Consider the following 57671-nt stretch of genomic DNA (forward strand, 5'->3'; position numbering starts at 1 on the left):
CACCACGCCCGACACGGTCTCCATGGCGGCCCCGAGCACCGCCACCGCACGGGCGGGCCCCGCCTCCGCACGGGGCGTCGCCAGCATGCCCAACGCCCCGGCGCTGGCCAGGGCGCTCCCCGCGAACAGGAACGGCAGCTCCCTGTACGCCTCGTGCCAGGCGGGCACGGCGGTGTCGGCGACCAGGACGGCGGTGTAGGTGGCGGTCAGCGGCCCTGTCACACCCGTGGCGAGGAGCGCCGCGTCACCCACGACGGGCAGGATCCCGGTCAGCTCGGAGGAGGCGGCGACCGCCGACAGCCCGCCCTGGGCGGCCAGGATCCATGAGCCGACACTCATCGGCGAGGTCGGTTTGAACACCCGCAGCATGTTGAGGAACCGTTCGGGCCTGCCCAGCTCGGCGGCGAGGAGGCCGGCGCCGGCGGCCGCCCCGAGCGCCGCCGCGACCCGCGTGGTGCGCGCGAGCCGGTGGTGCCCGGTGAACCCCGCCACCACGGCCATCATCGACGAAACCCCGGACAGACCTCCCAGGTAGAGATAGGTCGGCATGTGAGGTTCGTGCCAGATCGGAGCCTTGATCACCGGCCGCCCGTAGTACGAGCGGAACTCGGCCTCCGGCACCATCGACCGCTCCCGCGTCACCGCCGCCCCCCGTCACGCAATCCCGCGAAGGCCACCGCCACCGCCCCCGCCACGGACAGCGCCGCGGCCCCCGCCCAGCGCCACATGGACGGCAGGTCGCGGGTGGTCACGACCGGATCAGGGGGCAGGCCGTACACCTCGGGCTCGTCCAGCAGCAGGAAGAAGGCCCCCGCGCCGCCCACCCCGTCGTCCGGGCTCTCGCCGTACAGCCGGGCCTCGGAGTGCCCGTCGGCGTGCAGGCGCTCCAGCCGGTCCTCGGCCCGCTCCCTGAGCTCGTCGAGCGGGCCGAACTGGATCGAGTCGGTCGGGCAGGCCTTGGCGCACGCCGGTTCGAGGCCCCCGCGCTGCCGGTCGTAGCACATCGTGCACTTCCAGGCCCGCCCGTCGCCCTCCCTGCGGTCGATCACCCCGAACGGGCAGGCCGGCACGCAGTAGCCGCAGCCGTTGCAGATGTCCTCCTGTACCACCACCGTGCCGAACTCGGTCCGGAACAGCGCGCCGGTCGGGCACACGTCCAGGCACGCGGCGTGGGTGCAGTGCTTGCACACGTCCGACGACATCAGCCAGCGATCGACGCCGTCGCCCTCGTCCTCCTTCATCCGCACGGTGCGCGTCTGCTCGATGAAGGCCACGTGGCGCCAGGTGCTCGCCCCGAGCTGCCCGGTGTTGTCGTAGGAGGTCGCCTCGAACACGAACCCGTCGTCGGGCAGCTGGTTCCACTCCTTGCAGGCCACCTCGCAGGCCTTGCAGCCGATGCAGACGCTGGTGTCGGTGAAGAAGCCCATCCGCTCAGTCATGGCGGTACACCTCCAGCAGGTCGAGCGCCGCCCGGCCCCTCGGCCGCCTTCCGGGACGTACGTCGCAGGTCACGGCCTTGCTCTCCTGGATGTAGACGTTCGGGTCGAGCACCAGCGGCAGCAGGTCGTTGGTGACGTCGCCGGTCACCAGGCCGCCGCCGCCCCACCCCCAGTGGTAGGGCAGGCCGACCTGATGGACCGTCCTGCCCTGGATCCGCAGCGGCCGGACCCTGCCGGTGACCAGCACCCTGGCCTCGATCACGGTACGGCTGGTCACGATCGTGGCCCAGCCGCCGTTGACCAGCCCGAGCTCGGCGGCGAGCTCGGGGGAGACCTCGCAGAACAGCTCGGGCTGCAACTCGGCGAGGTAGGCCAGCGGCCGGCTCATGGCGCCCGCCGTGTGGTGCTCGGTGAGCCTGTAGGTGGTCAGCACGTAAGGGAAGCGAGGCGACCCGGGCGGGTTGTAGGGGCTTTCCTGACGCGCGTAGATCCGGCGCGCGGGGTTGGACTGCTGACCGTACAGCGGGTTGCGGACCGGCGACTCGTGCGGCTCGTAGTGGGCGGGCAGCGGCCCGTCGGCCAGACCCGCCGGCGCGTACAGCCAGCCCTTCCCGTCGGACTGCATGATGAACGGGTCGGTCCCCGCCAGCGCGGCCTCGGCCCTGGCGCCTTCGGGCGGCACGTAGTCCGGCGGCTTGTTCCGCTCGAAGTCGGGCACGTCGTGCCCGGTCCACTCGCCGCGCTCCGCGTCCCACCAGACGTAGGCCTTGCGCTCGCTCCACGGGCGGCCCTCGGGGTCGGCGGAGGCCCTGTTGTAGAGAATCCGCCTGTTGGCCGGCCAGGCCCAGCCCCATTCGGGCGCCACGGGCGTCTGCTCCCTCCCTGGCCTGCGCCGGGCGGCGTGGTTGACCTCGCCTGCGTAGACGCCGCAGTAGATCCAGCAGCCGCACGCGGTGGACCCGTCGGGCCTGAGCTGGGTGGAGGACGACAGCGCCCGCCCGTCGGGGCCCACACCGTTGATCTCGCGGAGCACGGCCGCCGCCGAGGGGTCCCGGTGCTCGCCCTCCTCCGGGTAGTCCCATGTCAGCTCGCGCAGCGGCCGGTCGATCTCGTCCCCGGTCAGCCGCTCGCGCAGGAGCCTGCCGAGGTGGTAGTAGAACCACAGGTCGCTGCGGCAGTCGCCGACCGGGTCGAGCGCCTTCTCCCGCCACTGCAGGAGCCGCTGCGTGTTGGTGAAGGTGCCCTCCTTCTCCACGTGGCTCGCGGCGGGAAGGAAGAACACCTCGGTGGCGATGTCCTCCGTGCGCATCTCCCCGGTCTCGAGCTCAGGACCGTCCTTCCAGAACGTGGCCGTCTCCACCAGCGTCAGGTCGCGCACCACCAGCCAGTCGAGGTTGGCCAGGCCGAGGCGCTGGGCACGGCCGCCCGAGGAGCCGACCGCGGGGTTCTCCCCCACCACGAAGTAGCCCTTCACCGTCCCGTCGATCTGGCCCATCACGGTCGTGTAGTGGCCGTGGTCGCCGGTCAGGCGCGGCAGGTGGTCGAAGCAGAAGTCGTTCTCCTCGGTGGCCGCCTCTCCCCACCAGGCCTTGAGCAGGCTCACCAGGTAGGAGCGCCGGTTGCCCCAGAAGCCGGTCTCGCCGCCCTCGCGTTCCAGGTAGTCGTCCAGGTTCTCGTGCCGGTGGGCGTGGGGCATGGCCAGGTAGCCCGGCAGGATGTTGAACAGCGTCGGGATGTCGGTCGAGCCCTGAATGCTCGCGTGCCCGCGCAGCGCCAGGATGCCGCCGCCGGGACGGCCCATGTTGCCCAGCAGCAGCTGGAGGATCGCGGCGGTGCGGATGTACTGCGCGCCCACCGTGTGCTGGGTCCAGCCGACGGAGTACACCCACGCGGTGGTGCGCTCCCTGCCGGAGTTGGCGGTGATCGCGTCGGCGAGTTCGGCGAAGTCCTCCGGCGGGATGCCGCACAGCCGCTCCACCAGCTCCGGGGTGTAGCGGGCGAAGTGCCGCCTGAGGATCTGGTAGACGCAGCGCGGGTGGCGAAGCGTCGGGTCCTTCGGCGGGCTGGGGTGCGCGGCGGCGCCGCCGGAGCCGTAGCGGTCCGCCCCCGCGGCCTGGGCGTGGTGCAGGCCGCCCTCCAGTGTCTCGCCCGGCGCCTGCTCGCCTGTGCTCTCGTACGACCAGCTCTTCGGGTCGTACGTACGCGTCTCGGGATCGAAGCCGGAGAACAGCCCGTCGAGGTCCTCGGTGTCCCTGAAGTCCTCGGAGACGAGGGTGGCGGCGTTGGTGTAGGCCAGCACGTACTCGCGGAAGACCAGCTCGTTGGCGAGGACATGGTTGATCAGGGCGCCGAGCAGCACGATGTCGCTACCCGCGCGGATCGGCAGGTGGCGGTCTGCCAGCGCGCTGGTCCTGGTGAAGCGCGGGTCCACATGGAAGACCTTCGCTCCCCGCGCCCTGGCCTCCACCACCCACTGGAAGCCCACCGGATGGCATTCGGCCATGTTGGAGCCTTGGATGACGATGCAGTCCGCACCCGCCAGGTCCTGCTGGAAGGTCGTCGCGCCGCCACGCCCGAAGCTGGTCCCCAGACCGGGGACGGTGGAGGAGTGTCAAATACGCGCCTGGTTCTCCACCTGGATCGCGCCGAGGGCGGTGTACAGCTTCTTCATCAGGTAGTTCTCTTCGTTGTCGAGCGTCGCCCCGCCCAGGCCGGCGATGCCCAGCGTGCGGCGCACGACCTTGCCCTCATGGGTCTGCTGCCAGGTGTCCCTTCGCGTCCTCAGCACCCGCTCGGCGATCATGTCCATCGCGGCGCCGAGGTCGAGCCGCTCCCACTCCGTGCCGTACGGCCTGCGGTACAGCACGTGGGTCTGGCGGCCCGGATGGGTGACGAGCTGTTTGCTGGCCGAGCCCTTGGGGCACAGCCGGCCACGTGAGATGGGCGAGTCGGGGTCGCCCTCGATCTGGCTGACCCGGCCGTCCTTGACGTAGACGAGCTGGCCGCAGCCGACCGCGCAGTAGGGGCAGACCGAGCGGGCGACTCTGTCGGCCTCTTCGGTGCGCGGCCTCAGGGCGTCGGTGCGCGCCGAGCGCGCGGCGTCGCTCCTGCCGTCCTCTCCCTTGAGCTGCCGGAGCACCGGCCACCGGGAGAACCACCTCCCACCTGCCATAATGCGCATCCTGCCCCGGTCTGTCCGGCTTAACCGTAGGCGCGCGGCCGGAGGCAGGGGTGTCAGGCGGGTGGGCGGTGGTGGCGCCGGTAGTGACGCGCGCCCCTGGCCCGGTTGCCGCAGGCGGCTGAGCACCATTCCCTGCGGGGATGGTTCTTGAGGAAGTACAGGACGCATCCGGGGCCCTGGCAGGCGCGCAGCCGTAGCCGGTCGTCCTGTCCGAACAGGACGACGGCCTCCTCGGCGATCGCCGAGACGATGGCGGCAGCCGCCTGGCCGCTGGTGCGGGTCTGCAGGGTGGGAGGGCCACCGGGTGTCCAGACCAGCGCCGACCAGCGCGGCAGCGCGCCGGCGGCCTCGTTGACCGCGGTGACGGCGGCCTGCAGGTCGCTCGTCGCCGAAGCCGCCGCGGAGCGCGGATCACCGGTGGCCTCGGCGGCCAGCCGGCGCAGCGCATCGCGCAGGCGGACCAGCCGCCGGGTCAGCTGGTCGAGGTCGCCGGGCGGCAGGGCGTCGAGGTCGGCGAGGCTCACGTGGTCCAGGCTCGGGGCGACGGCGCGCAGCCAGGCCAGGGCGGCGGCGGGATCGTCCAGCGCGTCGTGGACGCCGTCGCGGTCGGCCCAGACCGTGTTCATCAGCTCCACCGGCAAGGGCTCGCCCAGGAGCGGCGCGCGGGTTCGCATGCCGCCACCCTACCCACCCCTCTAACGGTTGAATTCGCCTCCATCCGTTGGCGTCTTCGTCGGCGTCGGCCCTCTCGCTCCATGAACCCGGATGGCCTCAGCTCGTGGGACGCGCAGAGCTGACCGGTGGGGACGGCGTGAACCAGCGCAGGACGTTGATCTTTTCGGCATCGCCGGCGGCGGCCCTCTTGCGGACCTGCCGCGCCCGTGGTCATGCTCGGTTTCCCAGCACGAGTCGATCTCGGGAGGCGCGGTGCCCACCAACGACCCCGGTGTCTCCCGCCGGAGCGGGCCGTGACGGTGACGGCGATGCCTTCGGCGCGGCGCGGGAAGTCGGTCTCCGGGCGGGTGCGCACGCTGACCGGGCTGTCCCTGCTGACGCTGACACTGCTGCTGGCCGCGATCCTGGGCGGCGCGGCGAGTACGGGCTCCGGCCTGCGCACCATCGGGCACGACGCCGGGCCGCAGGTGCTCGCCACGACGGGCCTGCATCGGCAGATGTCGGAGATGGACGCGCTGGTGGCCGAGACCCTGCTGCTGGGCAGGGAGTACGGCCCGCAACAGCAGGCCGACCTGACCGGCTACGACCAGCGGCGGCTGGAGATCTCCGAGAGCCTGCTCAAGGCCTACCGGCTGGCCCTGGACGACCCCGTCGAGCAGCGCACGGTCGAGTCGCTGATCGAGGGGCTGGGCCGCTACGAACGGCTGGCGGCCCAGGCCCGGCTGCTGGATGTGCAGTCAGAGCACACCGCGGGACAGCCGCCCGACCACGTCGTCGAGGCCTATCAGAGGGCCACCGACCTCATGCACCGCGAACTGCTCCCCCAGGCCTACAACCTGACCCTGGAGACCGGGACGATCGTCAGGCGCGCGCACGACGCCGAGCGCTCGGCCACCTCGCTGGCCCGCACCGCCGTCATCGTCACCGGGCTGCTCGCGCTGGCCTGCCTGCTGGGCCTGCAGGCCTACCTGACCAGCAGGTTCCGCAGGGTCTTCGCGCCGGCCCTGGTGGTCGCCACCGTGCTCACCGCGGCCGGCCTGGTGACCGGCACGGCCCTGCTCAACCGGCAGGGCCAGGCGCTGGAGGAGGCCAAGCGCCGCGGTTTCGACTCGGTCCTCACCCTGACCAGAGCACGGGCGATCAGCAGGAGCATGCACGGGGACCAGAGCCGCTACCTGCTCGACCGCTTCCGCAAGGACACCTATGAACACACCTTCCTGGACAAGTCCAGGACGATCGCAGCCGTGGAGTCCACCAGCCTGCCCGACTACCAGAGCAAGCTGCGCGCGAACTTCCAGGGACTGCTCGGCGGACTGACGGGCCAGGACCGCGAGCGACTCTTCGCCGTCTACCAGAGGTTCCAGCAGGCCGACGCGCGAATGCGGACCATGCGGGCCGAAGCGGCGATCAAGTTCTGGGACGGCGAGCTCACCCAGGCCTACGAGAGCTACGACAGGGTGCTGGAGGAGCTGGTCCGGCGGCACGAGTCCGACTTCGAGCGCGCCATCGACAGCGGCGACGGGGCTCTGGAGACGCTGTGGCGGTCGGTCCCCGCCGGGCTGGCCGCCGGCGCCCTGCTCGTGCTGGTCGGTGTCTGGCCACGGCTCAGGGAGTACCGGTGAGAAGACTGCTGATCTGCCTGATGCTGCTGCTCACCGCCTGCGGCGCCGCGCGGAGGGAGTCCCTCGTGGACGACGACGAGCTCGTCGTCGCCATCCGCTCCGACGTCCCGCTGATCAGTTTCAAGGGGCAGGACGGCGCCTACGACGGTTTCAACATCGACGTGGCCGAGGACCTCGTCTCCCGGCTGGGCAAGCGGATCCGCTGGCTGGAGATCAAGGCAGGCGACCAGCTCACCGTGCTCACGGACGGGCGTGCCGACCTGGTCTTCGCCCACATGTCGGTCACCCCTGAGCGCAAGAAGGTGATCGACTTCGCCGGGCCGTACCACGTCGACTTCCAGGACATCGCGGTACGGCCGGCCGACAAGGGCGCCATCCGCGACGTCCGCGATCTGAAGGGCCGCAGGATCTGCTGGGTGCGCGGCACGAACATCGCCCAGCGGATCGTCGACGAGCGCCGGGTCGAGGCGATCGTCGTCCCGGCACCCGACTACAACGTCTGCCTCGAGATGATCAAAGACGGCAGGATCGACGCCATCTCCACCAACAGCCAGATCCTGGCGGGGCTGCTCACCAGGCCGGGCGTCGACCTGCACCTGGTCGGCGCGACCTTCAACGAGCAGCGCACGTCGATCGGCGTGCGCAAGGGCGACGTCGAAGGCTGCGAGGAGCTCAACAGGGCCATCACCCAGATGTACCAGGACGGCACGGCCCACATGTTGCTGGACAAGTGGTTCGGCAGGTCGGGCATCGACCTGTCGGTGATCTCGGTTCCGCAGTTCGAGGGCTGCTCCTAGGCGGGCGGCCCGGCGACCTCCGCGCTGAACCTGTCGACGAGCGCCTGCTTGGCGCGCCCAGCGACCTCCACATCGTAGGAGACCAACTTGACCGTCGCGGGGTCGGCCGCCTTGGAGTGCGGGGGCACCTGGGTGTTGGTGGGCAGGGCGTAGAACTTCACCAACGGCCCCAGCCGCTGGGAGGCTCCGCTCAGCGCCCAGTCGACGTACCTGCGCGCGCTGTCGGGGTTGTGCGCCGCTGCGAGCACGGCAAGGCCGCCGAGCTCGTAACCGGTGCCCTCCTGCGGGAAGGTCACCTCCAGGTTCGGATAGCCCTGTTCCTGGGCGGCGACGCAGTCGTGGGAGAAGACGACGCCGACCGCCGCCTCCTCCTTGGCCGCCTGCAGGGCGGCCGCGCTGCCGGAAGAGTTGTATCTCAGCACGTTCGGGTGGAGGCCGCGCAGGTAGCCGAGCGCCGCGTCCTGATCGCCGCCGCTGAGCTCCACGTGCGTCCACAGGGCGGTGTAGGCGGTTCCCGAGGTGGCCGGATGGGCGATGGCGACGCTCCCGCGCAGCCGCCTGTCCAGCAGCTCCCGCCAGGAGCGGATCGGCTTCATGCCTCGCTTGGCCAGCTCCTTGGTGTTGTTGCAGAAGGCCAGCACGCCGGCGTAGATGCCGCTCCAGGCGTGCTGCGGATCAGCCCACTGCTGCCGGATCTCACCGGATCTCTCGGATCTGTACGGCTCCAGCAGCCCCTGGCTCTTGGCGGCCACGTAGGAGTCGGCAGGACCGCCGTGCCAGACGTCGAACTCCTGTCGCGCCCTGGCCGTCCTGATCCGCTCCAGCGCCTCCCCACTCGACAGCCGGACGAAGTCGGCCTCCACACCGGTGGAGTCGGAGAACCTCTTGACCATCATCGCGCACCACCGCTCGCTCGCGCCGCACGCGACCGTGATCTTGTCCCGTCTCGGCGTCGAACATCCCGCGGCCAGCAGGACCGCTACCAATGCGATGGCCAACGGTCTCATTGACTCTCCAAGGGGTTCGCCGACATCCCGCCCGTGTGCCCGATCCCATTCGACACTCCGTCACGAGAGTCGCGCAACCGATCTCCGCCTGGCCGGCCTCCCGTAGGAGGCCGGGGCCCGGCGAGGCCGGTGATCAAGGAGGGGACGCCATTCGGGTGGACACCCACCTCCCCGGCCGGTCCGTCGTGATCGCGGGTCCGCGTGAGTCGCCCGGCGCCGCGCTCGTTCGACGGAGATCGTCAGCTGTTCGCGGGTGCACCACGTCCGGATCCGGGGACGGTCATGCGGGAACCTCGATCCTGGCCAGCGTGCCGATCTCCAGGGCGCACCAGAGGGCCCCGCCGTGGCCGGCGATGCCATGGGGCTCCGATCCGGGCGTGGGAAGATCGTGGGAGCTGATCCGGCCGTCGACGGTGATGCGGCCGACGCGGTTGCCGCCCCACTCGGTGAACCACAGCGCGCCGTCGGGGCCCGTGACGATGGCGTGCGGACGCGATCCGCGGTCGGGCAGCGGGTATTCGGTGATCGCGCCGTCCACGGTGATGCGCCCGATCTGTCCCGCGCCGATCTCGACGAACCACAGGGCTCCGTCGGGGCCCGCGGTGATGCCCACCGGCGCGGCCGCCTCGGTCGGCAGGGGGTAGGCGGTCGTGTCGCCGTCCATGGTGATGCGGCCGATCGCGTTGGCCTGGTTCAGCGTGAACCACATCGCCCCGTCGGGCCCCGCGGTGATGGCGGAGGGGAAGCCGCCCTGCGCGGGATGGTCGGTGACCTTCCCCTCGACGGTGATCCGGCCGATGCGGCCTGCGTTGGTCTGCGTGAACCACAGCGCGCCGTCGGGGCCCGCGGCGATGCCGAAAGGCCCGGCCTCGGGGGTGGGCAACTCGAAGGAGTCGACCTGCCCTTCGAGGGTGATCCGCCCGATGCGATGGGCCTGATACTCGGTGAACCACAGGGCGTCGTCGGGGCCGGGGACGATCACGGTCGGGCCCGCCCCGACCGGGTAGGTGCTCAGCTCCCCATCCGGGGACCTGCGGCCGATCGCGCCCTGGTGGACGAGGGTGAACCACAGCGCGCCGTCGGCCCCCTCGGCCAGCGCGTACGGCCCGGCCTCGCGCCCCGAGACGGTGAACTCCCTTACCGGGTCGGCGAGCCACCTCCCGACACGGGCGAACAGCGCCTCGCCCGCCTCCGACAGGTGGAAGGCGTGCGGCATGCCCTCGTAGATCTCCAGGCGCACACTCACTCCCGCCGCGTCGGCCGCCTCGGCGAACCTGCGGGCGTCGTCGAGCAGCACCTCGTCGGCGCCCACCGCCATCAGCAGCGGCGGCAGTCCGCGCGCCCGGCCGTGCAGGGGCGACTGCGGCGCCTCGTCCGCCGCCGCGCCCGCCAGGTACTGGGTGCGGACCGTCTCGAGCACGGCGCGGCTCAGCAGGTCCTTGCCGTCGTTGGCGGACAGGGAAGGACTGCCCAGGGCGAGGTCGGTGAGCGGCGAGATCGCGACCGCGGCCCCCGGCGACGACCTGCCCGTCCTGGCGAGCTCCAGCAGCGCCGACAGCACCAGCGTGCCGCCCGCCGACTCGCCGAACATGACGATCTCGGAGGCGGGAACGCCCCTGTCCAGCACGCTCTGGTAGGCGGCCAGCACGTCCTGCATCGCCTCGGGATAGGGGTGGGCGGGGGCGAGCCGGTAGTCCACTCGCAGCACCGGCCGTCCGGTCGCCTTCGACAGCCGGTAGGCCACCAGGCGCTCGGCCTCGGGGTTGGTGTGGGCGAATCCCCCGCCGTGCACGTAGACGACGGCGCCCTGTCCCGCTCCCGGCGCGCTGACCCAGTCGCCCGAGACCTCGGCCTCGGCGGGGAGCGGCGTCGCGGCCCCCGCCGTGAGCTGCCCTCGAACCGCGGCGATCTGCTCGGGGGTGGAGGGAATGGTGGTGACGTTCAAGGATGGTCTCCTTCCTTGGCCGCGGTGCGGCCCCGTTCGACGGTCGGTGGGCCGGGTGATCCTCATGGGGTCACGTCCAGCCGGTATTCGTGCGTGCGGCGGTAGGGCAGGAAACCCAGCCGCCGGTTGACGGTGCTGTCGTCGGCTCGCGCCACATCGAGCGGCACGTGACTGAGCGTCAGGCGGCGCAGGAAGCCGCGCGCGGCGCAGAAGGCGTCGCCGGGCCCGTCCGCCACCGCCGACGTCAGCAGGCCGCGCCGCCGCTCCACCTGGACGGCGAAGATGGCCGTCGTCAGCAGGTGCGAGCCCACCCCGCGCCGCCTGCGGTCCGGGCGTACGTGCAGCTCCAGCTCGGCCAGGTGGTCCCTGCCCTGCCCGGTGAACAGCCGCAGCCCCGCCACGCCCACCACGGCGCCGTCGTCCTCGGCGGCCAGCCAGAACAGCCGCCTGCCGTCCGGCGCCGCCGTGGTGAGCCGCGCGTGGACCTGCTCGGGCGTCGGCGCGGACTCGCCGGGCAGATCGTGCTCGATCGAGGCGGCGACGACCGCGTGCCAGGCGGCGGCCTGCTCCGCCGACATCCAGGACACAGGCGCGACATGACTCTTGTACGGCAAGCGGGACCCCCTCCTCGTGGCGTTCACCACGGTAGGCGGCGTCCCCGATCCGCCGAATCGGCACCCATGACTTAATCGCCGGCCGGTCGCGCGAGCCGGTATCAGTCGTGCCCTACTGCTCGGAGAGCAGGAGAGCGGCCAGTTCCTGACGCGAGCCCACGCCCAGCTTGGGGAAGGCCCTGTACAGGTGGTGGCCCACCGTGCGCGGGCTGAGGAACAGCTGGGCGGCGATGTCGCGGTTGGCGAGCCCCTGCGCGGCCAGCCGTACGATCTGCAGCTCCTGCGGGGTGAGCAGCGCCAGCACACCGGGGCTCCTGCGCTGGGTCAGCCCGGCGCCGCCGGCCTCCAGCTCGGCCTGCGCCCGGTCCGCCCACGGTCTGGCGCCGATCCGGTCGAAGCCCTCCAGCGCGGCGGCGAGCTGTCGCCTGGCCTCGGCCTTCCTGCGGGTCCTGCGCAGATACTCGCCGTACAGCAGCCGGGTGCGGGCGTGGTCGAAGGGGCGGCTGTCCTGTTCGTGCAGGCGCAGGGCGCGGGCGAAGGTGTCGTCGTCCGGGGTCAGCAGCGCCCGGCCGCGGTGCAGCAGCGCCTCGATCCACGGCTGCGGCGCCCTTCGCGCCACCACGTCGAAGCGGGCCAGCGCCTCGGCGGCCAGGTCGCTCTCGCCCAGCCGTACCGCCGCCTCGACCAGGTCGGGCAGGCTGCGCTCGGCGGGCAGCTGGTGGGCGGCGGGACCGCGGTAGAGGACCATCAGGTGCTCCAGCGCGTCCTGCGCCCGTCCGTGCCCGAGTTCGAGCAGGCCCAGCGCCCACCTGGCCCGGTGCCCGAGAGCGCGCTCCCCCTGGTCCTCCAGGGCCAGACCGGCCAGCTCCTGGCAGCTCTCCCTGTCACCGGTGACGGCCGACAGATAGGCCAGGACGCCGCGGGCGTGGCCGGCCCAGTGCGGCTGACCGGTGTCCGTGGCGATGTCGCACGCCTCGGAGGCGCTGGTCGTCGCGTCGCGATATCGGCCGAGAAAGGTCTGCGCGACCGCCAGGTAGCACAGTGCGGACGGCAGCACGCCGACCTTGCCCTCCTCACGCGAGCGGGCGACGATGCCGGCCACCAGCTCGAGCGCCTGCGTCTCCAGCCCGCCCAGCAGGCCGGCCTGGCAGATCAGCAGCAGGTCGCGCGCGCTGTGCCGGTGGAGCGCCGCAGCCTGGTCGACGACGTCCGCCAGGTGCTCCAGCCGTCCTGTGGGCTGTCCGGTGCCGAGGGAGGCGAGCCAGCGCTGGAGCCTGAGCACCGGCCATGCGGCATCGCCGTCAGGCAGGGTGAGCGCCTCCAACTGGGCGGCGGTGGCGGCGGTCAGCTCCTGATCTCCGGCGAACCAGGCGGTGTGCAGCGCGTCCATCATCATCTCCACCGCCTGGCGCGGGTCGGCGCCGGCCAGCCTGGCGGCCTCCGCCGACTGCAGGCGGTGGGCCTCCCGCAGGAAGCCGCGTCCGGCGGCCGCGTTGGCCAGGATCCTGAGCAGCGCGGCGCGCTGCTCAGGATCGCGCGCCCGCGTCACCGCCCGCTCGGCCAGTGTCTGCGCCCTGACGAGCTCCCCCGCCTCGGCCGCGGTGTCGGCCGCGCTGGCCAGCAGCAGCGTGCCCTCGTCGGCGTCCTGCGCGAGCTGCGCCGCCCGCTCATAGGCCGCCGCCGCTGCCGCGTACCCCTTGCGCGCCGCGGCCAGCCGGGCGGTACGGGCCAGCTCGGCCGCCACCTGAGCGTCGGGACCCGTCGCCGCGGAGGCCAGGTGCCAGGCCCGCCGGTCCGGGTGCTCCGGCTCCGTCAGCGCCTCGGCCAGCGCCCGATGCGCGCGCAGCCGCCGGTCGAGCGGGGCGCCCTGGTAGACGGCGGCGCGAACGAGAGGATGGCGGAACGACACGTTCCTGCCCTCGACGCGCAGGAGCCCGGCCTTCTCCGCCACGGGCAGATCCTCGATCCCGGCACCGAGCGCGGCCGCCGCACGGAGCAGCACGCTCAGATCTCCCGTGTCGTCGGCCGCCGCCACCAGCAGCAGGTCCCTGCTCGGTGCCGGCAGCCGGACGGCCTGGGCGTGGAAGGCCCGCAACAGGCGGCTGGTCAGCGGCAGCTCGCCGGTCGGCGGAAGGGAGCGCAGCGCCGCGGGCAGCTCGATCAGCGCCAGCGGATTGCCGCCGGCCTCGGCGAGCACGCGCCGCCGTACCTCGGGGCTGAGATCGCGCTCTCGCTCGTCGACCAGTGCGGCGGCGGCCTCGGCAGACAGCCCGCCGAGCCGCAGCTCGGCCAGCCCCTGCGTGGGAAAGGGCGCTTCGCCGTCACGGACCGCGAAGATCATGGCCACGTCCTCGGCGCTCAGTCGCCTGGCCGCGAACAGCAGCGCCTCGGCAGAGGGACGATCCAGCCACTGGGCGTCATCGATCACGCACAGGACGGGAGAGCTCTCCCCCAGCTCCGACAGGAGCGTGAGAACGGCCAGTCCGACCAGCATGCGGTCGGCCGGCGGGCCCTGCGCCAGCCCGAACGCCCCCTCCAGCGCCTGCCGCTGCGGGCCCGGCAGGGCGGGCAGGTGGCGCGACAGGACCGGATGAAGCAGCAGGTGCAGTCCGCTGAAGGAGAGCTCGGCCTCCGACTCGATCCCCACTCCGCGCAGCACCTGCATGTCGTCCTGCGTGGCGATGGACTCCAGCAGCGCGGTCTTGCCGATGCCCGGCTCACCACGGATCACCAGGGCGCCGCTCATGCCCGCGCGGGCACCCGCGAGAAGCTCGACGACGAGCGTCCGCTCGGCCTGCCTCCCGTGCAACATGGCCGACAGGCTACCGACAAACGGCCACCGCGGCCGCGGGTCAACGCCGCCAGACGATGTAGGCGAGGACGATGCCCTCGTCCCGCGTGGGCATCTCGACGACCCGCACGGCCCCGATGTTCTGCTCGGTGGTCTCCAGGCAGAACCAGGCGTTCTTCTCGGCGCCGACGCTGCCGTAGTGGCGACGCCGAAGCTGCTCGTCGCAGGCGGTCATCGTCGGGGTCCCGGCGAACGGTGTGATCCACAGCTCGCCACCGCCCTTGGTCCATATGTCGGTGTAGGGGGCGTCGTAGAGGATGTCCACCGTGGCGTTCACCTCGCTGACGACGCCGCTCTCGAGGTCGAGGTAGTCGTGGTCGGCCAGTGTGACCTCCCCCTTGTTGATGACGCCGCCACCGGACACCGTCGGGGACGGGGTCGGGGACGGGGTCGAGGTCGGGGTCGAGGTGGAGGCCGGGGTCGTCCCCGAGGACGACGGCGACGCCGGGGAGGCGGCATCGTCACCGGGGGGGACGCCGTCCGCGGCCTGGCTCGGCGTGACGGAGACCGCGCCGTTGACCGGGGCGGCCGCCACGCCGGAGGCGGGAGTCGTCAAGAGCCGGTCCATGGCCGCGCCCGCGGTCCCTGACCCGACGGCGATCAGCAGGGCCAGGAGCAGGTCTCCTACGCGCAGCGGCTCGCCGAGCCGCCGGAGCAGCAGGACGAACCCCAGCAGGGCGGCCAGCAGGCCGGTGACGAGAATGCCCGTCACCGATCCGCTGGTGACGAGTTGCGCCACGGCCGCCGTGTCCGCGATCACCCCGAGACCGGTGAACAGCACGGTCTCGCGCGTGCGCGGAGGCGGGTCAGCCGTTTCCGAGCCGGTCAACAGGTGTTCCTTCCATGGTCGTCATCGTGCTGGTCGCCCGCCCCGGGGTACGGGCGCGGGCCGCGGCCGGTCTTCACGGCCGCGGCCCACGCTGTGGGAAGCGAGCCCCCTGCTAGGGGGCCCTGAGGTAGGCGATTCCGAAGCGGGCGTCGGCTCCGGTGCCCGCCGCCGAGTGGCAGTAGACGTCCACCAGGAGCTTGGGCGGAGCGGAATGGGAGTTGATGTTGCCCAGATGGCAGTACCGGCCGGGGCTCAGGGACGACACCTGGGCGCTGTCGCCGAGCTTGCCGATCCCGGTGTAGGCGACCCGGTACCAGCCCGCCCCGAGACGGCTGACGGTCGGGGTCTCGCCGTCGGCGCTGTAGGAGCGGCGGGTGTCGACCTGCGGGTCGCCCACGTCACCCGTGGTCGTGACGTAGGCGGCGGGCGCCGACGCGTCACGGTGCAGCCCGGCCCCCTCCACGAAGGACAGGACCCACGGAGAGTTGATCCTGCGGGGCGTGCTGTCCTCGCCGATCGCGTAGCAGCCGACCGTCACTTCGAGGGCGTCGCCGCCGGCGGCCGCGGTCCCCTCCTGGTGGCAGCGCGCGGGCGTCCCCGAGCCGTACGCGGTCACCTGGACGTATCCCCTGTCGGCGGCGTACGGCGCGCCCTTGAGCACCGCCGTGTACCGGCCCGTCCCCTCGTGACGGACATGGTTGACGCCGCCTGCGGAGTTGAACGTCCCGTCGTTCCGCACGGGGGCGAGGTCTCCCGCGCCTCCTGGCGGGTTGTAGCGGACGGTGGCGTAGGGTGCCTCGCCGTCGGCGGGCGCGGCGAAGAACACGGTGAACCACCAGTCCACGGGCGCCCCGGCATGGTCGAAGCAGGCCACCCGGATCACCTCGTCAGGGCCGGAGGGCTCCTGTCCGACCACCGAGCACGTCCGGCCTCTGTACAGCGTCCGGTAGGCGGTGGTGTGCGCGACGCCGGTCGGCGAGGCGACGTCCGGCAGGCGGACCTCGTAGGCGCCGGTCCCCGTGCGCCGCACCGTCGCCCGGTGACCCGCGGTCGAGGCGTCGAGCCTGCCCGTGGTCCACTGGAACGTCGGGTTCAGGGCCGTCTCCACGTTCAGCGGTGCCGTCGCCTGGTCCATGTAGGCATAGCCCCAGCGCGGGGAGGGTGAGGCCGCCGGCGCGACGGAAGCGACGAGCGCGTCGACGAGGTCCGAGACGATGCGTTCGCCTTCCTCCTCGGTCAGCTCAGGCTCGTGCGTCTCGGGAGCCGGTGCGCCCGCGTCGGGAGAGACCCCGATGGGGAAGCTGATGGCCTCCCAGTCGTCGAACCCGCTCAACGTCTGGTCCTTGCCCGGGTAGCGGAACCCGGGTGGCTGCACCTGGGTGTCGCCGTTCAGGGCCGGGGTCGAGCACTGGTCGTCGGGACCGGTGACGATCCGGTTGCCGAACGGCATGTCCGCAGGGTCGCGCGGGGAGTCCAGGCCGTCCTGCGAGCCTGCCGGGTCCTCGGGAGAGACGCACACTTGCGTCCAGCTCATGAGGCTGACCCCCACCTCGTGGGACGGATCGGGATCGGCGGCACCCCGCGAGCTCCAGTTCCAGTCGATGCCTTTGGACGCGTCGCCCACCCGCTGGACCAGCTTCTCGTCCCGCCACGCCGCCAGCAGGTCGGTGCCGGCTCCGACGCCCCTGCTCTCGACGAGCCGCGCCAGACGGAGGTCGGCCAGCTTCTCCCGCGAGTAGTCGATCGAACTCACCGACCGGACCGTGTCACTCCAGATGTCGGCGTCCACGTCGTCGCCCATGCGCCCGACGGCCGCCTCCCAGGCGCTCAGGTCGGGCACCCCGATGAGCTGATAGGTGTAGCTCATGACGGACAGGTAGTTCGGCTTGTGATTGACGTCATCGCCACCGCCGTGGGAGAGCCCGAGCGCGTGACCCAGCTCGTGGACGAACGTGCCGCTCTGCACGCGGTCGGAGGTGTCGCCCCACGATCCCAGTGTGACGATGAAGTCGGTGCTGCGCCCGCCGGCGTGCGAGTGGCCGCTGCTTCCCGAGTCGCTGTACTGGTAGCCCCACAGCGAGTAGAAGAAGAAGCCGTTCCGGACGTCGGCGAAGTTGCCTGCACGGTAGCGATCGAAATCGGTCCGCCCGTCCGCCCCCTCGATGAACAGGTACCGCCTGCGCTCGGCCGCGGTCACCCTGATGGCGGTCGACTCGTCGGTCAGCAGCTGGATGCCCGGCCTGGGGGTGGGACCGTACGGGCAGAGCCCTGCCGGGTTGACCGGCGCGCTGTCGAACATGTGCCGGGCCTCCGCCAGGGCGCCGGCCGACGGCCGGTCGGAGTCCTGCCCGTCGTCGAGCCAGTCGATCTCGACGGCGATCGTCTTCCTGCAGGGATCCGCGTCGTGCTCGGGCAGCCAGGTGTCGCGGGTGCCGTCAGGGCGGGGGATGCCGAGCAACTCGATGCGGTCGGTCAGACCGTCGCCGTCGGTGTCCGTGTCGGGCCGCCCCTCGTTGGTGTTCCAGGTTTGGTCGGAGTTCTTGTAGAAGCGGTGGAGCAGCGCCCCCGAGGGAGGGCGGTCGACGTAGACGAAACCGCTGTCGCGATCGACGATCCTGAGCGCCTTCAGGTCCCAGTTGTCCGCCTCCCAGTTGGGCGCCGTCGTGAGGTGGTGGAAGGTGAAGCCGTCGAGCAGCGCGCTGGCCGGCACGCACGGCGACAGGTGGGCGTTCCAGGTGAAGGTGGTGTGCGGCCTGTCGCCGGTGCCTCCCTGGTGGAAGGGCTTGGGAGGCGTGTCGTCGGCGCCGTCGCCGTTCCAGTCCTCGAACAGGAACGCCGCGCCGCCCAGCGTCACGGTCTCGAGGGAGTCGTTGTGCAATCCGTCCCCACCGGTGGTGACGGCGAAGGCCACCCGGCACACCTGGCCCGCGTCGGCGTGTGCGGGGGCGGCGGGGGCGACGGGTGACAGGCCCGACAGCACGGCGGCCACCAGCATGGCGGCCACGAGCACGGCGGCCGCCCGTGAGCGCCCGCGCGGGCTACGGGTGCGGGCGGCTCCTGGTGGTAATCGCATGTGGCTGCTCCTTGCGCGTGGAGGGTGATCGCCGCGAGGGGCGCGCCGGACGCGGACGCCCCCGGCCGGCTGTTCGGTCGCTGCCGTGTCGACGATCAGGGAGTTTCGGGCCCTTGAACAGCGCTACGGGATTGTCCGTACAAGGCCGTACAGGACTTTCGGGACATCCGTCCCTGTAACCCTCCGCCGTCCCCCGGCGACGTACTGATGTGCCGACCCGTGAAGGAGACCGAAATTGCCCCACTCCCCCGCCCCAGGACCCGAGACGCCCGACCCCGGCCGGGTGCGGGATCGGCGGGACTTCGCCCGCGAGCTCTCGCTGCTGCGCGAGCAGGCGGGCCTGACGGTCCGGCAGGTGGCGGCGAAGGCCGGCGGCCAGGGCGCGCACAGCACCGTCGGCGACTGGTTCTCCGGCCGGGGCCTTCCCTCCGCGGCGTCGCGCGACCTGCTGGCGCGGGTGCTGGAGGCGTGCGGGGTCGCCGAAGGCGAGACGCTGGAGGCGTGGATGCGCGCCTGGCTCAGGACGCGGCGTGCACCGGGACGCCAGTCGGTCGGACCGGAGCCGTATCGGGGCCTGGCGACCTTCCAGGTCGAGGACGCCGGGTGGTTCTTCGGCAGGCGCGAGCTGACCGCCCGGCTGGTCGCACGTCTGGCCGGGCTGCGGGAGGCGGGCGGAGGCCTGCAGGTCGTGGTGGGGCCGTCGGGGTCCGGCAAGTCGTCCCTGCTGCGCGCCGGCCTGATCGCGGCGCTGCGCGCGGGCGAGCTGCCCGGCGCGGAGGACTGGCCCGTGGCGCTCTGCGTCCCCGGCGCGCGTCCGGTGGACGAACTGGCCGCCAGGCTGGCGGCGCTCACCGGCACCCCGCAGGAGGAGATCGCCGCAGCGATCAGGACGGATCCCCTGCACTGCTGCGCCCACGCGCGCGAAGCCGCCGCGTCTGGCGCTCCCCTCGTCCTCGTGGTCGACCAGTTCGAGGAGGTGTTCACCATGTGCGGCGACGAGGACGAGCGGCGGGCCCTCGTCGCCGCGCTGTGCGCTCTGGCCTCGGGCGGGGCGCTGGTGGTCCTCGGGCTGCGGGCCGACTTCTACGCCCCCGTGCTGCGCTACCCCGAGCTGGTCGCCGCGGTGCAGGAGGGGCAGCTGGCCGTCGGGCCCATGAACGAGGCGGAGCTGCGCGAGGCGATCACGGAACCCGCGCGGATGGCGAAGATCGACATCGAGGACGGACTCGTCGAGCTGCTGGTCAAGGAGGTCGCCCCCCGCGGCGGGGGCGAGGCCGCTCACAGCGCGGGCGTGCTGCCGCTGCTGTCCCACGTGTTGTACGCCGCATGGCGGCAGGGGCGCGGAAGGCGTCTCACCGTCGCCGGATATCACGAGGTCGGCGGCCTCGACGGCGCCGTGGCGGCCAGCGCGAGCGAGGTCTACGACGGGCTGACCGAACCTGGGCGCGAGCTGGCGCGCCGCCTTCTGCTCGATCTGGTGCACGTCGCCCCCGACACCGCCGACACCCGCCGCAGGGTCGCCACCGCCGAACTGCTGGCTGGCTACGGCGACGCGCGGGCGGCCGAGGCGGAGGACGTGCTCGATCGCTTCATCGCGCAGCGCCTCGTCACCGCCGACACCGACAGCGTCGAGATCAGCCATGAGGCCCTGCTCACGGCATGGCCGGCGCTGCGGGCATGGCTGAGCGTCGACCGCGCAGGCCTCCTCGCCGGCCGTCAGCTGGCCGCCACCGCCGCCGCGTGGCAACGTGACCACCGCGACCCCGACGCCCTCTACCGCGGCGCCCGCCTGCTGGCGGCCCAGGAGTGGGCCGCCGGCCGTGACCTGCCGCCGCCGGTGCGCGCGTTCCTGGACGCCAGCGCGCACCACGCCCGTCGCCGCACGCGGCGCATGTACCAGACGATCGTCGCCCTGGGCGTCCTGCTCGCCATGGCCCTCGGGGCCTCCGGCTTCGCCTTCCACGCCCAGCGAACGGCCACCGGGCAACGCGACGCGGCGCTGTCACTCAAGCTGAGCGCCGAGACCGGAGCGCTGCGGACCACCGACCCGGCGCTGGCCGCCCAGCTCAGCCTGGCCGCCTACCGCCTCGTCCCCGGCCCCGAGGCGCGCGGCAGCCTGCTCAGCGCCCTGGCCGGTCCCTACGCGACCCGGCTGAACGGTCACACCAACGCCGTCTACGCCGCCGCGTTCAGCCCTGACGGGCGGCTGCTCGCCACCGGCAGCACCGATCGCACGCTGCGCCTGTGGGACATGGCCGACCCCCGCCGCCCCACCGTCCTGGCCACGCTCGGCGACAGCACGGGGGGCGTCCTTTCCGTGGCGTTCAGCCCCGACGGCAGGGTGCTGGCGACCGGCGGAGAGGATGACACGGCGCGCCTGTGGGACCTCACCGTCCCGGGGCGGCCCCGGCAGGCGGCCACCCTGTCCGGCCACACCGGCGACGTCCGGCGGGTGGTGTTCGGCTCCGACGGGCGGACGCTCGTCACGGCCGGCCACGACCGGCTGGTGCGGTTGTGGGACGTGGCGGACCCGAACCGTCCCCAACCGCTGGCCGAACTGGACGGAGGGCAGGACGCCTCGCCCACGGTCGCGCTCGCCCCCCGCGGGCGCACGCTGGCCACCGCGGGATCCGACGGCCTCATACGCCTGTGGGACCTCACCGACCGGCGGCGCCCCGTCGCGCTTCCCATGCTCCGCGGCCACACCGGCCCCGTCCTGTCGGCTGCCTTCAGCCCTGACGGCCGCACCCTGGCCACCGGGAGCTTCGACGACACCCTGCGCGTGTGGGACGTCGCAGACCCACGGCGCCCGAAGCCGCTCGCCACGCTCACCGAGGAGGGCGGCGGGATCGCCGCGGCGGCCTTCAGCCCCGACGGCCGGACCCTGGCCACCGGCGGCTACGACTTCACCGTCCGGCTGTGGGATGTCACCGACGTGCGCGACGCCGGTGATCCGATCGTGCTGCGCGGACACGCCGACACCGTCTTCGCGGTGGCGTTCGGCCCGGACGGCCGCACGCTGGTCTCCGCCGCCAGGGACGCCACCGCCCGGCTCTGGGACGTCCCTGGCCCGCTGCTCGGCGGGAACAGCGGCACGGTGTACGCCGTGGGGTTCAGCCCGGACGGCCGTACCCTCGCCACCGGCAGCCACCGGACGGCGCGGCTGTGGGACGTCGGCGTCCCCGGCGAGCCCAGGCCGCTGGCCGAGCTGCCGGGCCACACCGACGGCGTCGTCGGGCTGGCGTTCGGACCCGGCGGCAGGACGCTGGCCAGCGCGAGCCTCGACCGGACGGTGCGGCTGTGGGACGTCGGCGTGCCGGGCAGGCCCGCACCGCTGTCCACGTTGACCGGCCATGCGGACAACGTCTACTCCGTGGCGTTCACCTCTGACGGCGAGACGCTCGCCACCGCCGGAGCAGACAGGACAGTGCGGCTCTGGGACGTCACCGATCCCCGCCGCCCGCTCCCCCTCGCCACACTGACCGGCCATGCGGACACCGTCTACTCCGTGGCGTTCGCCCCTGACGGCGACACGCTCGCCACCGCCGGAGCCGACAGGACGGTGCGGCTGTGGAACGTCACCGATCCCCGCGGTCCTCTTCCGCTCGCCACCCTGACGGGTCATTCCAACGCCGTCAACGACGTGACGTTCGCTCCTCGGGGAGACATCCTGGCCTCCGCCGGCTTCGACGGCACGGCCCGGCTGTGGAAGGTCACCGACCCCCGCCGTCCCCTCCCCCTCCCCACCCTGACCGGCCACACCAACGCCGTCGCCGACCTCTCGTTCGCCCCGGACGGCCGGACGCTCGCCTCGGGCAGCTTCGACGGCACCGTACGGCTGTGGCAGGTCGCGGGCGCCCACCCGACAGGCGCCCCGGCCGTGCTGAGCGGTCACACCGACCGCGTCTACGCGGTGGCGTTCGGCCAGGACGGCGCGCTCGCCTCGGGGAGCGTCGACGCCACGGTACGGCTGTGGGACACCGACCACGAGCGGGTCGCCGGGCGGGTCTGCGCGCTCGCCCACCCCCGGCTCACCCGGGCGCAGTGGGCCAGGCACATTCCCGGCGTGCCCTACCGGCCGCCCTGCGGATGACGGGCCCCCGCGCGTGGCGCCGGCCCTGCCATGACCCAGCCGTTGCCTGAGGTCTTGCTTGGCATCGGAACAGGCCGGGCATCGGGGACGCAGATCGAGAGAATGGGGGGTTCGCATGCTGGGCGATCTTCTGGGACAGCATCAGGGACAGATCACGGGAAGGCGGGTCCTGCCCTTCGAGGAGGGCGGCACGCCGGCCGTGGAGGTCACGTACGAGGCCAAGGGCCAGCTCCTCGCTGCCGACATCACAGAAACGGGCACCTACGTGGCCATGCCGCGTCCCGGCGGGACGTTGGCCGGCGAGGGGCAGGGTGTCCTGATGACCGCGGACGGCGACATGGTCACCTGGAAGGGGCAGGGCGTCGGCCGCTTCGTGGAGGGGGGCAGGACCGTCTGGCGGGGCGCGATCTTCTACCGCACGGACTCCCAGCGCCTCGTCCAGGTCAACGGCGCCATCGGCCTCTTCGAGTACGAAGTGGACGACAGTGGGAAGACCAGCGCCCAGGTGTGGGAATGGAAATAGCGACACCACGAGGGCCGGTCGCCGTGACGGCGACCGGTCTCGGGTCCGCATGTGGTGGCCTGCGCCACGCGCTTCCGCGCGCGTACGAGCGCCGAGGTGGTCACACAGCAGGCGTGCTCAGCCAGCGATCGAACCACGCGCGGGTACGGCGCAGCACGTCGAGTTGGTGGTTGCGTTCCAGGATCGCGTGGCCTTCCCTCGGGTAGACGACGAACTCGTACTCGACCCCGAAGCGCCGAAGCGCACGATGGAAGTACGTGGACTGGCCGACGGGCACATTCGTATCGTCCTCGCCGTGCAGGATCAGCACCGGAGTGCTGATCCTCGAGGCGTAGGAGATGGGGCTGAGCTGGTCGTGGCGGTGCGGGCCGGCCGCCTCCCAGCCGCAACTGCCGCCCAGCCCCGCTTCCCAGATCCCCCATTCGCCCGTGGCGACGAGCATTCCCCAGTCGCTGATGCCCGCGCCCATCACCGCGGCCTTGAACCGGCTCGTCTGCCCGACGGCCCAGGCGGCCATGAACCCGCCGTGGCTCCACCCCCCGATCCCGAGCCGGTCGGGGTCGGCGATGCCGTCGGCGATCAGCAGGTCGATGCCGCTGGTGATGTCCGTCCACTCCTGCATGCCGACCGCTCCCGCGACGGCCGCCGCGAAGGCGTGCCCGTGGCCCTCGCCGCCTCGCGGATTGGGCAGGAAGATCGCGTATCCCGCGGTCGCGAGCCACTGCGCCGACGGGCTCGTGCCGAGCAGGAACTGGTCGGCGTACCTGGCGTACGGGCCGCCGTGCACCAGCGTGATGAGCGGAAACGGGCCGTCCTCGCGACCCCTGCCGACGGGAAGGATCAGCAACCCGTCGAGGCCGAGCCCGTCGCAGGCCTGGTAGGAGAGGCGTTCCTGTGTTCCCCACCTGATCTCGCGCAACTCAGGCCTGGTGTCGCTGAGCCGGGCGAGCCGACCGGCGGGCGGGCCCGCGTGGACGTTCCTCGGCTCGTAGGCCGTGCTCGCCAGTACGGCGACGACCTCGCCCGAGTGGCCGGCCGTCAAGGAGGCCGCACAGCCCTCCAGGCGCGACATCGGCTGGAATCGCCGCGTGCCGGGATCGAGCCGGTGGATCGCGGTGTCGAGCCCGTCGGCGAACAGCGCCAGCGGCGGCCCGTCCGCGACCTGGGCCAGGCCGGAGGGGCACATGGCCAGCCTCAGCGGCTCACGGCGGTCTGCTGTTCAATACGCGACAGCTTCTCGGGATTGCGCACGTGGTAGGCGCCGGTGACGTATCCGTTTTCCACTCGCACCGCCAGCACACCGTCGATCTCACCGTTGACTCGGACGAGCAGCCCCGGGCCGCCATTGATCTGCACCAGCTCGACCGACCTTTCCGCGTCGCGCTTCCACCAGCCGACAGCCAGCAAGCGAGCAACGTTGCCGGCCCCCACGATGGGCCGCAGCAGGGCATGCTTGACTCCGCCACCGTCGCTCAGGGCGACGACGTCCGGCGCGAGGATGTCGAGCAGGCTCTGCAGTTCGCCGGTTTCGACCGCTCGTTGGAAAGCCTGAAGGGCGGCTCGGTGCTCGGCCGGCGAGCCGGTGCCGCGCGGCCGGCGCGCGGCGACGTGTGCCCGTGCCCGATAGGCGATCTGACGGACCGCGGCCGGGCTCTTGTCGACGGCCTCGGCGATCTCGTCGTAATCCAGATCGAAGACCTCGCGCAGCACGAACACCGCCCGCTCAATCGGCTGGAGCGTCTCCAGCACCAGCAGCATCGCCATCGAGACGCTGTCGGCCAACTCCACGTCCTCGGCCACGTCAGGCGCGGTCAGCAACGGCTCGGGCAGCCACGGTCCGACGTAGGACTCCTTACGCCGGCCGAGCGCACGCAGCCGGTCCAGCGCCTGCCGTGTGACGATCCGCACCAGGTAGGCGCGCTCCTCCCGCACGGTGCCAAGGTCGACGTCGACCCATCGCAGCCAGGTCTCCTGAAGGATGTCTTCGGCGTCGGCGGCCGAACCGAGCATCTCGTAGGCGACGGTGAACAGCAGGTTGCGATGGGCGACGAACGCCTCGGTAGCGGAGTCCACACGATCGGCACGGTCGAGCGGCCCCGGTGCGTCCGTCGTTCGCTCGCCGCTCTCACTCATGCCTGGCTCCTGCCTGTCCGCACTTAGCTCTACCACATGCACGAGACGCCGCTTCCGACCGTTTTGTAACACCTGCGATCGGTGGTCCACGTCACACGACAGCGCTGTTACGGGGGGCGGGTGGCCGGCGTCTCGTGTTCGTCAGGACGCCGCGCGAACGATCCGTACGGCACGCGACGCCACGAGTTGAGTTTGAGAAGGAAGGCCCTCGCCATGTCCACACCCACGACGACCGACCTCCGGTCGCGCATGCCCAACCCCCTCCCGTTCGTTCCCGAGATGGCGGTAGTCGCCGAAGGCCTGCACAAGGTCATGAAGAACGGCTCGATTCCGCAGATCACCATCCACTTGCTGCAGCTGCGCGCCGGGCAGATCCTCGGCAGCACGTACTTCACCATCAGGGAAACCGGCAACCTCCGCCAGGCCGGCGAATCAGAGGAGCGCATCACCGCCGTGGCGACCTGGCGGGACGCCACCTACTTCACCGACGCCGAACGGGTCGCGCTGGAGCTGGTGGAGGCCGTCCTGTCCCCGAACCCGTCCGGAGAGCGCGTCCCCGACGAGCTGTACGCCAAGGCGTCCGCGCACTATGACGACAAGGCACTCTGGACGCTCATCATGGCGATCGCCCACATCGGCTTCTTCACCCCCGCCGCTCTCATCGCCAAGCCGATCCCCGGCATGCCGCCCGGCCAGAACTACAGCGACTGACACGGAACGGGCTCGGGGTGAGGACACACCAAGCGTTCCTCACCCCGGAGGTGCGGCTGGTGGCCGCATCACGCCCTGCCCGTCCGACGAGACGTCTCCACGAACTGTGAGTACGGCGCATCGCCCCGTCGTCGTACCACTCGAACATCATTTGGCACCCAAGAAAGGCATGGAACATGAGCATCCGTAAGGTCGCGGTCGCAGGAGCAACCGGGCGGCTGGGACGTCACGTCGTCGACGTCCTCTCCGAACGGGGGCACCAGGTCGTTCCGATGTCCCGGGCCACCGGCGTGGACATCATCACCGCTGAGGGCCTCGCGGAAGCCCTCAGCGGGGTCGACGTCATCATCGACGTCGCGTCGTGGCACTCCTCCGACCAGCAGGCGGCGACGGAGTTCTTCCGCACGGCGACCCGCAACCTGCACGAGTTCGGCCAGGACGCAGGAGTCGGACAGATCGTCGCCGTTTCCATCATCGGCGCCGACAAGGCCACCGCCGGTTTCATCGCGGCCCAGCAGGTGCACGAGGAGGCCAACCTGTCCGGCCCGCTGCCCGCCCGCCTACTGCGGGCCGCGCAGTTCCACGAGTTCGTCGGTCAGCTCCTGGACTGGCAGCAGGGCGACGTCGCCTACATCCCCGCCCTGCCCACCCAGCTCGTGGCCTGCCGTACCGTGGCTGAGGAACTGGTGGACCTGGCCACCGACCCCGACGCGCCCGCCCAGCCCGCTCCCGGAACCCCCATCCCCGAGATCGCCGGGCCCCGCAAGGAGATCATGGCCGAGGCGGCCACCCTCCTCGGCGCCCGCCGGGGCATCAAGGTCGTCGGCGTCGACGGCTCCGGCATGCCCGATGCCGAGACCGCCGCCAGCGGCGGGTTCCTGCCCAGCCCTCACGCCAAGCTCGCCGGCCCCACCTTCCAGGAGTGGCTCGACACCCAACCCTGACACGGTCGTCGGCACGACGCCGCACACCCCGCCCGGCGCCTCGCTCCGGCCACCCCTCCCGCTACTGCGGAAAGCCCTGCCGCCAAGCCGCACACCGAGCCCGCTGCCGCGCCGGCGCGGCAGCCGCCCGCCCACGCGGCATGGTTGCGCGGCCGCGTGGCCGCCGAGGTCGAGCCGCGGGCCGGCTGGGAAGGCAAACTCGGCGAGCCGGCCCACCGCCTGATCAGGGCCCTCCGCTCGGGTCGGCGTCAACAGAGGAAAAGTGGCTCTGCTCAAAACCTTTACCGGCGATTCGCAGTCAAAGCAGAGCATGATGAAGACGATGATCGGAGCCTCGCTCCTCGCCGGCTCGCTGCTGGTCTCCGGCGCCACCGCGGCGGACGCCCAGACGAAGCCGACGCTGGGTCCCTACGGTTATGGCGCCGTCAAGCTCGGCATGACCGTCAAGCAGGCCAAGACGACGGGGGACGTCGTCAAGAAAAGGCCGGGCCACGGCGGCTGCTCCGGCTGGGACCTGAAGAAGTTCCCGACCCCCAAAGACTCGGTCGGCATCTACATCTCGCCGAACGTGGGACTGGCCGCCATCTTCGCCGCGAAGGGCATGAGAACCCCGGAAGGCATCAAGATCGGCTCGACCGTCAAGCAGGTGAAGGCGGCCTACCCGCGCATCAAGAAAGACGTCCACGGCTTTCATGTGATCACGGTTCCCGGCAACAAGGAGGCTTACTACACCTTCGGCGTCACGCACGGCAAGGTCACCGAGTACGGCATCGCGCTCACCAAGCAGGACTGTTTCAACTAGTGAAGCAAGTCTCCTGATCAGCCAGATTGACGTCAGGGAGCGGCGGGAGGCCTCGCCGGTGTTCATCGGCATGCCACGGATCGGCCAGCTCGTAGTTCGGGAAGCTGAGAACCGGGACAAGACGGGCTGAGTGCATCAAACGCCCTTCAGAACACGATCAAGTGCCGCCCGGCCTGCAGGTCCCCAGTTCGGCTTGCCGCCGGGAAGGCCCCGATCTCCGTTCTGCCCCATGAGCATCAGGAAGAGGCTCTTCATAGCGGCCAGCCCGCGGGCGCGCCTGATCGTTGCCTCGTCCGCGTGCCCGTACGCGTCGAAGAACCGTGCGGCCGCGCCCGCGGGGAGCAGCACCCACGCGGCGCCGAGGTCCCACGCGGGATCGCCGGCGAACAAGGCACCGAAATCGATCACGCCCGAGAGGGTCCCGTCCGAGACGACGACATTCGCGGGATGGAGGTCACCGTGCACCCACACCGACGGGCCCTCCCACTCGGGGGCCGCGACGGCATCGGCCCAGACGGCCCGGACGGCGCGGACATCGCCGACGGCGTCGGGGTCGATGGCCTGCAAGAACTGCTCGAAGCCGCCCGTGCACCTCTTGGGGTGAGCGCCGAAGTCCGAACTGGCCGGGGCCTCGGCGGGCGCCTCCACATGGAGCGCCCTGAGGAAGCTCGCCAGCGTGCCGGCCGCGTGGGCGCCGCGGCTGATCGAGCCGTGGTCCAGCGGCTCGCCGGGAACCCACGTCATCACGGTCCAGTGCTTGGGGAAGCGCTCGGACGGTTCGCCGAACCGCACCGGGGTCGGCACCGGGAGCGGCAGGCGCGGGGCCAGCACAGGCAGCCACCGCCGCTCCTTGAGCTGGAGCTCCGGGGTGGGGTCCATGCGCTGCATGCGCACGGCCAACTCGTCACCGAGGCGCCACATGTGGTTGCCCCAGCCGCCCGCCACCTCGCGGATGGCCAGCCCTGCAAGGTCTGGATGTTGCTCCCGCAGCAGGTCGCGGACCAGGTCTGCGGTGATCTCAATCTCGGTGTCGGTCATGCGAAGTCACAGTAATGAGGCGGCAGGCGGAGCGGCTCTCGCTCTCCGGAGCATCTCGCTGCGACTCCTCTGGCATCACCGATTCGGCTTCAGGGAGCCGCAGATCAGAGGCTTTGGGACGAGCGGCCCTATAGTTCAGAGAATCGGCATGCCCGCCTATCGTGACCTGGCCCAGACCTCACCTCCTCTCAGGAGAGCCCCGCTTCGGAACGCGCAGGCAACGGCCTGACAACCAGCAGCATTCATGATCGTTTCGTAGTTCAGAGAAGGCCTGCGAGGCAAGAGGGCTTCGGCGGAACAGGCCTGCCGCGTTATCTGGGGTTGTCGCGCAGCTCGAAGTCGCCTTCCAAGGGCGAACGACGCCGCCTCCGACTCGATGAGCTCGGCCGAACACCCGGTCACGCTTTCAATGCAACATGCCTTCACGGCCGATCAACGTGTCGGCCTGGTAGACGACGATCCCCGGCCGACCGAACACCACAAGGTCGACTACGGCCGCCACCGGGAGTGGTCGTACGCGTTCGTGCGGTTGATGGGCCGTGAAGATCTGCCATGGCCGTCGCCGTCTCGAGATCCGTGGGAGCGCGCCGAGCCGTAGTCCGCCGCTGCGTACGACGTAAGGCATGTTGGATGGCGTTGCAGGCATGTGCTCGAGGGGCGAGGCCCATGCCTGCGCCGGGACCGGTCGGGTCAGCGTCCGTGCCGGCCGTGTCAGCGGCCGTGTCAGCGCGACACCGGCCGGGCGTCAGAGCGGTCCGCGACCCTAACGACCATGAACGGTTCAGTGATTGCGGCCGCGACGCCGCGTAAGGCGTACGAGCGCAAGATCGTCCTGAACGGCGTCGGCTTCCGCGACACCATGCGGGGCCCGCTGGCCCGTTACGACGTCATGCTCGGGAGCCTCGTGTCCATCGGGATCATCATCGGACTTGTGCCAGTCGGCAAGAAGGGGCCGGGGGTGAGGCCATTGGCTCGGCACCTGTCGTTCACCCCACTCATGGAGACCCTGCGCGGCCTGCTGACCGGCCCGCCGTCGGCGGGCCCGGTCCTCATGGCGATCGCCGGGTGCGCCGGGCTCTCGTTGCTCGGCTACCTGTGGGTGCGCGCGCAGTTCACGAAGCGAGCATGAGCTTGGCCGGCTCGCGCCGGTCAAGCTGCCGACCGGCTCCGGTCAGCCCGTATCCACGATCGCCAAGCCGGTCACGCACACTGCCGAGGTTGCGGTGGCCGTGACGACGGGGCCGTCGACCTGATCATGGTCGAGCGCGACCTCGAGCGATGGCAGCCGGGACAGGGGCTGGCGGACCTGATCGTGGTGTTCGCGGCAACCGGCCTCGCCGCCGAGTACGAGCGGCTGCGCGGCGAAGGCGCCCCCATCACCATCCCGCTCCGGCGGGAGCCGTGGGGTGAGCTGCTGATGCAACTCGTCGACCCCAACGGCGTGAAGGTCCAGCTCACCGAGTGGATCAGCCCCATCACGCACTGACTCCCTGGCCGTGTCAGCGGCCGCGTCAGGGCGGGGACAGCCCGCTATCAGCGCGGTCGGCGATGGTGGATGACACCACGGTCCGTCCGTTCACCTGATTAACGATTCTCGAAGGAGCGCATCACCATGTCGATCACCTTTTCCGAGCAGGACAAGCTCACTCTGCGCACCGCCGCCTGGGGCGCCGTCTCGCTGATGTCCGCCGCCGGCGCCGCCGGCTCGGCGCACAAGGCCGCCACCGAGGGCTCCATCGCCCTGACCTCCGCGACCGGGCCGGTCGGGCACGTGCTCGCCAAGGCCCCCAAGGGCGTGAAGTACGGCAAGACGGTGGCCGAACTGGCCGACCAGGTGCTGCCTGCGCTGACCGCGTCCATCAGCTTGCTTCAGGAGCGTGACCCGGCCGAGGCCGACAACTTCCGCCGCACCGTCCTGGTCGCCGTCGATGCCGCCACCCGGCCTCAGCAGGGCGAGCCAGGCCCTGCCATGGCGGAGATGGCCCGCAAGATCACCGAAGCCCTCGACGTCGCTCCGGCCGCGGCCGGACAGGACCGCCCCGAGCTGCAGAAGGTCATTCAGGAGATGGCCGATTCCGGTTTCACCGGGGTGTCGCTGCGGGTGCACGACGAGCGCGGGGATTGGACCGGCAGCGCCGGGGTGGCCGAGCTGGGCGGGATCGAAGCGCCGCCGGTCGACGGACACGTCCGGATCGGCAGCAACACCAAGACGTTCACCGCCACCGTGGTGCTGCAACTGGTGGCCGAGGGCCGCATCGGGCTCGACACCGCGGTGGACGACTACCTGCCCGAGTTCGGGCTGGACCGGCGGATCACGGTGCGGATGCTGCTGCAGCACACCAGCGGGGTGTTCAACTTCACCGGCGAGTACTTCGAGGACGGCACGTTCGTGCCGGGCATCCCCGCCACCATGGCCGGCAAGGAATGGGTGGACAACCGCTTCCACACCTACCAGCCAGAAGAGCTGGTCCGGCTGGCGCTGTCCAAGCCGGCGCGGTTCGAGCCGGGCACGGACTGGAGCTACGCCAACACCAACTACGTGCTGGCCAGGCTGCTGATCGAGAAGGTCACCGGCCGCTCGGTGGCCGAGGAGATGCACCGGCTGATCCTCGGGCCGCTCGGCCTGACGGGCACCATTCAGCCGACCAGCGAGACGGACGTCCCCGCCCCGCACGCCCGCGCCTACTACCGCTACGAGGAGGACGGCCAGACCCGGACGGTCGACGTCACCAGCCAGAACCCGTCCTGGATCTCCAGCGGCGGTGACATGATCTCGACCACCCGGGACCTGCACACGTTCATCTCCGCGCTGGTCGGCGGCAAGCTCCTGCCGGCCGAACTGCTGGCCGAGATGTGCACGCCGGAGTCCAAGGCCGGCTACGGGCTGGGCGTGTTCGTGCAGGAGACGCCGGGCGGCGGCACCGTCATCACCCACAACGGCGGCATGGCGGGCCACGCCGCACTGATGTACAGCACGCCTGACGGCAGCAGGACCCTGACCGCCGCGCTCAACTACGCGGACGACGCCGCCCTGTCCATGGGAGCGGCCTTCCAGGAGGCGACCCAGCGCCTCGTCGCCGAGGTGTTCGGCAGCGCACAGGCCTGATCACCACAACCACGCCCGGGGACGTGCCGGGAGGCGAGCTGACGGGACACCCGGCCGCCTACCGGCACCCACTCCCGCATCGCCCGACGAACTGTTCGCCGTGAGCACGACACTGAAGACGAGGAACCGTGAAGACCCATTCCCCACCGGCGACCAAGGTCCTCGCGTGGCCGTCACGGCGCTGTCGGCCGCGCTGCTGGCCGCAACGGCCACCCCCGGTCCGGCCACCGCAGCCAGCAGCGTGACCGTGCCGACCTCCGCTGCCGAGCAGGACCGCCCCGACCTGCGGAAGGCCATGCAGGCGTTCGTCGATGCCGGTTTCACCGGGGTGCAGTTCTACGGCGCCTCGACGGTGGCGGTGGTCGTGGTGTCGCGTGTTCGGCGCTGTGCGCTCAGTACAGAGTCGAGCAGGCCGGGGAACAGTGCGTCGAGGTCCTCTCGGCGCAGCCGTACCAGCCGGGATCGGCCCTGCACCTTCGTCCACGTCACGCCGGCCTCGCGCAGTACCCGGTAGTGGTGCGACAGCGTCGTCTGATGCACGTCGATTTCGGCGCCGATCGCGTTGCAGAAGTCCTCGCCCATCCGGTCGAGCCGCAGGACGAGGTCCAGCCGTACCGGATCGGCCAGAGCGCGCAGCACCTCCACCAGCCGGATGGCCTCGGTCGCCGGTTGTGACACCTCACGCATCGCCGCCCCCTGTGTTCCGCACACCCGCCACGCTACCAATACATGGATACATGGACAAGCATCCATATATTACCTAGGGTTCCCCTCGGCACTTCCGAGGTTCCTCTGGAAAGGTGGCACCACCCGGTGTTGAAACGACTTCTTCCGCTGGCCCTGGCGACCTTCGCCGTCGGCACCGACAGCTACGTCATCGCGGGCCTGCTCCCGGCCATCGCCACCGACCTGCAGGTCTCCACTCCGGCCGCCGGGCAGTTGGTGACGGTGTTCGCCCTGGTGATGGCCCTGTCGGCGCCCGTCATGGGCGCGCTCACGAGTGGACTGGACAGGCGGACCGCGCTGCTGATCGCGTTGAGTGTCTTCGTGGTCGGCAACGCTGTCACCGCCCTGGGCACAAGTTACGGGGTGGTGATGATCGCCCGTATCGTCACCGCGATCGGGGCTGGAATGATCAACTCGGCCGCCTCCAGTACTGCGGGGGCCATCGCACCCCCGGAACGCCGGGGCAGGGCCCTGGCCTTCGTGATGGGCGGCCTCACGCTGGCGACGGCGTTGGGTCTTCCTCTCGGCACGCTGATCGGCCGTACCGACTGGCACATCACCCTGTGGGCCGTCGCCGGGATCGGCCTCGTCGCGGCCCTCGGGATCGCTGCCGGCCTGCCCAAGGTGACGCTCCCGGCTGCCTCACTGGGCGACCGGCTGCGCCCGCTCAAGCAGGGCCGGGTCCTCGCGCTGATGGCCGTCACCATGCTGGTCTTCCTCGGCGCCTACACCCTCTACACCTACATCGGCCCGGCCCTGCAGGATGCGACCGGCGGCTCCGAATCGCTGCTCGCCGTCATCCTGCTGGCCTGGGGAATCGGCGTCCTGGCCGGAAACATCATCGCCGGACGGCTGGTCGACCGGCACGACCCCGCGCACGCGTTGACCGCTTCCCTCACCATCGCCGCCGTCGCCCTTGCCCTCACTTCGGTGGCGACCGCCACGCTCGTGTCCACCCTGGCATGGGCCGCGATCTGGGGCGCGGCCCTGGGCGTCATCGTCGTGCCCCAACAGCACCGACTCATCGCCCTCAGCCCGGCCGCAGCACCGGTTCTGCTCGGTCTCAACTCCTCGGCCATCTACGTCGGGATAGCTCTCGGTGGCGGCCTGGGCGGACTGGCCCAGAAGTGGTTTGCCATCGTGCCCGCCGCGCTGGGGCTGCCGGCCGCCGGTGTCACGACCTTGGCGCTGCTCTACCACCTGACAACCGCACGCCACCAGGCGCCAGCGACACCTCAGCCGACCTCCTCCACCCCGGAGAAGGCCGAGGCGTAACGCCCCTGCTGGAGCCCGCCTCGAGCCCAGGAGCGTTGCCGGTTCCGAGGCTCGAAAGCTACCCGTCTACTCACGGCACGGGACTTAGCGGGCGGAGCCCGCCAGGCACTTCCGGGAGGTGGAAGGAGTAGCGGCCCATCAGGTTGATGTGGTGCCGCACGAACGGCGACAGGCGGGCCACGTCTTCCTCGCGCACCTCGGACCCGCTTGTGCGCAGGTGGGTCAGGGCGGCGTCCAACGCCATAGCGGACGGCCTGGCCGACCTGATGAGCCAGATGGCCGAGAGCCAGGACGCCCAAGGCCTGCGCGATGACAGCAGAGAGATGAGGCAGGCGGCCGGCCTGGAAGACAAGGAGAGCGCCTGACCCGTCGAAGGCCGCCCACACGCGGCCCCCTGGCGCAGTGACGACAGGCTCGCTCAGTACTCGGCGTAGATCTCGATCACATTGCCTTCGGGATCGCGGAAGAACAGCGTCCGGTGGCGCTGCTTGGGCAGGTCGGTCGGTTCCCTGTAGAAGGTTCTCGTCTCCTTCATCTTTCGCAGAGCAGGATCGGGTAGTCGAAATTACGGATCTCCTTCAGGCTCATGTTGATCGTTCTGGCAGGAAGCCGACGCCGGCCTCACGCTCTACGGGAAGGTCACGGCCCGGCTCGACCTCGGTGACGAGGCGGTGGGAGCCGTGTCGCAGCCCAGACCCGTCACTCCGGGTGGCTCAGGTCACGGCCGGCGGCGATCTCCTCCGGCTTCGAAGTGAGGCACGAAATACGACACAAGGTGTCGGGTTTCGGGTCGAGCATGGTTGCGCCGGTCGGCGGTCGATCGCGACCGTGGACCGGACCCTACGAACAGACGCCGGACGCTACGAACAGACAAGGACCTCCATGCGCGAAACGGCAGAAGATCTCAAACAGCTCCAGGCTCTCCTCGACGCCTCCCTCTCCCGCTCCACCTCGCACCTGCGCTCGATCATCAACACCGAACGCACGCTGACCGCAGAGCAACTCACCCAGGTCCTTACCGGCATGTGCACCCTCGCCCTGTCCACCGTGACGGCGAAGGGCGAGCCCCGGATCAGCGGTGTGGACGGGCACTTCCTGCACGGGAAGTGGCACTTCGGCACGGCGCCTGGCGCCGCCAAGGCCCGCCACCTCGCCGTCCGCCCCGCCGCCAGCGTCGCGCACCTGCGCGGGGAGGACCTGGGCGTGTTCACGCACGGCACGGTGGAGATCCTCAACCCCCAGGACGGCGAGCCGGCCCCGGACTGGCCGGACCTGCTCGCCTACTTCAAGGACTTCTACGGCGACGACCTCTTCGACTGGGACAACGACGTGGTCTACTACCGGCTGCATCCGCACTGGATGACCGTCTACGCCCCCGATTTCGCGAAGCTCACTGCCGCATCCCCGTCCTGATCAGTCGATGACGAGCGGCCGCGCTCCCCACACGGGCGCGGCCGCCGTCCGCTGTGGTCCGGACCCGACCGCGACGCCGCCGCCGGGCTCCAGGCCGAGAGCCGCCACCAGCACCTCGCGAGCCTCGGCGCACGTCCGCCTCGTGAACAGACCTTCGCGAAGGTCGCAGCCCGGCACTGACCCCGCCACCCGTCGACGTATCTCACGTCGCGCCTGGCCACCACGCGCCAGAACGCGCCGGGGCCGGGAGTGGGGTCGCCCCCCATCGCGTTGACTCGGTGGCTCCAACGGCCCGACTGCCCCGAGCGGACGGAAGGCGGGGGAATGCCGCCAGGTCTGCCGGGCTGCCGGCGCCGCCACGGGGGCGGCTTCGGGCGTAGGTGTAGGCGCGGGGGTGGCGGTCCGGTAGGTTCGGCGCGTCCCCTCGGTGCGCGGCAACGCTGAAGACCAGGTCGGCGTCCTGCCGGAGCATCTTCAACGTCTTGGCGACAGTCGACTCATCCAGGCACGCCCGAAGCGCGCCCGAAGCGCCCGGTGCAGGCAGCCGAAGGTGGCGAAGGGCCTGTCCATCCATCGCGGACGACAAGAGGGGTCCGTCGATGGCGGACAACGAAAAGGGAAAGGAGAGCGCCCGCTCCTTTCCACTCTCAACGTATAGCGCACCAGGGGGCTTGCGGCAAGACCCCTGTCGTGCTGCAGAATCGCCGACCGAGGCCAGAACCTGCGGAAATGAGGAACGCGGAGTGCGTGTGTTGTTGTCGGCGTATGGGTCGCGCGGAAGTGTTGAACCGATGGCGGGGCTCGCCGTGGGGTTGCGGGCACTCGGCGCGGAGGTGCGGATGTGCGCGCCGCCGGACGAGGAGTTCGTGGAGCTGCTGGCCGGAGTCGGGGTGCCGCTGGTGCCGGCCGGCCGGCCGGTGCGCCCGCTGGTGACCACGGTGACGCCGGGGTCGGCGGTGGGCCTGCCGCAGCGTGTGGCCGAGTTGATGGCCGCGCAGTTCGACACGGTCGCCGCGGCGGCCGAGGGATGTGATGCGCTGGTGGCGACCGGCCCGTTGCCGGCCACGGCCGGCGCGCGGTCGGTGGCCGAGAAACTGGGCATCCGCTACGTGCATGTGAGCCACCAGCCGGTCATCCTGCCGTCGCCGTACCGTCGACCGCCCCCGCGGCGGGGCCGGCCGTTGCCATCGGACGTGACCGACAACCGGGCGCTGTGGGACCTGGACGCCGAGATCGCGCAGGCGATGTTCGGTGAGGTGCTCAACACCCACCGGGCGTCGATCGGCCTGCCGCCGGTGGACAACGTCCGCGACTACGCCTTCACCGACCGCCCGTGGCTGGCGACGGACCCGATCCTGTCCCCGTGGCAGCCGACGGGCCTCGACGTGGTGCAGACCGGCGCGTGGATCCTGACCGACGAGCGCCCGCTCCCGGCCGGGTTGGCGGCGTTCCTGGACGGCGGCACACCACCGGTGTACGTGGGCTTCGGCAGTACGCCCATGAGCGCCCCGAAGGAGTTCGCCCGGGTGGCCATCGAGGCGATCCGCGCGCAGGGGCGCCGCGTACTCGTCGGCCACGGCTGGGCCGGCCTGGACCTGATCGACGACGGGGGCGACTGTCTCGCCGTCGGCGAGGTCAACCATCAGGTGTTGTTCCGCCGGGTGGCCGCCGTCGTGCACCACGGCAGCGCGGGCACCACGACGACCGCCGCCAGGGCCGGCGCTCCGCAGGTGGTGGTATCCCAGGGGGCGGACCAGCCGTACTGGGCGGGCCGGGTGGCCGAGCTGGGCATCGGCGCGGCACACGACGGTCCGACGCCGACCTCCGAGTCCCTGTCAGCCGCGCTGGAGGCGGCCCTGGCCCCCGAGACCCGCGTGCGGGCGGCCGCCGTGGCCGGCACCATCCGCGCCGACGGGGCGACGGTGGCCGCGACGCTGCTGCTGGACGCGGTCAGCCGCGAAAGGCCGCCCGTCTCCGCCTGAATCACACGTAGACCGTCAGAACACGAGTAACCGCCACCCCTGGCGGCTGGAACCGGGAACGGCCATGGCGGCCATGTCAGACAGCGCGTCGCTTGTCATGGCCGCCAGGTTCGTCACCCCGGTCCGGACGCCTCGCCGCGCGCGAGGGCGCCGGCGACCCTGTATCGGAGCCATGAACGTGAATTACCTGACCACCAGCGCTTTTGACCTTCCCGGCCACCTCGCCCCGAAGGCCGACCCGGCGTTGATCGCCGGTGATGAGCAGCACTTCGCGGCCATCGCGCAGACCCTGACCGAGTCGATCGCCGACCTGTCGGACCGGCTGGAGGCCGAGCGCAAGGCGCCCGGCGGCGCGGGCCGCGCCGCGATGGACCGGGACATGCAGATCCACCGGCTGACCGCCCGGCTGCGCACCCTGCGTCGCTTCGGGCTGGACCTGTGCCTGGGCCACATGGTCAGCGCGGACGGCGGCGAGCCGGTCTACATCGGACGGCTGGGCCTGACCGACAGCACCGGACGCCGGCTGCTGCTCGACTGGCGCTCCCCCGCGGCCGAGCCGTTCTTCGGAGCCACCCACGCCAACGCGATGGGGCTGGCCAGCCGCCGCAGATACCGCTGGACCCGCGGCCGGATCAGCGACTACTGGGATGAGGTGTTCACCTCCGACGGGCTCGTCGGGCACGCCGCGCTCGATGACCAGTCGGCCTTCATCGCCAGCCTGGGCAGCAACCGGTCGGCCCGGATGCGTGACGTGCTCGGCACCATCCAGGCCGACCAGGACGCCATCATCCGGGCGGGGTCCGCCGGCGCGCTGGTCGTCGACGGCGGCCCTGGCACCGGCAAGACCGTCGTGGCGCTGCACCGCTCGGCCTACCTGCTCTACTCCGACCCCCGTCTGGGTCATCACCGCGGCGGCGTGTTGTTCGTCGGTCCGCACCAGCCCTATCTGGCCTACGTCGCCGACGTCCTGCCCAGCCTCGGCGAGGAGGGCGTGCAGACCTGCACCCTGCGCGACCTGGTCGCCGAAGGAGCCGCGCCGGCGATCGAGACCGACCCGGAGGTGGAGCGTCTGAAGTCGTCGGCGCGCATGGTGCAGGCGATCGAGCCGGCCGTCCGGTTCTATGAGAACCCGCCCGCCCAGCCGATGACGGTCACCACTCCCTGGTCCGACATCCGGTTGAGCGCCGAGGACTGGGCCGAGGCGTTCGCGGCGCCGGATCCCGGCACGCCGCACAACGACGCGCGTGACGTGATCTGGGAGGAACTCCTCACGATCTTGCTGGACAAGCACGACGAGGACGAGGCGCCGCCGCAGTTGCTGCGCAAGTCGCTGCTGCGCAACAGGGAGCTGCTCACGATCTTCAACCGGGCGTGGCCGCTGCTCGAAGCGGCCGACCTGGTCGGCGACCTGTGGACGGTGCCGGCCTACCTGCGGTTGTGCGCTCCCTGGCTGACCCCTGAGGAGATCCGGGTGTTGCAGCGTGAGGACGCCCAGGCCTGGACGGTGTCGGACCTGCCGCTCCTTGACGCGGCCCGCCAGCGGCTCGGCGACCCTGAGGCGGCCCGGCTCAAGCGCCGCCAGGACGCGGCTGTCGCCGCCGAACGCGAGCGCATGGCGCAGGTCGTCGACCGCCTGCTGGATGCCGATGACGACGGTGAAGGGGTGGTGACGATGCTGCGCGGGCAAGACCTTCGAGACGCCCTGGTCGACGAGACGGCGGTGCCGGGCATCGAGCCGGACCTGCTGGCCGGCCCGTTCGCGCACATCGTCGTGGACGAGGCGCAGGAACTGACCGACGCGCAGTGGCAGATGCTGCTGCTGCGCTGCCCGTCTCGCAGTTTCACCATCGTCGGCGACCGCGCCCAGGCCAGGCACGGGTTCACCGAGTCGTGGCAGGACCGGCTGGAGCGGGTCGGGCTCGACCGGATCACCCTGGCCTCGCTGACGGTCAACTACCGGACGCCGGAGGAGATCATGGCCGAAGCCGAGCCGGTCATCCGGGCCGCGCTGCCGGACGCCAACGTGCCGACCTCCATCCGCAGCAACGGCGTGCCCGTCACCCATGGATCCGTCTCGGAGCTGGACTCGATCCTGGAGGCGTGGCTGGCCGCGCACGCCGACGGGACGGCCTGCGTGATCGGCGATCCGGCTTTCCCTGCGACCTCCCGCGTCCGGTCGCTGACTCCCGAGCTGGCCAAGGGGCTCGAGTTCGACCTGGTCGTCCTCATCGATCCGGAGGCGTTCGGCGAGGGCATCGAGGGGGCGGTCGACCGCTATGTCGCGATGACCCGGGCGACCCAGCAACTCGTCATCCTCACGAGCTCCTGACCTCGGCCGACGCACGCCCGCTCCCGGCCCAGCCGGCGGCGTTCCCGGACACCGCCACACGTCGACGCTGTCGTCATGGCGGATGGTGTTCGGCACGTCGGCCCGGCGCCCGCGCTGCCACAGATGCGTGGAACTGCCCTCCGTCGTCGCCGGGTGTCCAGGGTCGCGGGGCGGCGGCTCCGCACTCATGCGGGCAGGATGCCGGCAAGGTGGCGAGGCCGGCCGGATCGGCGGTGGCGAACCAGGCGTCGACGTCTCGGTCGAGCCGGTCCAGGGTGTCGCGGACGCGCAGGGCGAGGGAGCGGGCGGGCGGGTTCAGGGTGGTCAGGGTGGTGCTCATCGGTCAGCCCCACGCCCCTGCGATCTGCCGCGTCGAGGCGTTGAGCCGGTTGAACAGGTTCGTCGCACCGATCATGAGGATCAGCGCGGCCAGTCCGCGCTCGTCGTAGTGCCTGGCCGCCTCGTCCCAGACCTGGTCGGGGACGGCGTCCTGCCGGTCGGCCAGCCGGGTCGCCGACTCGGCCAGGGCCAGCGCGGCCCGCTCGGCGTCGGTGAAGTACGGCGTTTCGCGCCAGGCCGTCACCGCCCCCAGGCGCTCCTCGCTCTCACCCGACTTCCTGGCGGTGCGTGACCCGCCGTCGACGCAGGCGCTGCAGCCGTTGACCTGGCTGACCCGCAGGTGCACCAGCTCCAGCGTGGTCTCAGGGACACCGCCCTGCCTGGCGACCTCCACGATCTTCATGAGTGGCCGCATCGCGCCGGGCAGCACGGTGACGGGGTTCGGCATCCGAGGGTTCATGGTGTCCTCCTGAATGAGTGGCTCGCAGCTCCATGACGCCACGGGGTCACGGCGGCCCGCCACCGGCCGCGAGCCGTCCGGGACGGCGATCACCGTCTGGGCGGACGAGCTGACCTCGGGCGATACAGTGAGATCCAGTTGTCCCTGCGCTGTCCCGGGACGGGACGTCCGAAGGATGGAGCATGAGCGAGGATCTCGCACGGCGCCTGCGCCAGATCCGGGAGACCGGCGGCCGCAGCCTGCGCGACCTGGAGCGCTCACTCCACGTGAGCAGTTCCTCGCTCTCGCGCTACCTGACCGGTCAGGCCGTGCCGCCCTGGTCGGTGGTCGTGGGGCTCTGCCAGGTAGCGGGCGTCGACCCCCGGCCGCTGCGGCCGCTGTGGGAGGCGGGCAAACGCGGCCCCCGGGTGGGTCCCGCCGTCACCGTGACCCGCAACGACCTGCCGTACGACATCACCACGTTCACCGGGCGGCAGGAGGAACTGGCCGCGATGCTGACGGCCGCGCGCGCCGACCGCGTGGTGGCCATCGACGGGATGGGCGGGGTCGGGAAGACCACCCTGGCCGTCCACGCGGCTCACCGGGTGACCTCCGACTACCCCGACGCGCAGCTCTACCTCGACCTGCACGGCTTCACCCCCTGCCGAGATCCCGTCGAGCCCGCCGAGGCGCTGCGGATCCTGCTGGCCGCGCTCGGCGTGCCGTCCGGGCGGATACCGGAGGCGGTGGAGGAGCGCGCCGCGCTGTGGCGGTCGGAGCTGGCCATGCGGCGCGCCGTCGTCGTGCTCGACAATGTCGCGGGCCAGGCGCAGGTGCGGCCACTCCTGCCGGGGGCCGGGTCCAGCATCGTCCTGATCACCAGCCGCAGGCGGCTGGTCGGGCTCGGCGACGCGCACGCTGTCTCGCTCGACGTGCTCGGCCCGCGCGAGGCGGCCGACCTGTTCGGCGCGGCGCTCGGCGACGCGCGGGCGCAGGACTCGCCCGCGTTGGAGGAGGTGCTGCGCCGCTGCGGGCACCTGCCGCTGGTCCTCGGTGTGGCCGCCGCGCGCATGCGGCACCGCCCGGCCTGGACGCTGGAGACGCTGGCGGAGTACCTGCGCGAGGGCGACCTGGGCACCTCGGGGGTGCTGTCGATGTCGCTGCGCGACCTCGACGACGGGCAGCACCGCATGTTCCGCCTGCTCGGCCTGGCGCCCGGCGTGGACCTGAGCGTGCACGCCGCGGCCGCGCTCGCCGAGGTCCCGGTGAGTACGGCGCGCCGGCTGCTGGATGACCTCGTCGCCGCCAGCCTGGTGCTGGAGAACGTGCCGGGCCGCTACCACCAGCACGACCTGCTGCGCGAGCTCGCCCGCGGGGCGGCCGAGGAGCGGGACGAGAAGCGCGGGGCGCTGACCCGGCTGCTCGACCACTACGTGAGGACGGCGGCCACCGCCACGAACCTGCTCTACCCCTCAGGCGCGCACCTGCGGCCCGCCGTACCCGCGGGGGAGCCCTTCGCCCGCCCCGCCGACGCGCTGCGCTGGCTCGACGGCGAGCGCGCCAACCTCGTGACGGCGGGGACGTACGCCGCCGAGCAGGGCTGGCCTGAGCACGCGGTCCTGCTGGCGCGGATCCTCTACCCCTACCTCGACGGCCACGCCCACCACGCCGAGTCGCTCCCGCTGTACGGCAGGGCGCTGCAGGCCGCCCGCCACCTCGGAGACCGGGGCGGCGAGGTGCACCTGCTGAACGAGTGGATGTCGATGAACGCCCGCCAGGGCCGCTACGACCCCGCCCACGACGACGCCAAGCACGCCAGGGATCTGGCCCGCGAGATCGGCGACCGGTACGGCGAGGCCAGAGCGCTGAACGCGCTGGGCGACATGCGCTGGCGCGAGCGCGACGACCTGCGGGCGGAAGAGCGCTTCCGCGCCGCCCTTGAGCTGTTCCGCGAGGTGGACGCCGGCACCGACGTGGCCATCGTGCTGGGCAACCTGGGGCTGGTCGCCGGGCGGCAGGGCCGCTACGACGAGGCCGAGGGGGCGCTGCGGCAGGCGCTGGCGGGCTTCGAGGCGATCGGGCTGCCCGGCGGGCAGGGCACGATCCGCGCCAACCTGGGGCAGATCTGCCTGTGGCGGGGGCGCCCGGCGGAGGCGCTGGAGCACTACCGGCAGGCGCTGGAGCACCATCGTGGCCTCGACTACCCCAGCGGCGAGGCCGACGCGCTCAACGGCATGGGCACCGCGGCGCGCCACCTGGGCGAGATGACACAGGCGGTGGAGGACCACCGTGCGGCCCTGGCCATGGCGGTCGAGGCCGGCGACCCCGCCCGGCAGGCCGCCGCCCACGAAGGGCTGGCCCGTGCCCACCGCGAGCGCGGCGAGCGGGATCTGGCCCGCGAGCACGCCGCCGGCGCGCTGGATGTCTACGTGCGCATGGGACTGCCCGAAGCCGACGACATGCGCGCCTTCCTCGCCGGCTGAGCAGCGCCGCGCTCTCGCGACCCGACCCCCCGACGTCGGATGACGCGCGTGCCGTCCAGTCGAGCGCCCACGGCGGCCCGCCGCCCGCCTCACGGCCGGATCTCGTAGACCACGTTGAACGACGTCTGCGCGGCCCGCCGGAATCGGGTGAAGCCCGCGTCCGTGATCACCTCGCGGATCGCCGCCTCACCGGCCTGCGCGCCCAACGCGTACCCGCCCGGCTGGGACAGGCCGTTGGGGACGCACAGGAACGTGGAGGCGCTGTAGTACAGCCGTCCCACCGGGTTGAAGTTCTCCTCGACCCTGTCGGAGGCGAACGGCTCCACCAGAAGCCACGTGCCGTCCTGAGCCAGCGCTTCCCGCACCCGCCTGGCCGCCCCGAGCGGGTCGCCCATGTCGTGCAGGCAGTCGAACATCGTCACCAGGTCGTAGCCGGTCCCTGTGAAGGTCTGCGCGGTGGCCACCTCGAAGCTGACCCGGTCGGCGAGCCCGGCCTCCGCGGCACTCTTGCGCGCCAGCGCGATCGAATCGGCGTGGTAGTCCGAGCCGACGACCGTGGTACGCGGATACGCCTCGGCGAGCAGGACCGACGACGAGCCGAGACCACAGCCGACGTCGGCGACCAGGGCCCCGGCCGTCAGCTTCGCCTCGACTCCTTCCAACGCGGGGATCCAGTTCGGGATCAGCTCGGCGACGTAGCCGGGCCGGTAGAACGCGTCGCACCCGACGAAGACGTCCTCGTCGTGCTCGTGCCAGCCGACGCCGGCACCGGTACGGAACGCCTCGGTGATGCGCGGTTCCGCGCGCAGCATGCCCAGAGAGATGAGGAAGGCCGTCGGCACGTTGGGACCGTTCGGGTCGGCCAGGCAGAACGCCTGCTCCTCGGTCAGCGAGAACTGACCGGTCTCCGGTTCGTAGCTGACATATCCCCCGGCGGCCTGTCCGCGCAGCCACTCGGTGAGATAGCGCAGGTGGCACCCGGTGCGCTCGGCGAACTGCTCGGGCGTCGCCGGGCCCTCCGCGAGCGCGCGGTAGAGGCCGAGCCGCTGGCCGATCACGACGGAGCCGGCGGCGTCGGTCGCTGCCAGGTCGCTCACGAACCGGCCCAGGAACTCGTTCACCTTCTCGTGGTCCATCTCTGGTCTCCCCTCCTGTCGGACCGGCTGGTGCCGGTCACAACCCCAGGGTCGGCCCGCGGCCTTTCACGGCCCTCGCACGGGCTATCGTCGTGCTAACAGGCCGAGTTCGTCCTCGTCACGGGAGTGTTGGACACGGGGGATGCCATGGCAGTCAGGAGCCTGCCGCCGCCGGTCCGGGTGGAGGTGCTCGGGCCGCTGCGGCTCCTCGTTGACGGCGCCCCTGTGGACGTGTCCGGCCCGAAACGGCGTGCGGTGCTCGCGCTGCTCGCGCTCGCCGAGGGCCGCGTCGTCACGGTCGATCGCCTCGTGGACGCGCTCTGGCCGTCGGAGGTTCCCGAATCGGGGCGTCAGGCCCTGCACAACCACGTGTCCCGGCTGCGTGCGCACCTCGGTCCTGCGGCGGCCCGGCTCGAGACGCGGCATGACGGTTATCTGCTCGCGCTCGAGCGCGACGAACTGGACGCGGCACAGGCGCGAGCACTGCTCGCGACGGCGCGTACGACGGCGCAGCGGGACCCGGCCGGCGCGCTCTCCCTGCTGCAGGAGGCGCACGGGCTGTGGCGAGGGCCGGTTCTCGCCGACCTCTCCGACGTCGTGCCCATCGCCACCGCGGTCGAGGAGTACGCGCAGCTGCGCCGCGAGGTGACCGACGCGCTGGTCGACAGCGCCGTCGCCGCAGGACAGGCTGATGAGATCCTGGGCCTGGCCGCCGCGTCGTCGGCCGCCGACCCGCTGCGGGAGCCCGCCGTCCTGCTGCTCATGCGGGCGCTGGCGGCGACCGGGCAGGCGCCGGAGGCCCTGCGCATCGGACGGGAGTATCGGCGCAGGCTGGTCGAGGAGACCGGCCTCGATCCTTCAGCCGCGCTGGACGCGCTCGAGCGCGAGATCGTCGGCGGTGCCGCCGGTTCCGCTCCCAGCCGGCCCGAGGGGCCCGCCCGGCCGACCACGCGGCTGTTCGGCCGGGAGTCCCAGGTCGCTGCCCTGCATCGGCTGCTGGCGGCCGAGCGCCTGGTCACGCTCGTGGGGCCAGGCGGCATCGGCAAGACCCGGGTCGCCCTGGAGGTCGCGCTGCAGAGCGGCACGGCGACGGTGCTGCTGCTGGCGCCGGTCACCGACCCCGCCGCCATCCCGCACGCGCTGGCGGCGGCCATGAACCTGAAGATCGACCAGGGTGACGTGCTGTCCGCCTGCGTCGCCGTGCTGGGCGACCGTCCCGGCCTGTTGATGATCGACAACTGTGAGCACCTGCTCGACGGGGTCAGGGACACGGTGGACGTGATCCTCTCCTCATGTCCCGGAATCTCCTTGTTGACCACCAGCCGCGAACCCCTCGGACTGGCGGCCGAATACGTCTCACGGCTGGCGCCGCTTCCGCTGCCCCGCCCCGACCAGGACCCTTCGAGGGCACCGTCCGTGGCGCTGTTCCTGGACCGGGCCCGACGGGTCCGGCCCGGTCCACCGCCGACGCCGGCGGAGCTGTGCACGGTCGCCGACATCGTGGGCCGGCTCGACGGGATGCCGCTGGCCATCGAACTGGCGGCGGGCCGGCTGTCCACGCTGTCCCTCGCCGATCTGCGTGGCCGCCTGGACCGCTCGCTCGACCTGCTCGGCGGTGGCAGGCCCAGCGCGGACTCCCGGCACCGCACGCTGCGCGCGACCATCGAGTGGTCGTACCAGCTCCTCACCGAGGACGAACGGCGGCTGTTCCGGCATCTGTCGGTCTTCCCCGACGGGGTCGATCTCGACACCGCCGAGCGGCTCGCCGCCGAGCTGGGCCTGGACAGTGATCCGGGAAGCGCTCTGGCCCGTCTCGTCGACGCCTCCATGATCGACGCCTCCTTCCAGGGGACCACCCGGTACCGCATGCTGGAGACGCTGCGGGCCTTCGGGCTGGACCGGCTCGCGGCGGCAGGCGAGGAGAAGGCCGCCGTGGAGCGCATGGCCCGATGGGCTGTGGAGCTGACCTCATGGATCGAGGCCACCATGGCCATCGAGCGGGAGCCCGAGGCGGACGCCGTCCTGCGCCGCGAGCTGCCGAACCTGCGGGCCGCGTGGCGGCTGGTTCGCAGCCGGGGCTGTCTGGACGAGGCCGCGGCGATGGTCATCGCGCTGTTCGAGACGGTCGCCTACCGCGACCTGATCGAGCTTCGGGACTGGGCAGAGGAACTGGCCGGCGACCAGGCGCTCGCCGCCCACCCGCGGGCCGGCGCCGTACTCGCGACCGCGGGGGAAGCCGCCTACCACCGTGGCGACTACCGCCAGGCCGACCGGCTCGCCCGCGCCGGGCTGGAGAAGGCGGGCGACAGCGTCGGGTCATGGCACTGCCTGATGGTGCTGTCGGTGGCCGACCTGGCGCGCGGCGCCTACGACGACGTGGTCGAGCATTCCCTCGCCGCAACCGTTCTCGCCGGCCCGCACCGGGAGAGCCTGGGGATCGCCGCCCTCGCGACCGCCTACGCGGGTGATCCTGATGCGGCGCGCGGACTGAACGAGCGGGGGCTGGCCGTCGCGGTGTCGCCCACGATGCTCTCGTGGGGCGCCTACGTCGCCGGGGAGATCGAGAGTCTCGCGGGCCACAGCGAGCCGGCCGAGCGGCATTACCTCCGTGCCATCGACCTGGCCCGCACCTCGGGCGCGACCTTTCTCGTCGGCGTCGCGACCGTCGGGCTGCTGTCGGTGCGCGCCTCCACGGGCCGGGTCCACGAGGCGCTCGGCGGCTACCGTGACGTCATCGAATACTTCGCCCGCAACGGCAACTGGACTCACCTGTGGGTCACCCTGCGCAACCTCGCCGATCTGCTACGCAGGCTCGGCGACGACGAGCCAGCCGCGCTGATCGACGCCGCGGCGGGCCAGGCTCCCGACGCTCCGGCCGTGGACCGCTCCCACGGCGAGCGCCCCGCGCGCGCCGTGGCCGCTTCAGCGACGCCGATCCCCAGCCGGGTCGCCCTCCTCGAGCTGGCTCGGCAGGCGATCGAGCGGAACCTCACTCGATCCTGACAGCCGTTGGGCGCGCGGCTCGGCGAACGACTCGTCGCCGACCCATGCCGTGAAACAGTCGACGCCCATGCCGGCGATGAGCTCGCTCGTCTGCGTCTCCTGCGCCGCCAGGGCACGGACTTTGCGGGCCGCCGTCTCCGCGTCCAGCACGAGGTCGACCGCCAGCAGGTGGGCCGGTGTCGTGATCGGGTATCCCGGCGGGAAGATGCCCAAGCTCTCGTTGAGCGCGCTCCAGCGCGGTGCCCGCCGCTCCGCGAAGGTGGCGTACAGCAGCCGCGCTCCTGGTGAGGCGGCGCGGCCGAACGCCGCGGTGGTCCAGGCCGAGACCGCCTGATGGTCCGGGTGACCGGTGATGCCGTCAGGGCCGAAGGTGAGCACGGTGTCGGGCCGCACCCGCTCGATGACGTCGCACAGCCGCGCGACCGCCTCGGACCTGCTGACCTGCGCGCACTGCCCGTCCCTGTAGCCGAGCCAGTGGTGCTCGCCGACCCTGAGGATCTCCAGGCAGCGCGCCAGCTCGCGGGCGCGCGCCGCGGCGAGTCGATGCGGCGGCCACTCCACCGGGTCGCCCGTGCCGAGCTCACCGCAGGTCGCGGTCACGCACACCACCCGCGATCCGCTGTCGCGGGCCATCGCCATCAAACCGCCGGACAGGTAGGCCTCGTCGTCAGGATGCGCCCAGATCCCCAGGATGACGCCCAGGTCGGCGACATCACACGCACGCTCGATCATGCCAGGACCTCCCTGCCGAGGATGCCGTGTACGGCCAGGCCGGCGCCGCAGCAGGCGACGGCGATCACCCAGAGACCGCCGACTCCCGCGGCGTCGACCACCAGGCCACCGGACAGCGCGCCGGCCGCGGACTCAGAATCCCGAACAGCGCCGCTGAGCCGATCAGCACCCGTCGCAGCGGCCACGACCCGAGCAGAGCGCTGAGCAGCACCGCGCCGATCGCATACGCCAGCGCGAACACCGTCACCGTCAGCCCCGCGGCGCCGACGGTGACCCCGAGGTCCCGTGAGATCCCGCCGAGCATCCCGGCCATCGCGAACATGTCGGTACCGATCGCGAACGCGCCGATCCCGAGGGCCACGACCGCGAGCCACCCGCGCCGGTCCCGTTCCGGTAGGGGGGCTGTCCGGTCCAGCACCGCCGTGCCGACCACGTCATCGTCCATCTCGTCCTCCACGTTCGTCGCCATCCGATCGTGGAAGCACGGACTCGCAGCGCACTACCGCGGCGCTGTCACCGCCGGAACCAGGCCTGCTCGGAGGTGATCTTGCAGGGCCACTGGATCGCCTTCTTGCCCTTGAGCTTCTCGCCTGACCCGATGGCCAGGCACATGCCGGTGGCCCTGTTGCGCAGCCGCTGCATGCCGTCGTAGACCCACTCCTGGGCCAGCCCGCCATCGGTGCACGGCCACTGGATCGCGACCTTGCCCTGCTTCTTCTCCCCCCGTCCGATCGCCAGGCACAGCCCGGTCTTGACGTTCACCAGCCGACGGTCGGAGCGGTGGATCCAGCGCTGGGCCTTGCTCCCGATGCAGGGCCACTGGATCACCGGCTTGCCGGCCTTCACCTCTCCCCCGCCCACGGCCAGGCACATGCCGGTGGCGCCGTTGACGTACGCCCGGCCGGGGCCGGCGGAGGCCGCCACGGCCTGTGAGGACGCGGCGGGCGACAGGGACAGGACGGTCAGGGCGGTCACGACCACGGCGGTGGTCCTGGAGCTCGTGCGCATGGAGGTCCTTCACTCAGTGGGTGATCAAGGGGGGACGGGATCACGAGACTGGTCTCGATGGGCAAGCAGGCCGGAACAGCTCCCCCTGCGGCCCCCGGCGGCAAGCGGCCCTTGACCGTTTGCCCGCGGAGACCTGTGGCACCAGGATCATGGCGGCACGATTGTTCGACACCCCTCATCAGACAGGCAAACAATGCTTCTCTCGGCGAACGGATCCTCGCCACGCCTCCCCGACCCGTGGCAGCGGCTCCTGACACCGATCGGCCCTCGGGCGTCGCCTGCGCGCGCAGGCCTGCACGCCGCGACGCACGCGATCGGCGAACCCGGGTCACGCGTCGAGGCGAAAGCTCTTGGTCGTCCAGTGAACGGAGCCCGATAGCGGTGGCAGGCCGTCGCGAAAGTCCGGTGGACCCGGCAGCGGGACCGGTTCAACGCTTCGCCTCCGAGTTACGCGACCTGCGCCAGAAAGCGGACGGCCTCACCTATCGGGCCATGGCCAAGCGCGCGGGCTACTCGGTCACCACGCTGTCGCAGGCGGCGGCGGGTGAGCGTCTGCCTTCGCTGCCCGTCGTCCTCGCCTTCGTGCAGGCATGCGACGGAGACCTCTCCGAATGGGAGCGCCGCTGGCAGCAGGCCGCCGATGAACTGGCCCGCCGGAGGGCGGACGAGGACGACGCCGCCGGGCCGTACCTGGGGCTGGCTTCCTACGACACCCATGATTCCGGTCGATTCTTCGGACGGGAGCGGCTCGTCGAGGAGTTGCACGAGTTGCTTCGGCGGCATCGCTTCGCCGCGGTGTTCGGCCCTTCGGGCAGCGGTAAGTCGTCCCTGTTGCGTGCCGGGCTCGTCCCTGCGGCACGTGGGGAGACGACACCCTCAGGTCAGTCCCTCGGGCAGAGCCTGATACTCACCCCGGGGGAACACCCGATGCGGCACGCCGACCGGTTCGTCCCTGTCGAGGGCGGCTTCGACACGCTGATCGTGGTCGACCAGTTCGAGGAGGTGTTCACGCTCTGCCGGGACCAGCGTGAGCGAGGGCAGTTCATCGACCTGCTGCTCAGCGCGCGACAACCGCAGAGCCGGATGAAGGTGGTCATAGCGGTGCGCGCCGACTTCTACGGGCGATGCGCCGAGCACCGCGAGCTCACCGTAGCGCTGCGCGAGGCCAACCTGCTGGTGGGGCCGATGCGGCACGAGGAGCTCAGGGAGGCGATCGTCCGGCCGGCGATGGCCGAGGGCCTGACGGTGGAGCGGGCGCTGACGGCCGCGATCGTCGCCGACGTCGCCGACGAGCCGGGGGCGCTTCCGCTGATGTCGCACGCGCTGCGGGAGGTCTGGCACCGCCGTACGGGCAAGATGCTGACCTTGGGCGCCTACGAGAGCGTGGGCGGAGTCCATGGGGCGATCAGCCATACCGCGGAGGAGCTCTACGCCGGCCTGTCGCCGGCGCAGGCGAGGATCGCCCGGCGGGTCCTGCTCAGGCTGATCAGTCCGGGCGAGCAGGCCCAGGACACCCGCCGTCCCGCCGCCCGGGCCGAGCTGGACCCCTACGAGGAGGCGGACACCGCGCTGGTCATCGAGCAGCTGGCCGCGGCCAGGCTGCTCACGCTGCACCAGGACAGCGTGGAGCTCACGCATGAGGCCTTGATCGAGTCGTGGCCGCGACTGCGTGGATGGGTGGACGAAGGACGCGATCGCCTACGCACACATCGGCAGTTGACCGAGGCGGCCCAAGGGTGGGAGGCGCATGGCCGGGATGCCGGGCTGCTCTACCGGGGCGCCCGCCTGGCCGTCGTCGACAAGCTGTTCGTCGAGCCGGGGGACCGCGACGACCTCACGCCCCTGGAACGGGACTTCGTTCACGCGAGCGCGGCACTGGCCCGGCGCACCTCCCTCATGCGGGTCGCCGTCTCGGCCGTTCTGGTGATCTTGCTGGTCGCCTCCATGGTCGCGGCGGGGGTCGCCGTCCGGCAGGCCGGACTGGCCGACGACCGGCTGGCGGAGGCGGCGGCCCGGCTGGCCGCCAGGCGCGCGGCCACCCTGCGGATGAGCGACCCGCAGCTGGCCCGCCGCCTGAGCGCCGCGGCCTGGCGGATCGCCCAGGTCCCCGAGGCCAGGAGCGAGGTGATCGACTCGATGGCGCTCCCCCTGGTGGACGTCGTCACCGCCCCGTACAACGCGACGGACCTGGTGCATGGGCTCAGCGTGGACGGCACCAAACTGGCCGTCTACACACCCGGGACGGCGGCCGAGCCTGCCGCCCTGCGTATATTCGACCTGGTCACCAAGAAGGAGATCGCGAACACGAGATGGAGCGGGCAGCAGGTCTGGAAAGTGGTGTGGAGCCCCGACGGCCGTACGGTGGCGGTGGACGACGATACCGACACCCGGCTATGGGCCGTCGACGGCACACGATTGACGGATCTCGGCGTGGCATTCCCCCAGCTCGCTCCTACGGAGTTCAGTCCGGACGGGCGCTTTCTCATCGGGGTCCGCGATGAGCTGAACGAAGTCTGGAGCGTCGCGGACGGCACACGCGTGCTCCTTGAGCCGGTCAGCGCCATCAGCCCGGACGGCCGGCTGGCCCTGGTCATCCCGGTGAACGCCGACGAGTTGACGGCCACCCTGTCGTCCTCCGGCGATGGGAGGAGTTCGGGGCGGCGAGTGGAGCTGTGGGACTTCGAACAGCGCAAGCCGCTCCGTGCCTCCTGGCTGCCGCACACCGCCACGGACGGCGTGTTCAGCCCAGACGGCAAGCACCTGGCCGTCTCCACCTCCGACGGCATCTGGCTGTTCGACCTCTCCTCGGGCAAGGCGGTTCTACGCCCGCTGCTTCCGGCGTCCGGGCGTGTGGAGTTCAGCCCCGACGGCCGGTTCCTGGTCGGAACGCAGGCGGAGGGGCGGGTGACCTTGTGGCGGGTGGACGACGGCACACTGCTGATGAGCTCCCCGATTCCCTCCGACGTCGTGGCAGCCGATGCCCGTTTCTCACCGGATACCCGCCGTCTCCGGGTGACCGGCCAGTACGGCACGGTGAACGTCCTGGACATCTCCCCCTACACCCACCCCGAGGTACTCGCTCCAGGAGGTGACGAGCGGCTGTTCAGCCCCGACGGCCGCTACCTGGTGACGACGAATCACCGGAAGGGCAGGCCGGAGGTGCGCCTTTGGGATGTCGCCGCGCGCAAACCCGTGAGCGGCCCGCTACCCGTCGACGATCTTCCTGAAGAGGATTCCACGGAGACGGCGTACGCGCCGGTGTTCAGCCCCGACGGGCGTACGCTCGCGCTCGCCCACCCCGCGTCCCCCGTGGTGACCTTGTGGGACGTCACGAACGGCCGTCGCGTCGGCGCGTTCCGCGTCCGGAGCCGGGGCGCCGTCGGAGTCATGTCCCTGACCTTCTCCCCCGACGGCGAAACCGTCGCGTTCGTCCCGCTCCCGTACCCAGATGACAAGGAGGCGATGTGGGACCTGGAGCTGTGGGACGTGCGAGCGCGCAGATGGATCCGAACCGTCGCCGGTGCGGGATCCGGGATCATGATCTTCGAGCCTGACGGGCGCCGGCTGTTCGTGGACGTGTCCCCGGAGGGGCGAATGCTGGTCGACACGGCCACCGGCGAGATGCGCCGGCGATCATCCGACGCCCGCGCCGAGGGAGAGATCCTCTTCATCGAGAACATGGCCGCGATCGGCGACGTCGACGGGCGTGTGACGTTCTGGGACAGGGAGTTGCGCACCCCCCTGTCCCCGCCGCAGACCGCGCACACGGCATCGATCAACGCTCTCGTTCCCTACCCGCGGGGCGAACTGCTCGCCACCGTCGCCGGCGAAGGCGAATACGGCATCCAGCTATGGGACTGGCGGGGATACCAACGGATCGCCTCACCGATCACCTACCACACCCGGTCCGTACCGGCCGTGGCGTTCAACAGGACCTCTCTCCTCGTCTCATCCGCCGACGGGGCCCTACGGGAGATCACCGTCGATCCAGGCGCCGCCACCGCCGTGATCTGCCGCCGGGACGGCGGCCTGTCCCCTGCCGAGTGGCAAGCGCACATCCCCGAACTGGCCTATCAGCAGACCTGCCACTGATGACCTCATGGAGCCGCCGCCTGACGGGGCGCCGCCATACCGCGGGCGGGCTACCGCAGAAGTTGCAGCACCGTCGGCAGGGCGGGTGAAGATCCCCTTCTCTTTCCACCCTGCGGCTGACGCGCAGGACGGCGTCCCGTTCGTAACCTGATGCGGCCCAACGGCCTCGAACGAATCGCTCGCGGAAGGATCTGCGCCATTTCCCTGCAGCGAGCCCGTTCACAGCGCCCTGTATGGCCGCCACATACGAGAGAGGACGGACTTTATGCGTGCAGCCATGACCCTCCTGACCGGGATCACGCTGGCCGGTGGCCTGCTGGTGGCTCCCGCCGAGGCCTCCGGCGGAGCCGTCGTCGAACTGAAGAACGCCGCCACCGGCATGTGCCTGGCGATCGGCCGCGGTGAAGCGCGCAAGGGCAAGACCGCCATCCAGTGGCCCTGCATCCACAGCCCGGCACAGCGCTGGCTGATGACGTCCGAGGGGCATCTGGTCAACGTCGCGACCGGGATGTGCCTGGCGATCGGCGGCGGACAGGAGCGCAGGGGCAAGGCCGCCATCCAGTGGACGTGCAACGGCGGGTGGGCGCAGCGCTGGAAGCAGAAGCGGCTGTGGCGCGGACCCAGGGACATCCCGGAATCCGAGCTGCCGCGGCACTTCATGAACGGCGCGACCGGGATGTGCCTGGCCATCGGCAACGGACAGGCCCGCAAGGGCAAGGCCGCCATCCAGTGGCCGTGCAAGAAGTCGCTCTCACAGGCCTGGCACATCACCGTGGTCGGCTAGGAGCCGCGGAGCATCAGGCTCTACCTGCCGGGGGTGACTAGGCCGGCTTCGTAGGCCAGCGCCACCGCCTGTGCGCGGCTGGAGAGGTTGAGTTTCGTCATGGCGCGGTTGAGGTGGGTCTTGACGGTGGCGGCGCTGACGCACAGGCGGCTGGCGATCTCGGTGTTGGACAGCGCGTGCCCGACCAGCTTGAGCACCTCGGCCTCGCGGGCCGTGAGGGCGCCCAGCTCGGGCGAGGGCGGAGCGGCGGCCGGGGTGGGGCGGCGGGTGTAGGCCTCGATCAGGCGGCGTGTGACGCTGGGGGCGAAGAGCATGTCGCCGGAGGCGACGGTGCGGATGGCGGCGATGAGCCGTTCGGGCGGGGTGTCCTTGAGGAGGAACCCCGACGCCCCTACGCGTAAGGCGCTGTAGACGTACTCGTCGAGGTCGAAGGTGGTCAGGATGAGCACCAGGGGCCGGTGGTCGTGCTCCGCGGCGAGGATGCGCTCGGTCGCCGTGACGCCGTTCATCCCGGGCATCCTGATGTCCATGAGGATCACGTCGGGGCGGGTGGCCGCCGCCATGCCGACGGACTCCTCGCCGCTCGCCGCCTCTCCCACGACGTCCAGGTCGGGTACGGCGCGGATGAGCGCCGCCAGGCCCGCACGGATGAGAATCTGATCGTCGACGACGAGTACCTTGATCATGCGTTCGGCTCACCGGGCGGGTCGGAGGGCTGATGGACAATGCCGGGGGGCGGCATGGGCAGGGTGACCACGACCTCGAATCCGCCTGACGGCTTTACTCCGGCCGTGACCGTTCCCTTGTAGAGCTTGACGCGTTCGCGCATGCCGATCAAGCCGTGACCGTCTCCCTGCGAGGTGGGCGCCGCTCCGACGCCGTCGTCGGCGACGCGTAGCTCGAGCTCGCGCCCATAGGTGAGCGAGACCCACGCGCTCGCCTGGCCCGCGTGTTTCAGCACGTTGGTGAGGCACTCCTGAACGACCCTGTACGCGCACAGATCGATCCCGGACGGCAGCGGGCGCACGGAACCGGTGATCGACACATGGACCGGCACGCCCGCCGAGCGCACCCGTTCCACCAGTTGGTCGAGCCGTTGCAGGCCGGGGACCGAGTCGTAGCCGTCCCCCTCGTCGTCGGCGTCGATGCGCAGGACGGACAGCAGCCGCCTCATCTCGCCCATGACCTCGCTGCCGGTGTCGGCGATGGTGGAGAGCGCGCCACGCGCCGTCGCAGGGTCGGAGCCGAAGACGTACCGGGCCAGCCCCGCCTGGATCACGATGACGGACATGTGGTGGGCGACCACGTCGTGCAGCTCGCGAGCGATGCGCACCCGTTCCTCGGTGACGGCGCGCCGCGCCCTGTCCTCCTGCTCCTGGCGCAGCCGTTCCGTGAGGTGGGCCAGCTGCTTGTTGCGCTCGACCAGCAGCCGGGTGCTGTTGCCGAACGTCCAGGCGACCGCGACCATGACGCTCACCTGCACGAGGTTCGGCCAGAGGTACTCGCCAGGACCGAGGAACGACGCGTGCCACCAGGAGGCCGCCACGGGCAGCCCCCACAGGAGCGACACCGCCGGGCGTCGCCGGCTGGCCACGGTGTAGAGCGCCAGCAGCGGTGCCACCTCGTTGAGCCTGGAGTCGTAGCCCGCCGCGTGAAAGACGACCGCCGCAGCGCACGAGATCGCCAGCACGGCGAGCGGCGCCCTCCGCCGCCATGCCAGCACGAGGTTGGTCAGGAGCGTCAACCCCACGCCGACGGCGTCCAGGGGGCGCTGCGCATAGCCCAGATCGCCGGAGTCCGTGGCGAACGCGAATCCGAACCCCAGGGTGGTGCCGGCGGCCACCACGCTGAATGTCAGGTCGACGACGAAAGGATCGATCTCGGCGAGCCGTCTGAGGGACGGCAGCACCCTTGCGCGCATCAGCGCATGTTAGCCGCGATCCTCTCCGTCCCTCATCGGCCGCATGGCTACCTGCCGCTACGACTCGGGCGGTATGCGCCGCGCGCCGTACTGCGCAGGTTTACCTCCGCGCGTCCGCGCGGCCCTGGAGAGGCGATGCAGGTACGGCATCGCGGCCCGTGACAGGCGTCCATGCAGGGACCTCCTGCCGGCTCTTTCAACTGAACTTTTGAGTACAGAAGCAACTTTCCTGTACAGTACAGTTCAGTTGATCTCCTCAGCGAAAGGCAGCCATGAACGAGACCTGGGCCGTGGTCCACGCCGAACGCGAGGCACTGATCCGAGATCTGGAGACCGTCCCACCGGAGCGGTGGACCACACCGTCCCTGTGCCCCGGCTGGGACGTGCACGACGTCGTGGCCCATCTCGCCGATGACGCCAAGACCACCCGCCTGAGCTTCCTTCTCCGTCTTGCCGCCGCCCGCTTCGACTTCGACCGTTACAACAACGCGGGAGTCGCCCGGGAGCGCGCCGGCGAACCCCGACGCACGCTCGCCTCGTTCCGCGCGGCGAGCCGGAGGACCACCGGGGCTCCTGCGCCGCAAGCCACCCGGCTGGTCGAAGCGTTCGTGCACGGGGAAGACATCCGCCGCCCGCTCGGCCTCAGCAGGGACTATCCGGTCCAGCACGTCGCCGCCGCGCTGCGTTACCAGCTCGGCGCGGGGGTGGCGCTCGGCGGAGGCAAGGAACGAGCGCGTGGACTGCGCCTGATGGCGAGCGACACGGCTGTCGACGTCGGCGAAGGCCCTGAGGTGCGCGGCACCGCCCTGGCACTGCTGCTGGCGGTGTCCGGGAGGCCCGTCGGCCCAGACGAGCTGACCGGCCCCGGCGTCCCCGCACTGACACGAGACGGAGGACTCCACCACGGGTGACACCCCAGGAGCGGCACGCTCACCCCTCGACCGGATGCGGGCTCGACCGAAGCTGACCTTCCTCTACATATTCGTTGACACGAATATTCTCCATGGTGAATACTTCACTTCATGGACGCACTCCTCACCGCACTGGCCGACCCGGCCCGCTGGCGGCTCGTCTGCCTGTTGGCCGAGCGGCCCCGCCCGGTCGGCGTCCTCGCCCAGCTCGCCGAGGCGCGCCAGCCGCAGACGACCAAGCATCTGCAGGCCCTTGAGCGCGCCGGCGTCGTCACCTCCCAGCGCACCGGCCAGCGCCGCATCTACGCGCTCCAGCCCGGTCCGCTGCGGGAGTTGGCGGCGGCGCTCAGCCGGCTCGCCGACACCGCCGACCAGGCCGGTGGCCCGCGCGAGACCTACGACCGCTACGGGCTGAGCCTGCGCGCAGAGCGGCTCGCCGCGCAGGAGCAGGGGTGGGCCGACAGCCGCTCGTTCAGATTCCGCCGGTCACTGACGGGACCCCCGGAGCTGGTCTGGCGTCACCTGACCGAGGCCGCCCTGCTGGCCCGATGGTGGACGCCCGACGATCTGCGCGTCTCCGAGCTCCTCTTCGAGGCGCGGCCGGGTGGGCGGATCGTCCACGAGTACCGCGATGCCGAGGACGCCGACGGCTCCGACCTGGTCGCCGGGCGCGCGCATGGAGTCGTCGACGACGTACGCCCCGGTGAGCGCCTCTCCTACCGGCTCTCCCCGCTGCTTCCCGACGGCAGCCTCGCCTTCACCGCCCACGTCGACCTCGGCCTCCGGCCCACCGACACCGGCACGGACCTCGACGTCCACTGGCGGATCACCGACAGCACCGTCGACTCCGCGGACTTCATCGCGGGCATCGAGATCGGCTTCGGCCAGAGCCTCGACAAGCTCGCGGCGACCCTCGCCGCGAGCCCGCACGACACCGACACCACCGGGCACGTCAGCACCGAGCACGTGAGCACCGGGCACGACACCGACACAAGGAGCACGACATGACCAACCCGACCGGCCGCAGGGTGACCGCGAACCTGAGCCTCACCCTCGACGGGCGTTACAACGGTCCCGGCGGGCCCAGCGACTTCGGGGCGTTCGCCCCGTATGTGACCACGGAGGTCGCGCGCGACCACATGACCCGCATCTGGGAGGGCGCGACGACGGCACTGCTCGGCCGGCTCAACGCCGAGGGATTCATGGGGTACTGGCCGTCGGTCGCCGACGACGAGAACGCCGATCCGCGTGATCGCGGGTACGCGAAGTGGCTGGTCGACACGGAGAAGGTGGTCCTCTCGACCACCTTGACCCAAGCGCCGTGGGAACGCACCCGCGTGGTGAACGCCCCCGCCACGGACGTCGTCACCGAACTCAAGTCCGCCGGTGAGGGCGACATCCTCGTCAACTGCAGCGCGAGCATCATCAAGCCGCTGCTGTCGGCGGACCTGCTCGACCGGCTGTACCTCATGATCTTCCCCGAGATCGCCGGGGGCGGGCAGCGCCTGTTCGACGACGGCCTGCCGGCCACGAAGTGGACACTCTCTCACCAGCACACCGGCGAGCTGGGCGAAATGGCCATGGTCTACGACCGAGTCCGCTGACCACCCCGTACCGCTCCGAGTTCCCTCGGCCCTCCTGGTGCAGGCAACCCGGCAGCTCGTAAGACTCACCTGCGGCTACTCGCGGGCGGCAGACCCTCGATCCGAGCCGCG

General features: G+C 71.5%; 47 protein-coding genes (1 of these 47 running past the window's edge). 23 read left to right on the top strand and 24 right to left on the bottom strand.

Annotated features, from left to right (window positions below; genetic code table 11):
• The 4 genes from nrfD to ABFX50_RS26075 form a co-directional block, all read right to left on the bottom strand.
• Positions 1-642: the 5' portion of an NrfD/PsrC family molybdoenzyme membrane anchor subunit gene (gene nrfD, locus ABFX50_RS26060; RefSeq protein WP_346149963.1), read on the bottom strand. Its footprint begins 276 nt before the window's first position; the window shows 642 of its 918 coding nt (coding positions 1-642); its start codon is at positions 640-642; its stop codon lies off the left edge, out of view.
• A complete protein-coding gene (locus ABFX50_RS26065) occupies positions 639-1439 on the bottom strand; it encodes a 4Fe-4S dicluster domain-containing protein (protein ID WP_346149964.1) in 801 nt (266 codons plus the stop codon). The genes nrfD and ABFX50_RS26065 overlap by 4 nt, the downstream gene beginning before the upstream one ends.
• A complete protein-coding gene (fdh, locus tag ABFX50_RS26070; RefSeq protein ID WP_346149965.1) occupies positions 1432-4611 on the bottom strand; it encodes a formate dehydrogenase in 3180 nt (1059 codons plus the stop codon). The genes ABFX50_RS26065 and fdh overlap by 8 nt, the downstream gene beginning before the upstream one ends.
• A gap of 62 nt (positions 4612-4673) precedes the next feature.
• A complete protein-coding gene (locus ABFX50_RS26075) occupies positions 4674-5294 on the bottom strand; it encodes a CGNR zinc finger domain-containing protein (RefSeq protein ID WP_346149966.1) in 621 nt (206 codons plus the stop codon).
• Between the two features lie 309 nt (positions 5295-5603).
• On the opposite strand from ABFX50_RS26075, the gene ABFX50_RS26080 reads away from it, so the two are divergent.
• Together ABFX50_RS26080 and ABFX50_RS26085 are read left to right on the top strand one after the other, a co-directional pair.
• Positions 5604-6917: a hypothetical protein gene (locus ABFX50_RS26080; protein ID WP_346149967.1), complete on the top strand. Its 1314-nt coding sequence runs from the start codon at positions 5604-5606 to the stop codon at positions 6915-6917.
• Entirely contained in the window at positions 6914-7714 is an 801-nt protein-coding gene (locus ABFX50_RS26085; RefSeq protein WP_346149968.1) for a substrate-binding periplasmic protein, read from the top strand. Before ABFX50_RS26080 ends, ABFX50_RS26085 begins: the two co-directional genes overlap by 4 nt.
• Here ABFX50_RS26085 and ABFX50_RS26090 read toward each other — a convergent pair.
• The 6 genes from ABFX50_RS26090 to ABFX50_RS26115 all read right to left on the bottom strand — a co-directional run bounded on the left by ABFX50_RS26090 (position 7711) and on the right by ABFX50_RS26115 (position 18033).
• Positions 7711-8721: an ABC transporter substrate-binding protein gene (locus tag ABFX50_RS26090; RefSeq protein ID WP_346149969.1), complete on the bottom strand. Its 1011-nt coding sequence runs from the start codon at positions 8719-8721 to the stop codon at positions 7711-7713. The two genes, ABFX50_RS26085 and ABFX50_RS26090, sit on opposite strands and share 4 nt — an antisense overlap.
• Before the next feature lie 280 nt (positions 8722-9001).
• A complete protein-coding gene (locus ABFX50_RS26095; protein ID WP_346149970.1) occupies positions 9002-10666 on the bottom strand; it encodes a virginiamycin B lyase family protein in 1665 nt (554 codons plus the stop codon).
• A gap of 62 nt (positions 10667-10728) precedes the next feature.
• Positions 10729-11280: a GNAT family N-acetyltransferase gene (locus tag ABFX50_RS26100; RefSeq protein WP_346149971.1), complete on the bottom strand. Its 552-nt coding sequence runs from the start codon at positions 11278-11280 to the stop codon at positions 10729-10731.
• 112 nt (positions 11281-11392) lie between these two features.
• Positions 11393-14092, bottom strand: a complete 2700-nt coding sequence (locus ABFX50_RS26105; protein ID WP_346149972.1) for an ATP-binding protein — start codon at positions 14090-14092, stop codon at positions 11393-11395.
• Positions 14093-14132: 40 nt separating this feature from the next.
• Entirely contained in the window at positions 14133-14960 is an 828-nt protein-coding gene (locus ABFX50_RS26110; RefSeq protein WP_346149973.1) for a hypothetical protein, read from the bottom strand.
• Positions 14961-15072: 112 nt separating this feature from the next.
• Entirely contained in the window at positions 15073-18033 is a 2961-nt protein-coding gene (locus tag ABFX50_RS26115) for a hypothetical protein (RefSeq protein ID WP_346149974.1), read from the bottom strand.
• Between the two features lie 235 nt (positions 18034-18268).
• Here ABFX50_RS26115 and ABFX50_RS26120 point away from each other — a divergent pair, with 235 nt between their 5' ends.
• Together ABFX50_RS26120 and ABFX50_RS26125 are read left to right on the top strand one after the other, a co-directional pair.
• On the top strand, positions 18269-22126 hold the full coding sequence (locus ABFX50_RS26120) for an nSTAND1 domain-containing NTPase (RefSeq protein WP_346149975.1): 3858 nt from the start codon (positions 18269-18271) through the stop codon (positions 22124-22126).
• Positions 22127-22241: 115 nt separating this feature from the next.
• Positions 22242-22649: a hypothetical protein gene (locus tag ABFX50_RS26125; RefSeq protein ID WP_346149976.1), complete on the top strand. Its 408-nt coding sequence runs from the start codon at positions 22242-22244 to the stop codon at positions 22647-22649.
• A gap of 100 nt (positions 22650-22749) precedes the next feature.
• Here the strand turns inward: ABFX50_RS26125 and ABFX50_RS26130 are convergent, their stop codons facing one another.
• Positions 22750-23835, bottom strand: a complete 1086-nt coding sequence (locus ABFX50_RS26130) for an alpha/beta hydrolase family protein (RefSeq protein ID WP_346149977.1) — start codon at positions 23833-23835, stop codon at positions 22750-22752.
• Positions 23836-23843: 8 nt separating this feature from the next.
• The gene (locus tag ABFX50_RS26135) at positions 23844-24782 is read right to left on the bottom strand and encodes an RNA polymerase sigma-70 factor (RefSeq protein WP_346149978.1); all 939 of its coding nucleotides are present in this window, start codon (positions 24780-24782) and stop codon (positions 23844-23846) included.
• Positions 24783-24995: 213 nt separating this feature from the next.
• Between ABFX50_RS26135 and ABFX50_RS26140 the strand changes: the two genes are divergently transcribed.
• The 3 genes from ABFX50_RS26140 to ABFX50_RS26150 all read left to right on the top strand — a co-directional run bounded on the left by ABFX50_RS26140 (position 24996) and on the right by ABFX50_RS26150 (position 27239).
• Positions 24996-25493, top strand: coding sequence for a carboxymuconolactone decarboxylase family protein (locus tag ABFX50_RS26140; protein WP_346149979.1), 498 nt, complete (start codon positions 24996-24998; stop codon positions 25491-25493).
• A 176-nt stretch (positions 25494-25669) separates the two neighbouring features.
• Positions 25670-26437 (top strand): SDR family oxidoreductase, encoded by a 768-nt coding sequence (locus tag ABFX50_RS26145; RefSeq protein ID WP_346149980.1) that lies wholly within the window; start codon positions 25670-25672, stop codon positions 26435-26437.
• 262 nt (positions 26438-26699) lie between these two features.
• Positions 26700-27239: a hypothetical protein gene (locus ABFX50_RS26150; RefSeq protein WP_346149981.1), complete on the top strand. Its 540-nt coding sequence runs from the start codon at positions 26700-26702 to the stop codon at positions 27237-27239.
• Between the two features lie 135 nt (positions 27240-27374).
• Here ABFX50_RS26150 and ABFX50_RS26155 read toward each other — a convergent pair whose 3' ends face one another.
• Positions 27375-28277 carry an aminoglycoside phosphotransferase family protein gene (locus ABFX50_RS26155; protein WP_346149982.1) on the bottom strand — a complete coding sequence of 301 codons (903 nt, stop codon included), beginning with the start codon at positions 28275-28277 and terminating at the stop codon, positions 27375-27377.
• Positions 28278-28653: 376 nt separating this feature from the next.
• Between ABFX50_RS26155 and ABFX50_RS26160 the strand changes: the two genes are divergently transcribed.
• The 4 genes from ABFX50_RS26160 (at position 28654) to ABFX50_RS26175 (ending at position 31383) form a co-directional block, all read left to right on the top strand.
• A complete protein-coding gene (locus ABFX50_RS26160) occupies positions 28654-28875 on the top strand; it encodes a hypothetical protein (protein WP_346149983.1) in 222 nt (73 codons plus the stop codon).
• Between the two features lie 174 nt (positions 28876-29049).
• Complete coding sequence (locus tag ABFX50_RS26165) at positions 29050-29406, top strand: hypothetical protein (protein WP_346149984.1); 357 nt, start codon at positions 29050-29052, stop codon at positions 29404-29406.
• Positions 29407-29532: 126 nt separating this feature from the next.
• Positions 29533-29763 (top strand): VOC family protein, encoded by a 231-nt coding sequence (locus ABFX50_RS26170; RefSeq protein ID WP_346149985.1) that lies wholly within the window; start codon positions 29533-29535, stop codon positions 29761-29763.
• Between the two features lie 126 nt (positions 29764-29889).
• Positions 29890-31383: a serine hydrolase domain-containing protein gene (locus tag ABFX50_RS26175; RefSeq protein WP_346149986.1), complete on the top strand. Its 1494-nt coding sequence runs from the start codon at positions 29890-29892 to the stop codon at positions 31381-31383.
• Between the two features lie 336 nt (positions 31384-31719).
• Here the strand turns inward: ABFX50_RS26175 and ABFX50_RS26180 are convergent, their stop codons facing one another.
• Positions 31720-32070: an ArsR/SmtB family transcription factor gene (locus ABFX50_RS26180; RefSeq protein WP_346149987.1), complete on the bottom strand. Its 351-nt coding sequence runs from the start codon at positions 32068-32070 to the stop codon at positions 31720-31722.
• A gap of 126 nt (positions 32071-32196) precedes the next feature.
• On the opposite strand from ABFX50_RS26180, the gene ABFX50_RS26185 reads away from it, so the two are divergent.
• A complete protein-coding gene (locus tag ABFX50_RS26185; RefSeq protein ID WP_346149988.1) occupies positions 32197-33384 on the top strand; it encodes an MFS transporter in 1188 nt (395 codons plus the stop codon).
• 70 nt (positions 33385-33454) lie between these two features.
• On the opposite strand, the gene ABFX50_RS51405 is transcribed toward ABFX50_RS26185, so the two are convergent.
• Positions 33455-33628: a Tn3 family transposase gene (locus ABFX50_RS51405; protein WP_379503736.1), complete on the bottom strand. Its 174-nt coding sequence runs from the start codon at positions 33626-33628 to the stop codon at positions 33455-33457.
• Between ABFX50_RS51405 and ABFX50_RS26190 the strand changes: the two genes are divergently transcribed.
• Together ABFX50_RS26190 and ABFX50_RS26195 are read left to right on the top strand one after the other, a co-directional pair.
• Entirely contained in the window at positions 33594-33749 is a 156-nt protein-coding gene (locus ABFX50_RS26190) for a hypothetical protein (protein WP_346149989.1), read from the top strand. The two genes, ABFX50_RS51405 and ABFX50_RS26190, sit on opposite strands and share 35 nt — an antisense overlap.
• A 517-nt stretch (positions 33750-34266) precedes the next feature.
• A complete protein-coding gene (locus ABFX50_RS26195) occupies positions 34267-34797 on the top strand; it encodes a pyridoxamine 5'-phosphate oxidase family protein (protein ID WP_346149990.1) in 531 nt (176 codons plus the stop codon).
• Here the strand turns inward: ABFX50_RS26195 and ABFX50_RS26200 are convergent, their stop codons facing one another.
• Positions 34798-34986 carry a hypothetical protein gene (locus ABFX50_RS26200; protein WP_346149991.1) on the bottom strand — a complete coding sequence of 63 codons (189 nt, stop codon included), beginning with the start codon at positions 34984-34986 and terminating at the stop codon, positions 34798-34800.
• A gap of 560 nt (positions 34987-35546) precedes the next feature.
• On the opposite strand from ABFX50_RS26200, the gene ABFX50_RS26205 reads away from it, so the two are divergent.
• The gene (locus ABFX50_RS26205; RefSeq protein WP_346150032.1) at positions 35547-36779 is read left to right on the top strand and encodes a glycosyltransferase; all 1233 of its coding nucleotides are present in this window, start codon (positions 35547-35549) and stop codon (positions 36777-36779) included.
• 172 nt (positions 36780-36951) lie between these two features.
• Entirely contained in the window at positions 36952-39108 is a 2157-nt protein-coding gene (gene helR / locus ABFX50_RS26210; protein WP_346149992.1) for an RNA polymerase recycling motor ATPase HelR, read from the top strand.
• 73 nt (positions 39109-39181) lie between these two features.
• Here helR and ABFX50_RS26215 read toward each other — a convergent pair whose 3' ends face one another.
• Both ABFX50_RS26215 and ABFX50_RS26220 read right to left on the bottom strand, forming a co-directional pair.
• Positions 39182-39448, bottom strand: a complete 267-nt coding sequence (locus ABFX50_RS26215; RefSeq protein WP_346149993.1) for a hypothetical protein — start codon at positions 39446-39448, stop codon at positions 39182-39184.
• Positions 39449-39451: 3 nt separating this feature from the next.
• Positions 39452-39907, bottom strand: coding sequence for a carboxymuconolactone decarboxylase family protein (locus ABFX50_RS26220; protein ID WP_346149994.1), 456 nt, complete (start codon positions 39905-39907; stop codon positions 39452-39454).
• Between the two features lie 182 nt (positions 39908-40089).
• Here ABFX50_RS26220 and ABFX50_RS26225 point away from each other — a divergent pair, with 182 nt between their 5' ends.
• On the top strand, positions 40090-42369 hold the full coding sequence (locus ABFX50_RS26225; protein ID WP_346149995.1) for an ATP-binding protein: 2280 nt from the start codon (positions 40090-40092) through the stop codon (positions 42367-42369).
• Positions 42370-42458: 89 nt separating this feature from the next.
• On the opposite strand, the gene ABFX50_RS26230 is transcribed toward ABFX50_RS26225, so the two are convergent.
• On the bottom strand, positions 42459-43505 hold the full coding sequence (locus ABFX50_RS26230; protein WP_346149996.1) for a class I SAM-dependent methyltransferase: 1047 nt from the start codon (positions 43503-43505) through the stop codon (positions 42459-42461).
• A 147-nt stretch (positions 43506-43652) separates the two neighbouring features.
• Between ABFX50_RS26230 and ABFX50_RS26235 the strand changes: the two genes are divergently transcribed.
• Positions 43653-46508 (top strand): AfsR/SARP family transcriptional regulator, encoded by a 2856-nt coding sequence (locus ABFX50_RS26235; RefSeq protein ID WP_346149997.1) that lies wholly within the window; start codon positions 43653-43655, stop codon positions 46506-46508.
• Here the strand turns inward: ABFX50_RS26235 and ABFX50_RS26240 are convergent.
• The 3 genes from ABFX50_RS26240 to ABFX50_RS26250 all read right to left on the bottom strand — a co-directional run bounded on the left by ABFX50_RS26240 (position 46428) and on the right by ABFX50_RS26250 (position 48248).
• A complete protein-coding gene (locus tag ABFX50_RS26240; RefSeq protein ID WP_346149998.1) occupies positions 46428-47240 on the bottom strand; it encodes a PIG-L deacetylase family protein in 813 nt (270 codons plus the stop codon). The two genes, ABFX50_RS26235 and ABFX50_RS26240, sit on opposite strands and share 81 nt — an antisense overlap.
• A 64-nt stretch (positions 47241-47304) precedes the next feature.
• Positions 47305-47685, bottom strand: a complete 381-nt coding sequence (locus ABFX50_RS26245; RefSeq protein WP_346149999.1) for an MFS transporter — start codon at positions 47683-47685, stop codon at positions 47305-47307.
• A 68-nt stretch (positions 47686-47753) separates the two neighbouring features.
• Positions 47754-48248, bottom strand: a complete 495-nt coding sequence (locus ABFX50_RS26250) for an RICIN domain-containing protein (protein WP_346150000.1) — start codon at positions 48246-48248, stop codon at positions 47754-47756.
• Positions 48249-48305: 57 nt separating this feature from the next.
• On the opposite strand from ABFX50_RS26250, the gene ABFX50_RS26255 reads away from it, so the two are divergent.
• Both ABFX50_RS26255 and ABFX50_RS26260 read left to right on the top strand, forming a co-directional pair.
• Complete coding sequence (locus ABFX50_RS26255) at positions 48306-52340, top strand: nSTAND1 domain-containing NTPase (RefSeq protein WP_346150001.1); 4035 nt, start codon at positions 48306-48308, stop codon at positions 52338-52340.
• Between the two features lie 277 nt (positions 52341-52617).
• Complete coding sequence (locus ABFX50_RS26260; protein WP_346150002.1) at positions 52618-53124, top strand: RICIN domain-containing protein; 507 nt, start codon at positions 52618-52620, stop codon at positions 53122-53124.
• A 20-nt stretch (positions 53125-53144) separates the two neighbouring features.
• Here ABFX50_RS26260 and ABFX50_RS26265 read toward each other — a convergent pair whose 3' ends face one another.
• Together ABFX50_RS26265 and ABFX50_RS26270 are read right to left on the bottom strand one after the other, a co-directional pair.
• Positions 53145-53810: a response regulator gene (locus ABFX50_RS26265; RefSeq protein ID WP_346150003.1), complete on the bottom strand. Its 666-nt coding sequence runs from the start codon at positions 53808-53810 to the stop codon at positions 53145-53147.
• Positions 53807-55045: a sensor histidine kinase gene (locus ABFX50_RS26270; protein ID WP_346150004.1), complete on the bottom strand. Its 1239-nt coding sequence runs from the start codon at positions 55043-55045 to the stop codon at positions 53807-53809. Before ABFX50_RS26270 ends, ABFX50_RS26265 begins: the two co-directional genes overlap by 4 nt.
• A gap of 272 nt (positions 55046-55317) precedes the next feature.
• Here ABFX50_RS26270 and ABFX50_RS26275 point away from each other — a divergent pair, with 272 nt between their 5' ends.
• The 3 genes from ABFX50_RS26275 to ABFX50_RS26285 all read left to right on the top strand — a co-directional run bounded on the left by ABFX50_RS26275 (position 55318) and on the right by ABFX50_RS26285 (position 57560).
• A complete protein-coding gene (locus ABFX50_RS26275) occupies positions 55318-55956 on the top strand; it encodes a maleylpyruvate isomerase family mycothiol-dependent enzyme (RefSeq protein WP_346150005.1) in 639 nt (212 codons plus the stop codon).
• A gap of 111 nt (positions 55957-56067) precedes the next feature.
• A complete protein-coding gene (locus ABFX50_RS26280) occupies positions 56068-56964 on the top strand; it encodes a metalloregulator ArsR/SmtB family transcription factor (protein WP_346150006.1) in 897 nt (298 codons plus the stop codon).
• Complete coding sequence (locus tag ABFX50_RS26285) at positions 56961-57560, top strand: dihydrofolate reductase family protein (protein WP_346150007.1); 600 nt, start codon at positions 56961-56963, stop codon at positions 57558-57560. The genes ABFX50_RS26280 and ABFX50_RS26285 overlap by 4 nt, the downstream gene beginning before the upstream one ends.
• Positions 57561-57671: the final 111 nt, after the last annotated feature.

This window comes from Nonomuraea recticatena (assembly GCF_039533245.1).
GTDB classification, from domain to species: Bacteria; Actinomycetota; Actinomycetes; order Streptosporangiales; family Streptosporangiaceae; genus Nonomuraea; species Nonomuraea roseola.

Bases quoted from the DNA above. Each gene is read 5' to 3' on its own strand.
- ABFX50_RS26065 (WP_346149964.1), bottom strand. From the start codon at position 1,439: ATGACTGAGCGGATGGGCTTCTTCACCGACACCAGCGTCTGCATCGGC.
- ABFX50_RS26105 (WP_346149972.1), bottom strand. From the start codon at position 14,092: ATGTTGCACGGGAGGCAGGCCGAGCGGACGCTCGTCGTCGAGCTTCTC.
- ABFX50_RS26280 (WP_346150006.1), top strand. From the start codon at position 56,068: ATGGACGCACTCCTCACCGCACTGGCCGACCCGGCCCGCTGGCGGCTC.
- ABFX50_RS26245 (WP_346149999.1), bottom strand. From the start codon at position 47,685: ATGGACGATGACGTGGTCGGCACGGCGGTGCTGGACCGGACAGCCCCC.
- ABFX50_RS26170 (WP_346149985.1), top strand. From the start codon at position 29,533: ATGGTCGAGCGCGACCTCGAGCGATGGCAGCCGGGACAGGGGCTGGCG.
- ABFX50_RS26225 (WP_346149995.1), top strand. From the start codon at position 40,090: ATGAGCGAGGATCTCGCACGGCGCCTGCGCCAGATCCGGGAGACCGGC.
- ABFX50_RS26140 (WP_346149979.1), top strand. From the start codon at position 24,996: ATGTCCACACCCACGACGACCGACCTCCGGTCGCGCATGCCCAACCCC.
- ABFX50_RS26075 (WP_346149966.1), bottom strand. From the start codon at position 5,294: ATGCGAACCCGCGCGCCGCTCCTGGGCGAGCCCTTGCCGGTGGAGCTG.
- ABFX50_RS26145 (WP_346149980.1), top strand. From the start codon at position 25,670: ATGAGCATCCGTAAGGTCGCGGTCGCAGGAGCAACCGGGCGGCTGGGA.
- ABFX50_RS26255 (WP_346150001.1), top strand. From the start codon at position 48,306: ATGGGCAAGCAGGCCGGAACAGCTCCCCCTGCGGCCCCCGGCGGCAAG.
- ABFX50_RS51405 (WP_379503736.1), bottom strand. From the start codon at position 33,628: ATGGCGTTGGACGCCGCCCTGACCCACCTGCGCACAAGCGGGTCCGAG.
- ABFX50_RS26240 (WP_346149998.1), bottom strand. From the start codon at position 47,240: ATGATCGAGCGTGCGTGTGATGTCGCCGACCTGGGCGTCATCCTGGGG.
- helR (WP_346149992.1), top strand. From the start codon at position 36,952: ATGAACGTGAATTACCTGACCACCAGCGCTTTTGACCTTCCCGGCCAC.
- ABFX50_RS26285 (WP_346150007.1), top strand. From the start codon at position 56,961: ATGACCAACCCGACCGGCCGCAGGGTGACCGCGAACCTGAGCCTCACC.
- ABFX50_RS26125 (WP_346149976.1), top strand. From the start codon at position 22,242: ATGCTGGGCGATCTTCTGGGACAGCATCAGGGACAGATCACGGGAAGG.
- ABFX50_RS26275 (WP_346150005.1), top strand. From the start codon at position 55,318: ATGAACGAGACCTGGGCCGTGGTCCACGCCGAACGCGAGGCACTGATC.
- ABFX50_RS26260 (WP_346150002.1), top strand. From the start codon at position 52,618: ATGACCCTCCTGACCGGGATCACGCTGGCCGGTGGCCTGCTGGTGGCT.
- ABFX50_RS26270 (WP_346150004.1), bottom strand. From the start codon at position 55,045: ATGCGCGCAAGGGTGCTGCCGTCCCTCAGACGGCTCGCCGAGATCGAT.
- ABFX50_RS26155 (WP_346149982.1), bottom strand. From the start codon at position 28,277: ATGACCGACACCGAGATTGAGATCACCGCAGACCTGGTCCGCGACCTG.
- ABFX50_RS26265 (WP_346150003.1), bottom strand. From the start codon at position 53,810: ATGATCAAGGTACTCGTCGTCGACGATCAGATTCTCATCCGTGCGGGC.
- ABFX50_RS26215 (WP_346149993.1), bottom strand. From the start codon at position 39,448: ATGAGCACCACCCTGACCACCCTGAACCCGCCCGCCCGCTCCCTCGCC.
- ABFX50_RS26160 (WP_346149983.1), top strand. From the start codon at position 28,654: ATGAGCTCGGCCGAACACCCGGTCACGCTTTCAATGCAACATGCCTTC.
- ABFX50_RS26250 (WP_346150000.1), bottom strand. From the start codon at position 48,248: ATGCGCACGAGCTCCAGGACCACCGCCGTGGTCGTGACCGCCCTGACC.
- ABFX50_RS26165 (WP_346149984.1), top strand. From the start codon at position 29,050: ATGAACGGTTCAGTGATTGCGGCCGCGACGCCGCGTAAGGCGTACGAG.
- ABFX50_RS26080 (WP_346149967.1), top strand. From the start codon at position 5,604: ATGCCTTCGGCGCGGCGCGGGAAGTCGGTCTCCGGGCGGGTGCGCACG.
- ABFX50_RS26220 (WP_346149994.1), bottom strand. From the start codon at position 39,907: ATGAACCCTCGGATGCCGAACCCCGTCACCGTGCTGCCCGGCGCGATG.
- ABFX50_RS26235 (WP_346149997.1), top strand. From the start codon at position 43,653: ATGGCAGTCAGGAGCCTGCCGCCGCCGGTCCGGGTGGAGGTGCTCGGG.
- ABFX50_RS26230 (WP_346149996.1), bottom strand. From the start codon at position 43,505: ATGGACCACGAGAAGGTGAACGAGTTCCTGGGCCGGTTCGTGAGCGAC.
- ABFX50_RS26175 (WP_346149986.1), top strand. From the start codon at position 29,890: ATGTCGATCACCTTTTCCGAGCAGGACAAGCTCACTCTGCGCACCGCC.
- ABFX50_RS26115 (WP_346149974.1), bottom strand. From the start codon at position 18,033: ATGCGATTACCACCAGGAGCCGCCCGCACCCGTAGCCCGCGCGGGCGC.
- ABFX50_RS26135 (WP_346149978.1), bottom strand. From the start codon at position 24,782: ATGAGTGAGAGCGGCGAGCGAACGACGGACGCACCGGGGCCGCTCGAC.
- ABFX50_RS26180 (WP_346149987.1), bottom strand. From the start codon at position 32,070: ATGCGTGAGGTGTCACAACCGGCGACCGAGGCCATCCGGCTGGTGGAG.
- ABFX50_RS26195 (WP_346149990.1), top strand. From the start codon at position 34,267: ATGCGCGAAACGGCAGAAGATCTCAAACAGCTCCAGGCTCTCCTCGAC.
- ABFX50_RS26090 (WP_346149969.1), bottom strand. From the start codon at position 8,721: ATGAGACCGTTGGCCATCGCATTGGTAGCGGTCCTGCTGGCCGCGGGA.
- ABFX50_RS26130 (WP_346149977.1), bottom strand. From the start codon at position 23,835: ATGTGCCCCTCCGGCCTGGCCCAGGTCGCGGACGGGCCGCCGCTGGCG.